This is a genomic window from Clostridium sp., from assembly GCF_034179595.1.
Lineage (GTDB): Bacteria > Bacillota > Clostridia > Clostridiales > Clostridiaceae > Clostridium.
In genome coordinates this window covers 1-49,038 of sequence record NZ_JAXFPT010000022.1, presented here as the reverse complement: position 1 = coordinate 49,038, position 49,038 = coordinate 1, and the positions used below count along the sequence as shown (strand labels likewise).

The 49,038-nt window shown below is 26.6% G+C and carries 37 protein-coding genes, 6 tRNA genes, 2 rRNA genes and 1 other annotated feature; of the genes, 7 read left to right on the top strand and 38 right to left on the bottom strand.

Going from position 1 to position 49,038, the window contains the following annotated elements; translation table 11 throughout:
• Window positions 1–1,671 (bottom strand): ABC-ATPase domain-containing protein (locus SPJ33_RS02830; protein WP_321116467.1); only part of this gene is annotated, 1,671 nt, incomplete at its 3' end.
• A 2-nt stretch (window positions 1,672–1,673) separates the two neighbouring features.
• Complete coding sequence (locus SPJ33_RS02825; RefSeq protein WP_321116466.1) at window positions 1,674–2,261, bottom strand: DUF1836 domain-containing protein; 588 nt, start codon at window positions 2,259–2,261, stop codon at window positions 1,674–1,676.
• Window positions 2,262–2,478: 217 nt separating this feature from the next.
• Here SPJ33_RS02825 and trhA point away from each other — a divergent pair, with 217 nt between their 5' ends.
• The gene (gene trhA, locus SPJ33_RS02820; protein WP_321116465.1) at window positions 2,479–3,126 is read left to right on the top strand and encodes a PAQR family membrane homeostasis protein TrhA; all 648 of its coding nucleotides are present in this window, start codon (window positions 2,479–2,481) and stop codon (window positions 3,124–3,126) included.
• Window positions 3,127–3,188: 62 nt separating this feature from the next.
• On the opposite strand, the gene SPJ33_RS02815 is transcribed toward trhA, so the two are convergent.
• The 6 genes from SPJ33_RS02815 to ybaK form a co-directional block, all read right to left on the bottom strand.
• Window positions 3,189–3,848 (bottom strand): ABC transporter ATP-binding protein, encoded by a 660-nt coding sequence (locus tag SPJ33_RS02815; RefSeq protein WP_321116464.1) that lies wholly within the window; start codon window positions 3,846–3,848, stop codon window positions 3,189–3,191.
• Window positions 3,832–4,632, bottom strand: coding sequence for an ABC transporter permease (locus tag SPJ33_RS02810; RefSeq protein ID WP_321116463.1), 801 nt, complete (start codon window positions 4,630–4,632; stop codon window positions 3,832–3,834). Before SPJ33_RS02810 ends, SPJ33_RS02815 begins: the two co-directional genes overlap by 17 nt.
• Before the next feature lie 9 nt (window positions 4,633–4,641).
• On the bottom strand, window positions 4,642–5,700 hold the full coding sequence (locus tag SPJ33_RS02805; RefSeq protein ID WP_321116461.1) for an FtsX-like permease family protein: 1,059 nt from the start codon (window positions 5,698–5,700) through the stop codon (window positions 4,642–4,644).
• Window positions 5,701–5,752: 52 nt separating this feature from the next.
• Window positions 5,753–6,118 (bottom strand): hypothetical protein, encoded by a 366-nt coding sequence (locus tag SPJ33_RS02800; protein ID WP_321116460.1) that lies wholly within the window; start codon window positions 6,116–6,118, stop codon window positions 5,753–5,755.
• 475 nt (window positions 6,119–6,593) lie between these two features.
• Complete coding sequence (locus SPJ33_RS02795) at window positions 6,594–7,670, bottom strand: AI-2E family transporter (protein WP_321116459.1); 1,077 nt, start codon at window positions 7,668–7,670, stop codon at window positions 6,594–6,596.
• Window positions 7,671–7,735: 65 nt separating this feature from the next.
• The gene (gene ybaK / locus SPJ33_RS02790) at window positions 7,736–8,206 is read right to left on the bottom strand and encodes a Cys-tRNA(Pro) deacylase (protein WP_321116458.1); all 471 of its coding nucleotides are present in this window, start codon (window positions 8,204–8,206) and stop codon (window positions 7,736–7,738) included.
• A gap of 433 nt (window positions 8,207–8,639) precedes the next feature.
• Here ybaK and SPJ33_RS02785 point away from each other — a divergent pair, with 433 nt between their 5' ends.
• The gene (locus SPJ33_RS02785; RefSeq protein ID WP_321116457.1) at window positions 8,640–10,229 is read left to right on the top strand and encodes an ABC-F family ATP-binding cassette domain-containing protein; all 1,590 of its coding nucleotides are present in this window, start codon (window positions 8,640–8,642) and stop codon (window positions 10,227–10,229) included.
• 66 nt (window positions 10,230–10,295) lie between these two features.
• On the opposite strand, the gene SPJ33_RS02780 is transcribed toward SPJ33_RS02785, so the two are convergent.
• Window positions 10,296–12,035 (bottom strand): ferredoxin hydrogenase, encoded by a 1,740-nt coding sequence (locus SPJ33_RS02780; protein WP_321116456.1) that lies wholly within the window; start codon window positions 12,033–12,035, stop codon window positions 10,296–10,298.
• A 301-nt stretch (window positions 12,036–12,336) separates the two neighbouring features.
• Between SPJ33_RS02780 and SPJ33_RS02775 the strand changes: the two genes are divergently transcribed.
• Window positions 12,337–13,227 (top strand): phosphatidylserine decarboxylase, encoded by an 891-nt coding sequence (locus SPJ33_RS02775; RefSeq protein ID WP_321116455.1) that lies wholly within the window; start codon window positions 12,337–12,339, stop codon window positions 13,225–13,227.
• Between the two features lie 24 nt (window positions 13,228–13,251).
• On the opposite strand, the gene SPJ33_RS02770 is transcribed toward SPJ33_RS02775, so the two are convergent.
• The 11 genes from SPJ33_RS02770 to SPJ33_RS02720 form a co-directional block, all read right to left on the bottom strand.
• Complete coding sequence (locus tag SPJ33_RS02770; RefSeq protein ID WP_321116454.1) at window positions 13,252–14,385, bottom strand: Card1-like endonuclease domain-containing protein; 1,134 nt, start codon at window positions 14,383–14,385, stop codon at window positions 13,252–13,254.
• Between the two features lie 103 nt (window positions 14,386–14,488).
• Entirely contained in the window at window positions 14,489–14,956 is a 468-nt protein-coding gene (pssE, locus tag SPJ33_RS02765) for a PssE/Cps14G family polysaccharide biosynthesis glycosyltransferase (protein ID WP_321116453.1), read from the bottom strand.
• A complete protein-coding gene (pssD, locus tag SPJ33_RS02760) occupies window positions 14,956–15,426 on the bottom strand; it encodes a PssD/Cps14F family polysaccharide biosynthesis glycosyltransferase (protein WP_321116468.1) in 471 nt (156 codons plus the stop codon). Before pssD ends, pssE begins: the two co-directional genes overlap by 1 nt.
• Before the next feature lie 9 nt (window positions 15,427–15,435).
• Window positions 15,436–16,587, bottom strand: a complete 1,152-nt coding sequence (locus SPJ33_RS02755) for a CDP-glycerol glycerophosphotransferase family protein (protein ID WP_321116452.1) — start codon at window positions 16,585–16,587, stop codon at window positions 15,436–15,438.
• 65 nt (window positions 16,588–16,652) lie between these two features.
• Window positions 16,653–17,672: a ribitol-5-phosphate dehydrogenase gene (locus SPJ33_RS02750; RefSeq protein ID WP_321116451.1), complete on the bottom strand. Its 1,020-nt coding sequence runs from the start codon at window positions 17,670–17,672 to the stop codon at window positions 16,653–16,655.
• The gene (locus SPJ33_RS02745) at window positions 17,662–18,384 is read right to left on the bottom strand and encodes a 2-C-methyl-D-erythritol 4-phosphate cytidylyltransferase (protein ID WP_321116450.1); all 723 of its coding nucleotides are present in this window, start codon (window positions 18,382–18,384) and stop codon (window positions 17,662–17,664) included. Before SPJ33_RS02745 ends, SPJ33_RS02750 begins: the two co-directional genes overlap by 11 nt.
• A gap of 29 nt (window positions 18,385–18,413) precedes the next feature.
• The gene (locus tag SPJ33_RS02740; RefSeq protein WP_321116449.1) at window positions 18,414–20,102 is read right to left on the bottom strand and encodes a CDP-glycerol glycerophosphotransferase family protein; all 1,689 of its coding nucleotides are present in this window, start codon (window positions 20,100–20,102) and stop codon (window positions 18,414–18,416) included.
• 10 nt (window positions 20,103–20,112) lie between these two features.
• A complete protein-coding gene (locus tag SPJ33_RS02735; RefSeq protein WP_321116448.1) occupies window positions 20,113–21,294 on the bottom strand; it encodes an ABC transporter ATP-binding protein in 1,182 nt (393 codons plus the stop codon).
• 13 nt (window positions 21,295–21,307) lie between these two features.
• Entirely contained in the window at window positions 21,308–22,123 is an 816-nt protein-coding gene (locus tag SPJ33_RS02730; protein WP_321116447.1) for an ABC transporter permease, read from the bottom strand.
• Between the two features lie 145 nt (window positions 22,124–22,268).
• A tRNA-Arg gene (locus tag SPJ33_RS02725) sits at window positions 22,269–22,343 on the bottom strand.
• A 77-nt stretch (window positions 22,344–22,420) separates the two neighbouring features.
• Window positions 22,421–23,278, bottom strand: a complete 858-nt coding sequence (locus tag SPJ33_RS02720) for a HAMP domain-containing sensor histidine kinase (protein ID WP_321116446.1) — start codon at window positions 23,276–23,278, stop codon at window positions 22,421–22,423.
• Between the two features lie 272 nt (window positions 23,279–23,550).
• Between SPJ33_RS02720 and rbr the strand changes: the two genes are divergently transcribed.
• Complete coding sequence (gene rbr / locus SPJ33_RS02715; protein ID WP_321116445.1) at window positions 23,551–24,165, top strand: rubrerythrin; 615 nt, start codon at window positions 23,551–23,553, stop codon at window positions 24,163–24,165.
• 29 nt (window positions 24,166–24,194) lie between these two features.
• Here rbr and SPJ33_RS02710 read toward each other — a convergent pair whose 3' ends face one another.
• The 3 genes from SPJ33_RS02710 to SPJ33_RS02700 form a co-directional block, all read right to left on the bottom strand.
• Window positions 24,195–27,311, bottom strand: coding sequence for an AAA family ATPase (locus SPJ33_RS02710; protein WP_321116444.1), 3,117 nt, complete (start codon window positions 27,309–27,311; stop codon window positions 24,195–24,197).
• Between the two features lie 3 nt (window positions 27,312–27,314).
• Entirely contained in the window at window positions 27,315–28,508 is a 1,194-nt protein-coding gene (locus SPJ33_RS02705) for an exonuclease SbcCD subunit D (protein ID WP_321116443.1), read from the bottom strand.
• 93 nt (window positions 28,509–28,601) lie between these two features.
• On the bottom strand, window positions 28,602–29,393 hold the full coding sequence (locus SPJ33_RS02700; RefSeq protein ID WP_321116442.1) for a DUF1189 family protein: 792 nt from the start codon (window positions 29,391–29,393) through the stop codon (window positions 28,602–28,604).
• 155 nt (window positions 29,394–29,548) lie between these two features.
• Here SPJ33_RS02700 and SPJ33_RS02695 point away from each other — a divergent pair, with 155 nt between their 5' ends.
• Complete coding sequence (locus SPJ33_RS02695; RefSeq protein ID WP_321116441.1) at window positions 29,549–30,844, top strand: L,D-transpeptidase; 1,296 nt, start codon at window positions 29,549–29,551, stop codon at window positions 30,842–30,844.
• Between the two features lie 73 nt (window positions 30,845–30,917).
• On the top strand, window positions 30,918–32,225 hold the full coding sequence (locus SPJ33_RS02690) for a CCA tRNA nucleotidyltransferase (protein WP_321116440.1): 1,308 nt from the start codon (window positions 30,918–30,920) through the stop codon (window positions 32,223–32,225).
• Window positions 32,226–32,269: 44 nt separating this feature from the next.
• Here the strand turns inward: SPJ33_RS02690 and SPJ33_RS02685 are convergent, their stop codons facing one another.
• From SPJ33_RS02685 to SPJ33_RS02655, 7 genes are all read right to left on the bottom strand, one after another.
• Window positions 32,270–34,972: a YfhO family protein gene (locus SPJ33_RS02685; protein WP_321116439.1), complete on the bottom strand. Its 2,703-nt coding sequence runs from the start codon at window positions 34,970–34,972 to the stop codon at window positions 32,270–32,272.
• 112 nt (window positions 34,973–35,084) lie between these two features.
• Entirely contained in the window at window positions 35,085–35,501 is a 417-nt protein-coding gene (locus tag SPJ33_RS02680; RefSeq protein ID WP_321116438.1) for a GtrA family protein, read from the bottom strand.
• A 110-nt stretch (window positions 35,502–35,611) separates the two neighbouring features.
• Window positions 35,612–39,316, bottom strand: coding sequence for a helicase-exonuclease AddAB subunit AddA (gene addA, locus SPJ33_RS02675; protein WP_321116437.1), 3,705 nt, complete (start codon window positions 39,314–39,316; stop codon window positions 35,612–35,614).
• 7 nt (window positions 39,317–39,323) lie between these two features.
• A complete protein-coding gene (gene addB / locus SPJ33_RS02670; protein WP_321116436.1) occupies window positions 39,324–42,767 on the bottom strand; it encodes a helicase-exonuclease AddAB subunit AddB in 3,444 nt (1,147 codons plus the stop codon).
• A gap of 110 nt (window positions 42,768–42,877) precedes the next feature.
• Window positions 42,878–42,968 (bottom strand) — tRNA-Ser (locus tag SPJ33_RS02665).
• 27 nt (window positions 42,969–42,995) lie between these two features.
• Window positions 42,996–43,086 (bottom strand) — tRNA-Ser (locus tag SPJ33_RS02660).
• 147 nt (window positions 43,087–43,233) lie between these two features.
• Window positions 43,234–43,324, bottom strand: a tRNA-Ser gene (locus SPJ33_RS02655).
• Window positions 43,325–43,536: 212 nt separating this feature from the next.
• On the opposite strand from SPJ33_RS02655, the gene SPJ33_RS02650 reads away from it, so the two are divergent.
• Complete coding sequence (locus SPJ33_RS02650; protein ID WP_321116435.1) at window positions 43,537–44,349, top strand: HAD family hydrolase; 813 nt, start codon at window positions 43,537–43,539, stop codon at window positions 44,347–44,349.
• A 53-nt stretch (window positions 44,350–44,402) separates the two neighbouring features.
• Here SPJ33_RS02650 and serS read toward each other — a convergent pair whose 3' ends face one another.
• The 8 genes from serS to SPJ33_RS02610 all read right to left on the bottom strand — a co-directional run.
• A complete protein-coding gene (serS, locus tag SPJ33_RS02645; RefSeq protein ID WP_321116434.1) occupies window positions 44,403–45,677 on the bottom strand; it encodes a serine--tRNA ligase in 1,275 nt (424 codons plus the stop codon).
• Window positions 45,678–45,733: 56 nt separating this feature from the next.
• Window positions 45,734–45,935, bottom strand: a binding site (T-box leader).
• Window positions 45,936–46,001: 66 nt separating this feature from the next.
• The gene (locus tag SPJ33_RS02640; RefSeq protein ID WP_321116433.1) at window positions 46,002–46,235 is read right to left on the bottom strand and encodes a DUF1667 domain-containing protein; all 234 of its coding nucleotides are present in this window, start codon (window positions 46,233–46,235) and stop codon (window positions 46,002–46,004) included.
• Between the two features lie 15 nt (window positions 46,236–46,250).
• On the bottom strand, window positions 46,251–47,654 hold the full coding sequence (locus SPJ33_RS02635) for an NAD(P)/FAD-dependent oxidoreductase (protein WP_321116432.1): 1,404 nt from the start codon (window positions 47,652–47,654) through the stop codon (window positions 46,251–46,253).
• Between the two features lie 51 nt (window positions 47,655–47,705).
• Window positions 47,706–48,212, bottom strand: coding sequence for an HD domain-containing protein (locus SPJ33_RS02630; RefSeq protein WP_321116431.1), 507 nt, complete (start codon window positions 48,210–48,212; stop codon window positions 47,706–47,708).
• A 133-nt stretch (window positions 48,213–48,345) separates the two neighbouring features.
• Window positions 48,346–48,421, bottom strand: a tRNA-Ala gene (locus tag SPJ33_RS02625).
• 6 nt (window positions 48,422–48,427) lie between these two features.
• Window positions 48,428–48,504 (bottom strand) — tRNA-Ile (locus SPJ33_RS02620).
• Window positions 48,505–48,507: 3 nt separating this feature from the next.
• Window positions 48,508–48,624 (bottom strand): 5S ribosomal RNA (gene rrf / locus SPJ33_RS02615).
• A 57-nt stretch (window positions 48,625–48,681) separates the two neighbouring features.
• Window positions 48,682–49,038 (bottom strand): 23S ribosomal RNA (locus tag SPJ33_RS02610); the annotation flags it as partial.

Here is a 49,038-nt window from a genome sequence, read left to right as displayed (position 1 = left end):
TGCAGCCATTATTTCTTGTCTTCTTGGAAGTGCTAAATTTCCAGATCCACCTTTTGTTCCACTAATTGATAATAATCCTTTATTTTTTATTTCATCTAATATTTTATCTGTTATTTCAATCATAGTAAGATTATTATTAACTAATTTATCATCAGCCCATTTCATAACATTGCCTATTGTAGTTACCTGCTCTTTATCTACTATTTGTTCAACTGACCTTAAGTTTATTTCTTCTTTATTTATAGTAAGTCCATCTACTCCTAAAGTTTTTATCTTTACTCCTTTTGGACCTTTTTCTATTGAACCTTTTAACACTTTTCTATCAAAATTTATATTAATATTTATCTTTCTATCTTGTATTCTCTTAAGTATAAGACCTTTAGCTAGTTCTTTTGCTTTTTGTGTTACATCTTTTGGTTCATATGAATCCATTTGAATTACAGTATCTGCAATATCAAAATAATCTCCAGAACTTCCAACAACTATAATAGTTGAAATATCTTTTTCTTCATATATTCCTCTAACAAGTTCTATAAAAGGAGTTATTGGTTCACTTTCATTAGACACTAAGCTTTGCATAACATCATCTCTAATCATAAAATTAGTTGCTGATGTATCCTCATCTATAAGTAATAAATTACTGTCTGATTCTATAGCTTCAACTATATTTGCAGCTTGTGATGTACTACCACTAGCATTTTCACTTGTAAATTTCTTAGTGTCTTTTCCATTTGGCAGGTTATTTATAAATAATGATATGTCATCTTTTATTATTGCTCTGCCATCTTCAGCTCTAACCTTCATAGCTGAACTATCAGATATTACGTATTCCCTTCCATCACCTTCTATATGATTGTATACTCCAAGTTCTAAAGCATTTAAAAGAGTTGATTTACCATGATATCCTCCACCAACTATTAAAGTTATACCTTTTTTTATTCCCATTCCTTTAATTAATCCCTTGTTTGGAAGATTTATTGATACTTCTAATTCTTTTGGAGATATAAATTCTTTTCCACCTTTTAATGGCTTAGTTGATACACCACTTTCTCTTGGTAGTATTGCCCCATTACCAATAAATGCAACTAAGCCTAATCTTTTTAACTCTTCTCTTATAAATTCTTGATCGCATACAAGCTTAACTCTATTTATAAGTTTATTTTTATTTAAGTTTTCATATTTTAAACTATTATCTACTATCTTTGGAAGGAAATCATAAAGTATTTTTTGAAGTTCTCTTCCCAAAACGCTTCTTCCTCTAGCTGGGAAACCTACTTCAAATCTTGCTTCTATCTTATCTTTATCTAGTATTATTGCTGTTCTATCTAGTATTTCTTGTGGACATCTACTTATGTTTATCATTCCACTTTTCCCAGACCCCATAACTCTTTCTCCAAATTTATTTATATTTTGAGAGAAAACTCTAGTTATAAAATCTTGTACTGCTATTTTTTTATGACTTTCATTAAATAAATCATATGGGATTTTATTTACACTACTTTTCATACTAATTCTTACTCTAGATGGTGATGCAAATGGATCTCCTTGAACATGGTCTATATGAAGTACATAATCTGTAAAATCATAATCACCTTCTAATGTCTTATATGATTTATATCCTCTTCCATCTATAGAATCTATTTGTTTTTTTAAATCATTTAAATTCTTCATAATTACTTTGCATCTCCCTTTTCTAATAAGAATTCATCTATAATCTTTTCACCCATTCTTCTATACATATTACTCATATTTATCATAGAGCATAATAATAAAAACTTTTCTTCAAAACCTTTATCTTCATCATCTTTAACTTTTTCTTTTATTAATTCATTCTTGATACAAACACTTTCTTTAAAGCTTTGTAAATCTTCATCACATTGCTTTAAATAATTATTATAAGTTTGTCTTAATGGATATTCTGATTCATCTTCAAATTCTTTTACTATATGACTTAAAGAAGTCTTTATATCGCTTATTGATAATGCTCCTTTAAGATTATAAATAAGACTCATAAGTATTAAATGATTTTTTGAATACTTCTTATTTTTTATTGGCATAAGAAGTTTTCCTTTTGCATAATTGTTTATCATTGTTTTAGTTAATACCTTATCATCTTCATTTCTTTTAGCTTCATTATATTTATTCTCAAATAATTGTATAACTTGATCCATGTATAAATCTATTTCTGGTATTTCATCTAGTTTTATATTCTTATCTAGAGCTAACTCATCTATAAGTGATATTATTTGTTCTTTTTCCATACTGCACTCCTTATCTAGTTTTAAAAACTACATGTTAAAATATATATATTTTAATAATAATAGTATTAAAAAGATAATTCAAGATTTCCATATCATTTTCAGTATTTTTAATCATTTTTGAGTCAATAATAATTTTGACGATATTAGAAGTTGATGAATATAATAACATCATAACAAGTAGTTTTATAAACTACATATTGTATTAGGAGGTTTAAGTATGGAAAAATATTTTAGAGAACCAGTAAATGGATTAACTCATCTTATAGGTGCTGTTCTCTCTCTGATAGGCTTAATAGCTTTAGTTACAAAATCAATATTAACCGAAAGTGAAGTTATTTCTGTACTATCAGTTGTTATGTTTGGAATCAGCATGATTTTACTTTACTCAGCTTCTGCAACTTATCACTCAGTTATTTCTACCAAAAAGGTAATATATAGATTAAAAAAATTAGATCATTCAATGATATTTGTGCTTATCACAGGCTCATATGCTCCATTTTGTTTGATAGCACTTAATAATAAGACAGGTTTTATTTTATTTTCTGCTGTAGCTATCTCAGCAATTCTTGGAATAATATTTAAACTATTTTGGGTTACATGCCCTAAATGGATATCAAGTGTTATGTATATTGCTATTGGCTGGTTTGCTATATTTGCAATATACCCTTTATCTAAAGTACTTGCTCCTATGGCATTATTTTTATTAGTACTTGGAGGCATTATGTATACTATAGGTGGAGTTATATATGCCCTTAAAAATGATAAATTCAAAATAGGAGTTTTTGGAACACATGAAATATTCCATATCTTTATACTGCTTGGAACTCTATGTCACTTCATTGCAGTATTTTCATATGTTTTATAAATAAAAAAGCTATATGTAATTCAATACATATAGCTTTTTTGCTTATAATTTCATTTTTAAAATTACTCAATATTTAATATTCTACCATCTTTTAATGTAATTATTCTATCGCAATAAGCTGCAATATTAGGGTTATGTGTTACAACTATTATAGTTTTATTCTCTTTTTTATTTAAATCGGTTAATATCTGCATTATTATACTGCTATTTTCATCATCTAAAGCCCCTGTTGGTTCATCAGCTAATATAATATCCGAACCTTGAACTAATGCTCTTGCTATAGCAACTCTTTGTTGTTGTCCTCCAGAAAGTTTTTTAACTGCTTTATTTTTTAAATCTTTAATTCCTAACATATCTATATACTTCATAAAATCTGTTTTGTTCTTATTCTTTTTATCTCCATATTCTAATGGTAATAATATATTTTCTAATACAGTTAATTCCTTTATTAGTGCAAAATTTTGAAATACAAATGATATTTTTTCATTTCTGATTTTTGAAAGTTGATTAAAAGTTTTATTTTGACATTTTACACCATCTAGCAAATATTCTCCTTCAGTAACTCCATCTATACATCCTATTATGTTAAGTAATGTACTTTTTCCTGAACCTGATGCTCCCATAATAGCTATAAAATCTCCATCTTTTATATTTAAATCAATTCCTTTTAATGCAACACATTCACTTTCATCTTTACCGTATTTTTTAATTATATTTTTCATATTTTTTATTTTCAATATCGCCTTTTGTAAATTTTACATTTATTCCATCTTTTAATGCCGCCTCTTGAATAAAATAAAACTCATTTAATTTATTATCGTTTATTAAGATTATCATTGAATCATCTAAAAATGGATATGATGATGAGTAATCATTATCAAAAGGTATAGCAACATCTTTTTTAGCAATCCCAACTACCTTAAAATTGCCTTCATTTATATTTATATAATCATTATTTTTATAATACTTGCTAAATCTATTTCCTAATATAACTACATTATCTTTATTATTTTTTATATCAAATCCATTACCATCTATTAATTTTAAATTTAGACTTTTATAATAATCATAATCTACATATCTTATTGGCATTTCTAATATCTCTTCACCATCTTCATTCTGTTGAGTCAATTCTCCAAGAATAGAGTATGGTATCATTATATCTTTCTTGTAATCAGCATTTAATTTATTTGTAAATACTCTTTCACTATATATAATTCCTGAGTTTTCAACTGATTCATTATTTTTAATTTCCTTGTAAAAATTTATTATATTCTGTTTAAGCTCTTCTGATGTATCTCCAATAATTTCAGGATTTAATCGTATAGAATAACTATCTTCAGCATTCCAATAATAATTATCTAACTTCTCTATAATTTTCTTTACTTTTATTTCTTTTTGAATATTATATATAAACATTACAGAAATTATTAACTCTAGTAAAACTAATAGATATATACCAAAATCCTTTTTTAAAAATAGTTTTATTATCTGCTTATTTCTCATTTATTTAACCTACCTTATATATTCTGTAACTTTAAAACTATTTGTTTTACATAAAGTTATCATTGTAATGATATATGCTATTAAAATACTTATAATAAATGCAATAGATGAATAATAAAATTTATATTTTATTGGTGTCATATAAACTCTTCCTATTGTTTCTAGTGAAATACTAACTGCAAAAGTTGAAATAATAAACGCAGCTAAATTTACAATAAATAATTTGTGTAATATATCAAAAAATATATCCTTTTTACTTGCTCCCAAAAGTTTTTTTATAGATACATTCTTTCTTATATCTTTACTCCAAAATAAAGATGCAATGATACAGTTTAAAAGTCCTATAATTATTCCAAAACTCAATCCTTTTATTGCACCACTGTTATATGACCATACTTGTTCTAAAACATATCCTAAACTTTCTTCTAAGTTAACAAAATCTACATTTGTAATTTTTTCTCTTATTTTATTAACTTCTGACTCTACATCAGATTTTTTATATACATTTATAAATTTAACTTTATTTAGTAATTCGTTAGGCATTGATTTTGCTGGAATTATAGCTCCAGTTATCCATTGACTTCTTTCATTATTATCTATATAATCTATAACCTTATATCGAACTTCTTGTATATCTATATAAGATTCTCCATTAATTTTATACGTTAATTTTCTTAAATTTTCACCAATAATCGCAACTTTATTTCCATTTTTATAATCTTCTTCACTAAAATAATTATCTCCAATTGTTCTAAATTGTTTTTCTAAACCATTATAATTATTACTTCCTAACAATAGAATTCTTACTATACCATTTGAATATTTTTCTCCTATCGTTATAGGTTCTGTAATATATGATTCTTCCATATTTTTTAATATATTTTTATTTTCTGTATGTAATTCTAAAGATATATTATTGCTATGAAATTTCTTCATTGTCCCATAAAAATTTAATTCCGATCCTATTAATTGACATACTAAATCTATTGAAAATATTGATAACAATATTCCTAATAACAAAAAAATAGTACTTAATGGAGTCGACAATAATTCTTTTACATCTTTCATAATATCTCCCCCTTTTTAATTAAGGACTAGTTAATTTAACTAGTCCTTAATTTTAAAATTTTATATGAAGCATTTTACTTTTGTTTACTTTTGCTGTTGTATGAATCGAATCCATTCCTTTAGCATTTTTATTTCCGCTTTGATAACTAACTTGACCTGATGCATATTTACCGCCTAGATAAAAATAGTCATTATTTCCATCATAATATTGTAACCCTATACCTGCTGTATCTCCTGATTTTGATACTATTACTTTTGTCGTTCCTTTTCCAACCCCATTTGATACCTTTGTCAATGCACCTGATATTTGAGTGGAATTATCAAGCCATGTAGGCGATAATGATGCAGCAAAGCCTGATATTCCAGGCATTGCTATTGCCATACTTATTCCAACTGCTGCTATTTTTTTAATTTTCATTTTTTCCCCTATTCAAATAACTTAATTTATCAAATTAGTTTTATAAAATTTAATAAGATTACGTTATTTATAATTTTTTACAATAAATTTTTATACTATTTCTTCCATTTATTAAATATAATATCAAAAAATATAGTATATTGTATTATTATAAATTTTATACATATATTACTTTATATACAGAATTAATATACTTTTTATTTTTATCTTAACCTAATATAATATTATATATATTTCCTATAGAATTATTATCTTATATCCATTAAGCCTTTCAACTACTATTTTTATATTAGTTTCAGTGTTAAATTCATGCCTTTTTACTTTACTAAACTACACTAATAAAGTCATCCTAAACTAGCTAATATGAGCATTTTCCCACATACACTTTTTATTACTTTTCTCTTCACACTAATTCCCCAACATAAAAAAATAACTATCTAACAATTTTAAAATTATTAGATAGTTATAAATTATTTCAATTAAACTTCTTCTTTATTATTTTTTCGTAAGATATGTATCCATTTTCTTTTAAGTTTTTCAAAGTCACTTTTAAAAGAGCATATATAGGTACTATGCAAAAGGCTCCTATTGGACCTCCAATTGTAGCAGCTCCAACAACTAAAAATATATCTGTTATAGGATGAATTTTCATAGCTCTTCCCATAATAATTGGTACAACAACTCTTCCTTTTAAAGTCTGAGCTATTATAAATAATATACTTAGTTTAACTATCATCATAAATCCAACTGATGCTGCAATTATATATGGAATTATCATAGATATAAAAAAGCCTACAAAAGGTATAAATGCTAATATAAATGTTGTTGTTGCAAGGAAAAGTGCGCCTGGCATACCTATAATTTTATATCCTATAAAGACCATAGTAGCTAAAGATAATGCTACTGTAGCCTGACCTATTATATAACTTGATAATACTGTATCCCCTTGTGACAAAATATTTTCCACAACATTTTTATACTTTTCTGGACAATATTTAAGCACCTTAGGTTTAAAATTATGCCCATCTCTTAATAAAAAGAATGTAATTAAAAATACAAGAATCACATTGGAAAACAACATCATTCCTTTATTAAATATATTACTTATATTAGCCAATATTAAATTTATATATCTTGTAATTTGATTAGAAAATCCTTGAGTAAATGCCTTTAATTGATTATTTAATATAGAGTTTGATGTAAAGTCTCTTATATTATTTTCTATAAATATTGAGTTTATAATTCTTCTTAATTGCATTGTTTGCTTTATAAGATATTGACCAAAATAATTTATTATCCCTGATAGTATAAATACAAAAATAATTAGAGTTAAGGTCGCTGCTAAAGAATTTTTTAAGCCTTTTTTTATAAAGACCTCATTTAATGGCTTCAATATATAAAATAAAAATACCCCAAAAATTATTGGTGTAAATATAACTAAAACAAATACATCAACAAATTCATTTACTACTCTAAACTTCCCTATAATATATAGGAAAATTGCTATTAAATCGGCTGCAATTAAGTATAGTATAGCCTTTTTTATTTTCATGATAAACGCTCCTTTTTTTCTATTATAAGGTTAGTTTATCCAAGTTATTTTATACCATGTATTTTCTATTTTATTACATCTTCAAATTCTACTCTAATAGCTTTTTCTATGTCTTGTGGCTTCATCTCTATTTGAAGTCCTATTTTTCCACCACTAAAAACTATTCTTTCTAATTCTAGTACTTCTTTTTGTATGAATGTCTTATATTGTTTTTTCATACCTATAGGAGAACAACCTCCTCTTATGTATCCAGTAAATTTATTTATGTCTTTAACATGTATCATTTCAATCTTTTTTTCACCAGCTACTTTAGCAGCCTTTTTTAAATTTAATTCTTCAAGAACTGGAATAACAAACACATAAAGATTTTTTGAGTTACCAATCGTAACTAATGTTTTATACACTGTTTTTGGATCTTGCCCTGTTTTTTGTGCAACTGCTGCTCCATCTATATGTCCATCTGATGCATCATATTCAAATGCATTATATTCTATTTTATTTTTATCTAATATTCTCATTGCATTAGTTTTTTGCATAATAATCACTCCTTTTTTAGTATCATAATATTTATTATACATATTTAATTTAATCATAAAAACAAAATGCCACATAGAATTCATTCTATGTGGCTAATATCTTAAATCCGAACAAGTCATTTTTCATCAATTGTTATATAAATACAGCTTGTCTATAACAACTAAATCATATGCTATCTTAACTTTTTAAAATACAGAAGTTAGTGCAATTTTCATGACTTATCATCCCAACCTACTTCTTAGTATAAATTAATTTTACCATTATTCTGAAAAACTTGTCAACCTAATTTGTTCTTATATAACTCTATACTAAATTATTAATTTTACTTACTTTTAAGCTATTTACCTAATGTTTATTTTATTATAGTATTTATTTTAATTTATATGTTATAATAGGCAAATAAATATATTTATGAAATGAGGTAGAATAAGATTGATAACTGTATCAAATGTTAGTTTAAGATATGGTGGACGTAAACTTTTTGAAGATGTTAACTTAAAGTTCACTGCTGGAAACTGTTATGGTGTAATTGGAGCTAATGGCGCTGGTAAGAGTACTTTCTTAAAAATTCTTTCAGGAGAAGTTGAACCAAACACTGGAGAAGTATCAATTGCTCCAAATACAAGAATGTCTGTTTTAAAACAAGATCACTTCCAATATGATGAATTTGAAGTTTTAGAAACAGTAATCATGGGTAATGAAAGATTATACCAAATCATGAAAGAAAAAGATGCATTATATGCAAAGCCTGATTTTACAGATGAAGATGGAATAAAGGCTTCAGAACTTGAAGGAGAATTTGCTGACCTTAATGGATGGGAAGCTGAATCAGAAGCATCATCATTACTTCAAGGACTTGGTATAGGCACTGATATGCATTATAAAAAGGTTTCAGAATTAACTGGTGCAGAAAAGGTTAAAGTTCTTTTAGCTCAAGCCTTATTTGGTAACCCAGGAATCCTTATCCTAGATGAGCCTACAAACCACTTAGATATTAAATCAATAAACTGGCTTGAAGAGTTCTTAATAAACTTTGAAGGAACTGTTATAGTTGTATCTCACGATAGACACTTCCTAAATAAAGTTTGTACTAATATAGCTGACGTTGACTTTGGTAAGATTAAAATCTTTACTGGTAACTATGATTTCTGGTATGAATCAAGCCAACTTGCTCTTCAAATGGCTAAAGACCAAAATAAGAAAAAAGAAGAAAAAATTAAAGAACTTCAAGACTTTATTGCTAGATTTAGTGCTAATGCATCAAAATCTAAACAAGCAACTTCAAGAAAGAAGTTATTAGATAAGATAACTTTAGATGATATCCAACCTTCTACTAGAAGATATCCATTCGTTGGATTTAAACCTGAAAGAGAAGTTGGTAATGATATCTTAGTAGTTGAAGGCTTAAGCAAGACTGTAGACGGTGTTAAAGTTTTAGATAATATAAGTTTTAGAGTAAATAAAGATGATAAAATTGCTTTAGTAGGTGCTAATGAAATAGCTATAACTACATTATTTAAAATATTAAATGGGGAAATGGAACCAGATAGCGGTTCATTTAAATGGGGTATTACTATAACAACTTCATATTTCCCTAAAGATAACTCAGAATTCTTCAATGATTGTCATTTATCACTTGTTGATTGGCTTAGACAATTCTCTGATGAAAAATCAGAAAGTTACATAAGAGGCTTCCTTGGAAGAATGTTATTCTCAGGAGAAGAAGCATTAAAAGAAGCATCAGTACTTTCTGGAGGAGAAAAGGTTAGATGTATGTTATCAAGAATGATGCTTTCAAATGCAAATGTATTAATGCTTGACCAACCTACAAACCACTTAGACCTTGAATCAATAACTGCAGTAAATAACGGACTTAAAGATTTCAAGAGCGTAGTATTATTCGCCTCACATGACCATGAGTTTGTCCAAACTATTGCAAACAGAATCTTTGATATTAAAGAAGATGGTAGCTTAGTTGACAGAGTCATGACATATGACGAATATCTAGAAACAGTTAAATAATTTTAAGATTAGAAAAGGACGTGTTAAAAAACACGTCCTTAAATTTTATTTATTATAAAATTCTTCTTAATTATTTTCTTTTTTCTTATATTTAAAGTGTAATAACTCGTGAGCCTTTCCTTTACCAGGTTCTCCAATGTATGTTTCATACATCTTTAATAAAGCTGCATTTTCATGAGATTTTCTCTTAACAAAGTGTTTATCTTGATTATATAGAACTGAAGCTCTTACAGCCTTAATATTTATCTTATCTCTATCAGCTGCACTTACATGTGGTTGTCCACCACCATCTACGCAACCTCCTGGACATGACATTACTTCTATAAAGTGATATTGCTTGCTATCAAGTTTTCCACTATTTATAAATTCAAAGAAGTTTTCTGAACCATTAACTACAGCTATATTGTAGTCTTCACCACCAATATTTATAGTAGATTCTTTGATTCCTTCTAATCCTCTTACTTGAGTATATTCTATATCTTCTAAATCTTTCTTTTCAACAAAGTCCTTAGCTGTTCTTAGTGCAGCTTCCATAACTCCACCTGTTGCTCCAAAGATTACTCCAGCACCAGTGTATTCTCCCATTGCTGGATCTTGAACACCATCTTCTAGGTTTGCAAAATCTATCTTCTTATCTTTTATCATTTTTGCTAATTCTCTTGTTGTGATAACAGCATCTATTTGTCTTAATCCTTCAATTTCCATTTCTGGTCTATCAGCTTCATGTTTCTTAGCCGTACATGGCATAACAGTTACTGTAAATATCTTTGCAGGATCAATATCAGATATTTCAGAATAATATGTTTTTGTAGCAGTACCAAATATTTGTTGTGGTGATTTAGCTGTTGATAAATTATCTATAAATTCTGGATAGTAATTTTCAACTTGTCTAACCCAACCTGGACAACATGATGTAAACATTGGGAATGGACCACCTTTTTCGATTCTTTGAATAAGTTCAGTTGCTTCTTCCATTATAGTCATATCAGCACCGAAGTTTATATCAAATACTTTATCAAATCCTAATTCTCTTAAAGCAGTATATAATTTACCAGTTACATCTACTCCGTAACCCATTTTAAATAGTTCGCCCATTGCACTTCTTATTGAAGGAGCCATAGCAACTATTACATGTTTTTCTGGATCTGCTAAAGCTTCTTGAACTCTATCAATATGTGATTTTTCTTGTAACGCTGCTACTGGACATGCAGCTACACATTGTCCACATAATAAACAATTTGTATCATCAAAACACTTATTGTCTGTTGGAGCTACCATTCTAGTTCCATCAAAATTTCCTATTTTTATAACTTCTGTACCTGCTTTTGTCTTACAGCTTGCTTGACATCTTCCACAAAGTACACATTTTGTTCTATCTATAACTATAGATTTACTTCTATCGTCAACATATTCACTCTTATCTTGTGGTAAGAATGGAGTTGTTGCTCTTGCTTTAGTCTTTATAACTAGTTTTAAGAATTCACAATTTTCTCTTCTTGGGCATGGACCACATTTGAATTCATGCTTATTTAATAAAGTTGAAACTCTTGATTTAACTCTTTCTTGAACCTTTTCTGTATTTGTTCTTACAACCATTCCATCTTCTACCTTTGTAAGACACGCTAATGCAAGATTAGGTTTTCCTTCAATTTCTACTGCACACACACCACATTTTCCAACATTTCCACATTCCTTTAAATAACAAAGAGTGGCAATGTCATCAATTCCATTTTCTCTTGCTGCATCTAATATATTCGTACCTTCTGCAACTTGGATTTCCTTATCATTGATAACTAACTTTTTCATCCTAAAAACATACCTCCACAACTTAAAACTTATGTAAAAAATACAACAAACATAATGTTTGTTATAATTTTAACATAAAACATTCTAAAAATAAAACCTATGTATCTAAATTTAATTTATAAAAAATTTATACAAAAATATTTATGTATTTTTAATTACATTTAATTTTAACGTATTATTATATTAATATCAATTGCTATTTTAATATAAATTTCTTACAACTTGCATCAATAAATTATTTTTACTATACTTTTATTATCTTTAGAGATTGTCCTAAAAAAATATTATAAAGGAGTAAATAATGATACAAGTATATAATAGAACTACTAAATCATATGAAGAAGAAAAAGTAGCTGGAAGCAATTATCTTAAATGGTGTTATGAATCACCTGTTGGCAAAAGTATTACTGAATTATTAATAAAAAAGAAGCTTTTTTCTAAATTATATGGATCATTTTGTGATACTAAGTTAAGTGCAAAAAAAATACCAAATTTCATAAAAGACTTTGATATTGATATGAATATATATTCTAAAAAGGCTTCTGAATTTAAAACTTTTAATGACTTCTTTATAAGAGAAGTATCACCAAACTCTCGTCCTATTCCACTTGATAAAAACACTTTAATTTCTCCTTCTGATGGAAGGTTATATGCATATGAAAACATAGATATGAATAAAGTTGTTCAAGTTAAGGGAATTACATATAGCCTAAAAGAATTACTTGGAGATTCAGATATAGCTAAAGAATATGATGGTGGAACTTGCTTAATATTTAGACTTTGTCCAACTGATTATCATAGATATCACTTTATAGATTCTGGAATACCAGGAGCAAATCATTTTATAAAAGGCAATTACTATTCAGTAAATCCAATAGCTTTAGATAAAATACCTAAATTATTCTGTCAAAATAAACGTGAATGGTCAGTATTTAAATCAGATAATTTTGATGATGTTCTTTATGTTGAAGTTGGTGCAACATGTGTAGGTAGTATAATTCAATCACACACTATAGGTAAGCATGTTAATAGAGGTGATGAAAAAGGTTATTTTAAATTTGGTGGGTCAACTGTAGTATTATTTCTTAAAAAAGGAATAGCTAAAATTGATGATGATATCATAGAACAAACTAAACTAGGACATGAAACACTAGTAGTTATGGGAGAAAAAATCGGTACTAAAATAAATTAATATAATAAATAAACAACTCAAGCTCTAGTCTTGAGTTGTTTCATTTATTATTACTTCTAATGTTTTCTTAAATACATTTATATCCTTATCTAATATAATTAAGTGTATGCCCATCTCTTTTGCTCTATCAATAATTGATGATTTATTTGGCTTTTTAGTTGCTACAAGTATTTTTTTAGAGTTTTCTCCTCCAATTCTATCACTATAAACCTTCAATTCATTTAATGTATTTTCATCATATTTTGCACTGTCTTTGCAAGATATACAAATAATTACAGAATCTTTAATTGCTACTACATCTAATTCATTTTTTATATTACTGCGTAAGCTATCCCAAATGAATACTACTCCACTTTTAACATCATCAACTGATTTTATTTCTCTTACTATGTTTTCTGTTAAAACCTCAAGCCAAGTCCCACTTTTGAATATAAATCCCTTTAAATAATCATTTAAAAAGGTAACCTTTATATTTTTATCTTCCTCTATTTCTATTAAATTCAGTTTCTTAAAATTTTCTAATACCTTAATTAAAATATCTTTCTCTTCATCTAGTAGTTTTTCTTTATTTATATTAACTATTCTTTGATCATCATAGTCATGCATAAAAATTTCATTATCATATAATCTTTGTTTATACTTATGCCAAGTATCCATATTCTTATATATTACTTTTGCAAAATCTAATACATACTTTTCATTATGTATATCACTATCATCAGATATTATATTGTTTCTACTTAAACCAAATATATCATCTAAATATAAATCTACAAATTCTTCTTCTAATATATTTAAACCTTCTTTAAACCAATATTCCTTTTTATTATTTATATCAATATATACTCCAGTTATATGAAATTCAATACACTTATATAAAAGCTTCAAAGCCATCAATGTATTATCTAATGTCAAATTTATAATAAATTTATTTTTCTTATCTTTAAATTTATTTATTATATCATCTATATTACAAATTTCTATTTCAACTTTGCTTTTACTATTTTCTTCATATATCTTTTTTAAATTATTGCATGACTTTTCTTTGTTTTTATCTAATTCTAAAATTATTATATTTTTAAATTTATATTTTTTAGTTAAAATCAATCCACTTTCATTATGATCACTAAATACTATAATTAAAGTATTATCTTGCATGATATTTCTCCTTAAATATTCTATTTTTTATTAATTTAACCTTTAATTATAACTTTCATTCAAATAAAAAAAGAAAACCCATATCATTTGGGTTTTCTTTAAATTATAAATTATCTATAGTATCAGTTATAAAATTAATAAGCTTACTATTATCAAACACATACTCTTTTAATTCTATTTCTTTATAATCATTAATTGCGTTTTTTAGTGAATCAAAATCTGTACAATTAATAGTGTAACCTTCTTTTGATAGCTTTTCACATATTTCTAACTGATGATCATCATTATGTTCATTGTATTTAGAAAGTCTTGGCATAGTTACAACCTTCTTTTTATATCTAAGACCTGTAAGAATTGATCCAACCCCTCCATGAGTTATTATAAGATCACTCTTATTCATATATTCATTAAACTCCTTTGGTGATAGAAAGGGAATTACCTTATATTTATTTGATGAAAACTCTGTATTTCCTGATTGAATTATTATTTCTTCATCAATATTCATATCTTCTAAATACTGAAGCATTCTTTTAAAGCCTAACTCATGAGTTCCTAAAGTAACAAATATCATTAATATAAATCTCCTTTATAAATTGCATTTTCATATACATCAAGCATTTCTTCATGCTGAACTAAAAATACATCTGCAATTTTATTTATCATCTTTCCAGACATACTTTTAGAATTTACTCTTGCAAATGTCTCAATAAATATTATTTTCTTTTTAAATAATTTTGCTATATAACACATAGGAACTGCTGTATGTGCTCCAGTTGTTACTACTACATCTGGTCTTATCTTTAAAAATAAAACTAATGACTTTAATATATTATATGGAAACTTAAACATATAACTTAACATGTAATTTCTAGCTCCATATACTAAATAGCTTATTCTATCTCCATATTTATCTTTTAACTTTAAAGTAGTATCATTTTTTTCAGTTATTATATGATAATCATATCTTTTAAATATATCCTTTAACTGCATTAATTCAGATAAATGTCCTCCAGTTGATGATATAAATATAACTTTTTTCATACGTTTCACCTAAATTTCCTCTTTTAAGATTATTTTATCTACAAATCTCTTAGATGCTAAACCATCAGTGTAATCAAAAAATTTATTTTTAAAGCTTTTTATTTTTTTATAATCACATTCACTATTATTTAATACAGCTATAAGTTCATCAGTAGTTTTAACTATTGGTCCTGGAACTAAGCTTTCATAAGGATAATAGAAATCTCTTTCATGTTCATATGAATCTAAATCATCAGCATAGAATATCATTGGTCTTTCTAATAAAGAATATTCAAATACTATAGATGAATAATCTGTTATAAGTAAATCTGTCATAATTAATATATCATTTATAGCTGGATAATCTGATAAATCAACTATTCTATCATTTTCTATTTTTATACTATCTTTTACAAATGGATGCATTTTAAGAGCTAATACAAAATCTTTTGGTAATGTTTCTACTACTTTCTCAACATCAAATGCTATATCCATTTTTGCATCTGATTGGCTATTTCCTCTAAATGTAGGTGCATATAAAACTATATTCTTACCCTTAAGCTCAGGATATTTACTATATACTCTGTTAGTAGCTTCTTTTTTCATATCATCATTAAAGAAAATATCAGTTCTTGGTATTCCTATAGGATCTATATTGTCTTCACTCATATTAAAAGCTTCTGCATAATATTTACTAACTTCTTTTGAGCTTACTAAAACATGTGAATAATTACTATGTATAGGTATATACTTAACATAATTATTGTCAGCTCCAAAGTTTTTATCTAATATACTAAATCCAAATTTCTTAAATGCACCACATGCATGCCACACTTGCACTACTTCAGTTTTATTTCTAAGCTTTTTAACTGTATATACTGGGAAATAAAAATCATCTATTAAAAAATATTCTGATGTAGCCATATAGTAAGTAGCTTTCATCATATGTAGAAAATAAGTTATTATTCCTTTTGCTCCTCTATTAAATTTTTCATAAAGGAATTTACACTCATAATCTAAATTTCTATTTTGGATTTCATCATAAATATATTTGAAATTTCCATTCATAGTATCATTTCTATAAGTTGCAAAAACTATTCTTTTTTTAACTGGAACTATATAAGAACAGTAGTATACAATTTTAAGTAAATACTTTAATATTACTCTTTCTAATGTTTTCATGTATTAAAAAACCTCACTTTAAGATATATTTAAAGACCCTTTATTAAGGGTCTTTATTTATAAGATTAAACTTTCCAATTTAATACTGTTTTAAATGGAGTAGTTAAGTCATACTCGAATCCTTTTACTATATCTTCAATACCTCTTACATCAATTACTGCTGAGATAAGCTTTTGTAATTGGTTTTGAGCATCTTCATGAGTTTCTAAGAAATCTACTGCTGCTTGGAAATCATCTCTTCCACTTCTACTACTTCCTATAAGCGTTAATCCTTTTTCTAAAACCATTCTTGTGTTTATAGGAACTGGATTTTCTGAAACCCCAAGTAAAGCAATTGTACCTTCTGGATTTATGTAATCTATTATTTGCTCTATTGCAAATTCGCTTCCTTTACCACCAACTGCTTCAAACGCATGATCTATTCTTAAATCATCTGGTATACTATCTATTTGTATAGTTTCATCTACAAATGAGAAGAAGCTTAGTTTTTCTTCATTTTTACCAAATACTATTATCTCTGAATCTGGGAATTTTTTTCTAAGCATTAATGCAGTTATAAATCCTACATTTCCATCTCCCCATACTCCTATTTTATTTCTTCTCTTATGAGCTTTTTTATCAAATCTATCGATTGAATGAGCTGATACACTCATAAGTTCTAAGAATGAAGCAACATCATGATTTATATTACCATATTTTATAATACGGTCTCTTTTCATAAATACATACTGTTGCATGAATCCATCAAATCCACTTGCTCTAAATTTACTTGTTCTTAAATAATTTTCTGCTATTATATTATCAACTTGAGTTGGAGTATTTGGAATCATAACTACCGTATCACCAGGCTTAAATTCACCCTTTGGATCATATATAACTTCACCAACACCTTCATGAATTAGAGCCATAGGAAGCTTCTTTTTCATAACTTCCTTTCCTCTACTTCCTGTATAGTATCTTTGGTCTGCCGCACAAACTGATAATCTTGTAGGTCTTACAATTACTCCTTCTCCATCTAAGCTTCTCTCTTCAAATTCTACAGTGATTTGCTTAGGTGCAACTAATCTATATACCTTATTTATCATTTATATCATCCCTTACTAAAGCATTTGCTAGTTTTAAATCGTATGGAGTAGTTATTTTCATATTAAATACTTCTCCTTGTACTAACTTAACATTTTTTCCTTTAACAACAAATATCTTTGCAGCATCAGTTAATATTTGTTTTTCATCATCAGATAATGAATTATATAAAGTAGTTAATTCTTTTATGTTAAAGCTTTGAGGTGTTTGACCTTGATACATAAAATCACGTCTTGGAATATTGCTTATTACATTTCCATCAACTGATTCTACTATTGTATCAAAAGCTGGAACAACAGTATCGCAAGCTCCAAATTTTAAAGCAGCATCAATATTATCATTTATAATTCTATGTGTTAAAAATGGTCTTACTGCATCATGAGTAACTATTATATCATCATCATTTATTCCAAAGTTTTCTTCGATATATCTTATACCACTCATTATTGATTCATTTCTATCTGATCCACCTGCACATACAGCAATTTTTTCTTTTAATTGTGCAGGGATAAACTTATTTATTAAGTCATTAGTATGTTGTATCCATTGTTTAGGACTTGTAATAATTATTTTATTTAATCTTTCATTTAATAAAAATGCTTCTATTGTATGAATTATTATTGGTTTATTTCCTATTTTTAAGAATTGCTTTGGCATTTCAGTATTACCCATACGAGTACCTTTTCCACCAGCTAAAATTTCTGCGTATATCATTTTATCACTCCCATGAAACTTCATTATTTCTACTTATCTAGTTTTAAAAGAGTATCTACTACTCTTTGTGTTGATTTACCATCAAAATGATCAAAGAAAGTGTTTCTAAACTTCTCAAGTTTTTCAACTTCAAACTTATTTTCTTTTATTATTTCTACAATCTCATCAGTTGTTTTTGCTATAGGTCCTGGAACAAAGCTTTCATATGGATAGTAGAAATCTCTTGAAGCAATATAATCATCTAAATCATAAGCAAAGAATATCATTGGCTTATTTAATAATGAATATTCAAAGCAAACTGATGAATAATCCGTTATAAGAATATCTGTTACAAATAGTAAATCATTTATTTCTCTTTCTTCTGATAGATCTATTACAAAGTCTTTGCATTCATCTGGTATTTCCATATGTTGTTTTATAAATGGATGTAACTTTGAAATAATTATGTAATCTTCTTTTAAAGCTTCATAAAGTTTTTCTATTTCAAATACATCAAAGTCATAAGTTGCACTCTTTTGTCCGCTTCCTCTGAATGTAGGTGCAAACATTATTACTTTTTTATCTTTTAATTGAGGGTATTTACTATAGATTTCATTAATCTTATTTTCTTTATATTCTTGATCAAAGAATATATCAGTTCTTGGTACACCAGTTGATATAACTCTTTCTTCTGAAATTCCAAAAGCTTCTGCATAATGTAATCTTATATTTTCTGAACTAACTATAGCTTTTGTATAATTTCTATGATTTTTTGATTTAACTTTAGGACCACCTTTTTTACCTATTCTACTAAATCCAAAAGTTTTAAAAGCTCCAGTGGCATGCCATAATTGTATAACTTCAACATTATCTCTAATATCATATTTATATATTTGTGGATAATAATCATCAAGTAAAACGTATTTACTAGTTGCTATATAATTAACAAAACTAATCATTTCTTTTAATGATCTTTTCGCTGTTATACTTGGCTTAAGCATTGATTTTATTTCATAGCCACCTCTTTTTTGTAATTCATTATATATAAATTCAAAATTACCAGTAAAATCAACTCTACTATCTGATAAAAAAGCTACTCTATTTTCAACTACTTTTCTATGTTTTGCTACGCTATATACTTTTTGTAAAAACCAATTACCTAATTTTCTTTTTCTTTTTTTAAGATTTTTCTTAAGCTTCTTTGCTTTAGGACTTTTTACAGTAAGTTTCTTGATATATTCACTAGTTGATAGTTCTTCATCCGATACATTTATAGTTATAAATCCATCTTTAAGTTCTAATTCTTCTACTCTTCTAAACTTCTTACTATCAGCTTTTAATTTTTTAGGTGCTATATCAATAAGCTCTTCACCATCTCCAATATATTTTAAAGGAGTTTCAATTTTTTCTCCATTAGCATTTAGATATAAGCCAATTTTCCAATTTCCCTTTGTTAGCGGTTTTCTGTAATTTATACTACTTAATTCTATAAATCCTTCAAATCCTGCATAGTCATAATTAGTATCATCATCTTTATATTTTTCTGTTATTTCAATTCTCAATTCATTTTTAGCTGGCATTATAAATTTTCTCTCATCATTATATATAAATAAAGATTTTTTTACTTTATAATCTTTATCTATATTTTTTCCTCGAATTAATGCATATCCTCTTATATAAATTCTTTCTTCCTTCGAGTTCCAATCTATATACTCAGCTCCACATACTAATTTATCCATTTCATCCACCCTATTCATTTTTTAAAACTTCATGTTCTATATAAATTATCCCACGACCATTTTTATTTTTTTCATTAGCTTTTACTTTAAATGATTTTTTATTTGAATATCCTACAAAAAATATTCCTGTTCCCTCTCTTAACTCTCCTGATAACAAATATTTACCAGGTAATAATAAGTTTTCTAACTTTATTTTTAAAGTATGTTTTCCTATACTATTTTCAATTAAATAGTCATTGTTCATTTTATCACTTGAATAAATTAAATTAGTTGCTGCATCTCTTATTGTAAATGACCATTTTAAATTAGGCATATCCTTCTTAATTTCATAATCAAAAGAATATACTATATCATCACCTGATTCAAATTCACCCTTATTTTCAAATTTAAAGTTAGTTACTTCTATATATGCTTTTTTATCTATTTGAGATTTTCCTTGCGCCTTTTTCTTCTTTTCCTCTTTAGCCTTTTCTTCTTTTAAGAAGTTTTCATACTTAGGTAAAATCTCTTTAGTTGGACCATAATCGACTAACTTTCCATCTTTTATCCACATGCATTTTGTACAGAATGAACCAACTGTGTACAGTGAGTGACTTACAAAGAATATTGTTTTACCATTTTTTCTAAACTCACTCATTTTTCTTAAACACTTAGTTTTAAATACATCATCTCCAACAGCTAGTGCTTCATCAACGATTAAAACATCTGGATCAACATTAACTGATATTGCAAATCCAAGTCTTGCTTTCATACCGCTTGAATATGTTCTTACTGGTTGATTAATATGTTCACCAATATCTGCAAACTCAACTATTTCTTGAACTTTTTTATCCATTTCTTCTTTTTTATATCCAAGTATAGCTCCCTTTACATATATGTTTTCATATCCTGTAAGCTCTTGGTCAAATCCTGAATTTAATTCAAGTATTGCTGATATTTTACCTTTAATATCAACATTCCCTGATGTTGGTTTTACAACACCTGTAATTATTTTAAGTAAAGTTGATTTTCCCGCACCATTTTTACCTAAAACACCAACAGCTTCTCCCTTTTCTATTTCTACATCAATATTTTGCAATGCCTTATATTCAGTATAATTCTTCTCATTTAATATTAAGTCTATAACTCTTTGAAAAGGCTTTTTATATATTCTATATGTCTTACTTATATTATCTATTTTAATAGCATACATGTTTTAATCACTCCTATAATATATCTGCAAAGTAATCTCTTAATTTACCGTGTATAAATATTCCTAATAACATTAGAATTAAAACAACAGCCCAAAAATACAATGTTAATATAGGACTATGCCAAAACCATTTATGGTATAAAATAGCTTCTCTAAAGCCTTCTATAACGTAGAAAAATGGATTTAATTTTACAATTGTACTTAATAGTGGATCTTTTATGTTTGCAATAGGCCATAATATAGGACTAACCCAGAATATTAAGACTATTATTGAATTTAATAAGAACTCAATATCTCTACTTACTACAACCAATGCTGATGTTGTAAATGATATTGCTACTAACAAAATAAATGCCGCAAGAGCATAATATATGGCTTGTAACCAATATATACTCGGATAAATTCCATGAGCTAAGCACATTATAATAGCAACTGCAACAAACATAAAGCTACTAATAAATCCTGATAAAACTCTAAAAGTTGATATTATTGATGTAGGGAACACCATCTTAGTGACTAAGTATCTATTTTTTCTTATAGAACTTGCAGCCGGAACTAAAGTATCCCTTATGAAGAACCATGGCACTAATCCTATGACTAACCAAACTATATAAGGTTGTTTAATCGATTTTGTAGTACCTTTAAGTCCTATTTGAATAGTAAACCAATATGCAAAAACAAATATTATGTTTTTTATTAGTGGCCAAGCAGCACCTAAAGCCGTTCCTGAGAATTGCTTTTTAAGATCTTTGTTTGCCATATTTACTATTTGTAAGGGATTTTTTATGTGTTCATTTACTACAACCTTAACACTTTCTGTAAATTTCATAATCTCTTCTCCTTGTTTGTATTATAACGCATTTATTATATCATATTTTTAGGTTATATATAGAAAATCATATTTAACTTACACCCAACCCAATTATAATTTTTATATTAAAAAAAGGATATTTTGTGCAAAATATCCTTTAGTCTGGTAGAGCGTATAGGAATCGAACCCATAATGTACCGTCCGTAGCGGTATGTTATATCCATTTAACTAACGCTCCATTTTCATATTATATTAACAAAATTATCTTATCATAAATTTTAATGTAGTGCAAATTTTTTTAATACATATAAAAACCTAAATATATATGTCTGAAAACTCTATTTCTAATAATTGTACTCTATCTCTTTCATCCTTAAATTTAACTTCTTCTTTTTCTAATTTTGTATTAGGAAGTATAATTGTAAAGTTTGATCCTTTATTAAGTTCACTCTTTAAAGTTATTCTTCCATCATGGAGCTTAACTAATGATTTAACTAAATCCAATCCTATTCCACTACCATTATGCTTATTCTTTTTGCTTCCTTGATTAAATCTTTCAAAAATTTTCTTTTGATCTTCTTTACTTATTCCTAAACCATTATCCGCCACACTAATTTTTACATCTTTATCATCTATCATAAGAGTTACATATATAAAGCTTCCAATCGGTGAAAATTTTATAGCATTTGAAATAAGATTTATACACATTCTGTCAAGTGCTTGTGGATCTACCCCAACTATGCATTCTTCTTTATTTGTATCAAATATAAGCGTTATATCCTTTTGTTTTGCATATTTATCTATAGATCCCATAACAGTTTCAATGAAATTTACTATTTCTATATTTTCCTTATTTATTTTAAAGTATTTATTTTCTAATCTAGTTATATCAATTAAGTTATCTATTAATTTTAACATCTTATAAGTATTTCGTTTCACTATATTTAGATATTCTTTTTCTTTATTATCACAATTTATATTTTCTCTATTCTTTATACACTCTAACATATAGTTTGCGCTCATAATTATATTAAGTATTGATCTTAAATCATGAGATATATTCATCATAAAGTTTTCTTGTATTTCTTGTTTCTCTTGTAATTTTTCTATAAGTAAAATCATTTCTTCTTTTGATAATTTATTTATCTTAGATTTTAAATTACTTTTTATCATATACCATTTACCTTAACCCTTCATACCCTTAATGTAAATTTTATCATTTTTTGTAATCCTATACAATAAATTTATACATAAATATTATTATTTTGTTATTATATACTACTATATTTTTATATATTCAAAATATAAGTATGATTTTTTCCAATTTAATTCCAAAACACCAATCTCCTCTAGAATAAAAATATTTATTTATATAAAGTTTAACATAATCCAATCTTAAATAGGCAATACTACTATCAAGTACTATTTGGAAGGAGTTTTTTGTTATGAAAAGTTTAAAAGGAAGTAAAACAGCTGATAATCTAGCAAAAGCTTTTGCTGGAGAATCTCAAGCTAGAAATAGGTACACATTTTTCTCAAGACTAGCTGCAAAAGATGGTCATAAACAAATTGAAGCAGTATTTTTAGAAACAGCTGATAATGAAAGAGCACATGCTAGAGTCTTTTATGATCTATTAATTGAAGGTCTTGGAAAAGATCAAATTCATGTTGATGCAGAGTATCCAGTTGCCTTTGGAACAACTTTAGATAATTTAAAATATGCAGCTGAAGGTGAAAGAGAAGAATGGGGGAACGCTTATCCTAAATTTGCTGAAATTGCAAAAGAAGAAGGTTATCCAGAAGTAGCACATGCTTTCTCTAAAATATTAGAAATAGAAAAACATCATGAACAACGTTACTTAGATTTATATGCAAATCTAAAAGATGATCTTTTATATAAACGTAATGAACCAAAATATTGGAAATGCAGAAATTGTGGTTACATATATGAAGGAACTGAAGCTCCAAAAGTATGTCCTGCATGCAAGCATCCTCAAGGATATTTTGAAATCATGTATGATACTGAAGCTCTTGGTGAAAGTAAAGAACATTCTAAATAAAACAGAGATACAATTGTATCTCTGTTTTATTATAAAATATTAAATTTTGCTATGCTTCCATTTTTAGTTGATTTAACTTCAAGCTTTGCATCTATTCTTTCTTTAAGCTCTTCAACATGAGATATTATACCAACTAACCTACCTCCACTTTGTAAATCTAAAAGACTATCTATAGCACTATCAAGAGATTGTGGATCTAAAGTACCAAATCCTTCATCAATAAACATTGTTTCTAATGATACTCCTCCACTATTTGATTGAACTACATCAGATAATCCAAGTGCTAAAGATAAAGATGCTTTAAAACTTTCTCCTCCTGAAAGCGAACTTACATCTCTAGAGCTTGCTGTGTAATTATCATAAACTTCAAGTTCTAATCCCTTTTGTCCTAAGCCTTTACTTTTACTTGTTTTTCTTTTAAGTGAAAATCTATCACCTGTCATCTTTTCTAATCTTAAATTTGCAGCATCTATTATATCTTGGAAATATGATGCTAATACATATCTTTCAAATGATATATATGGAGCTTTTTTACCATTTGAAAGTTCTGCAAGTTCTCCTATAACTTTATATTGAGCTTCTTTTTCTTTAAATTTATCATTTAATTCTACAATCTTTTTTAAAATATCTTTATTATTATTTATTATATAGAATTCTTCTTTTAATTTATTTTCCTCTTCTTTTTCTTTTGATTTTATATTATTAATCAAATCATCTATTTCTTCTATAGAAATGAAATTAATATTCTCGCATTTCTTAACTAAATCTCCTTTCTTCTCTGTTAATATTCCTAACTTCTTGTTATAATCAACTATTTCTTTCTCTAAGTTTTCTATTTCATCTATAGCTTCTTTTGCTTCATCATAATCTTCTTTATCTTTAAATCCTTCTTTTTCTAAAGCTACTCTAAACTCTTCTTTTGATTTTTTAATATCTTTTTCTAATTCTTTGATATTTTTTTCTATTTCTTTAGACTTTGATTTTTCACCTTCAACACTTTTCATAGTAGCTTCTCTATCTTTAATTAACTCATTTAACCTTTTCTTACTTTCTTCTAATTCTTTTTCTTTATCTTCTATTGAATTAATTAAAACATCTAAAGAGTTAATTTCATCTGGCATATCTTTTTGTAAGCTTTCGCATGATGATTTTAGTCCTTCAAGTTTTGCAAATTTTTCTTTATCTTCAGTATTTAATTTTTGAATTGCTATTTCTATTATCTCTATATCTTCTTCTAATTCTTTATTGCTCTTTTTAAGATCTTCTTTATTTTCTATCTTATCTGAAATTTCTTTTAATTCATTGTTTTTATTATCTATTGCTTGTTTTAATTTTTTGCCTTTATCTTCTACTATATCCTTTAAATCTTCTTTATAAGTAGTAATACCATCTATCTCCATTGTTTCTAACATACTATCAATATTTTTTAACGCATTATCTAAATTTGATTTTATTTCTGTTAGTTTTATAAGCTTTTCATTATTTGCTTTTTCATGTTCTTTAAAGTCATTTTTCTTTTGCTTTAGTTCTTCTTCTGTTGGTACATCGCCACTAGTTTTACTTGCTGGATTTGGATGATTTAAAGAACCACATACTGGGCAAGGTATTCCTTCTTTCAGACCATCAGCTAATATTCCTGCTTGTTCCTTTTTATATATTTCTTCTAAATTCTCATATTCAGCTTTAATCTTCTTATATTCAGTTTCAAACTTTAGATATTCTTCTTTGTATTTCTTATGATTATTCTTTAACTCTTCGTAAGCTCTAATCTTTAAGAATAACTCTCTTAATTTATCTATCTCGTTTTTTTCATCTTTGATAGAATTCTCTAGACTAACTTTTTTAATCTCAAGTTCTGATATTTCCTTTAATTTAGTTTCATTTTCTTCTTTAGTCTTTTTATTTTTATCTAAATGTAACTCTTTATATTTTATATCATTTGATATTTGCTTAATTCTTTTTTCAATTTCTATTATTGAGTTTCTCTTTTTTTCATATTCTTCTATTTTAGGACCTAATGTTTTTAACTTTCCTATTTCTTCAGTAAGCTTAGTTCTTATATGCTCATTATCTTCTTCAACCTTTACAAACTGATCTTGCTCATTTAATTTATCTTGCAATTCTTTTATATTGTTAAGTGAATTTTTATATTCAGATTGTTTATTACTTAATTTTTTATAATAATCATTATATTTTTCTTCTATATTTCTTATATCTTTAGCTTTCTTTATCTTCTCTAATAATTCTTCCTTATTCTTAAATTCTTCTGCTTTAAGTAATTCGTGTTCTAATTCTTTTATTATTTGTTCTTTTTCTTTTAATATAGAATTATTTTTTTCTCCTATTAATTTCTCTTCTTTGCTTTTTTCTAAATCCTTTTTTATATCTTTTAATAAACTCTCATTTTGATTATAAATATTTTCTTCTTTATCTATTAGTTCCTTAAGCTGATCAATTACTAATGGAAAATCTATATACTCTCCAATCAAAATATCATGATCTCCCTTTATATCTCCCAAGTAATTTTTCATTTTTTCTTTGCATAAATTTCTTTCTTTACTTAACTTATTAGCTTTTTCTTTAAGTAAAGATTGTATCTTTTCAAATGAATAAGTATTAAATATTTTTCTAAAAATCTCTTCACGCTCTATAGAATTTGCAAGTAATAATTTTTTAAACTCACCTTGTGGTAACATTACAATTTGCTTAAATTGCTCTTTTGTTATACCTAAAATTTCTTCTATTTTTTCGTTAACAGCTTTAACTTTTGTAATAACCTTTCCATTTGGAAGTATTAATTCAGCTTCTGAATCTTTTTCTGTAAAACCTTCACCTCTAGCCTTTCTTTTCTTTTGCTTAGGACTTCTAGTTATCTTATAAATTTGTCCTCTAAATTCAAAATCTAACTCAACAAATGTTTCAGTATCTACATCTGCAAAATGACTTCTTAGAGAATCATTTTCTCTACTTTCTCCACTTGCTTCTCCATATAGTGCATAGCTTATAGCATCAAAAATAGTCGTCTTTCCTGAACCTGTAGGTCCTGTTATAACAAATATATTTCTACCGTTTAATTCTCTAAAATCTAATTCTTGCTTATTTGCATATGGCCCAAAGGCTGATATTATTAATTTAACTGGTTTCATAAATTATATCTCCCCTTTTAAAACCTCATTTATGATTTCGTCTATGACTTTACTTTTCTCTTCTGTAAACTCTCCATCAGATAATGAATTATAAAACTCTTCAAATAAATCTTTCTCTGATTTATTTTTATATCCATTTTTAGCCGACGTGTTATTTTCATCATATTGTCTTTTATTTTCTCTAGTTATTAGCATTGTGTTTGGATATACTGCTCTTAATTTTTCTATTGGATTAATAAGCTCACCATCATCTAAAAGAACTGCCTGTATGTAATCTTCTTTTCCTTCTGTAATATTTCTTCCGTTTTCTATAAGCTCATCTATATTTCCCTTTATAATTCTTAAATCTCTTAAAGGAGTTAATTCTTTTAAATCTATATTTACATTCTTGTCCTCATCTATTTCAAATATAGTAACTCCCTTTTTTTGATTTACCTCTGAAAATGAATATTTTAATAGAGAGCCTGAATATCTTACCTCTTCTCTACCTACCTTTTGTCTTCCATGAAGGTGGCCAAGTGCTACATAATCAAAATTATCAAATATATTACAATCAATAAGATCTGTTCCTCCTATTGATAGAGGTCTTTCAGATTCACTTACTTCAAGATTTGCAGCTTGATATTTATTTTTATCAGATTCTTTAGCCTCATCTCTATAAATAGTTGCATATCCATGTGTTATAAGAATATTTCTCTCATTCTTATTAAGATTTATTTTTTCAACAATTGCTTTCATAGCATCATTATGATTTTTAATTTCACTATTATCTAAAAGCTTTCTAATTACTGATGGATCTTTATAAGGTACTAAATAAAAATTAATCTTACCATAATCATCATCAAGTTCTATTTTTCTATATAGTTCTTCATCACGTCCTATGATATATAAGCCCTGTTTTTCTAATATAGTATTAACAAAACCCACTCTCTCTCCACTATCGTGATTGCCTGAAATAGCTAATACTTTTATACCCTTTTTAGTCACTAATTCACTCAAAACATCATTTAACAATTCCACACCATCAACAGGTGGAATTGATCTATCATATATATCTCCAGCTATTATAAGTACATCTGGTTTTTCTTTATCAATTAATTTCAATAATTCATTCAATATATACTTTTGGTCTTCTAACATTGAAAATTCATTTACTATCTTTCCAATATGCCAATCACTTGTATGAATAATTTTCATATTGCCTCTACACACCTCTCTAATCATCTTTTAATATATAAATAATTATATCAAAAAAGGTGATTTCTAAAACTTAGAAACCACCTTTATTAATTATAACTTAATCTTCTTTAAAAGATCTTTTTTTATATATCTTAGGATAAATATTATATATATTACTGTTCCTGCAACAAATGCTGTGTCAAAATATACATCTGGTCTTATTACTCTAAATGGTATTAAAATTATACTTGGAAGTGTTGAAGCATAAATAGCTAACGAATACATAGCAGATGACTTCATTCTAAGCCCCATAAACATTCCTATAATTATTGATATTGCTGCTATTAATAAGTAATTAAGTAATCCTGTAATAAAGTATTGTATTATCATAGATACTGCAGTTAAAGGAATTACAATTGCTCCTACAAGCCTTAAATCATCAATAATTTCCTTATTAGTGTATTCATCTACAAATAAATCTTTATATAGCATTTCTTTGCTTATTCCATTTGTTCCTACTTTAATCCCATCTTTTAAAAATGTCATATATATATCTCCATGTACATATTCATTTTCTACTTTAGCAGATTGATTTAAGCTATCATTGCTATCTATATAAACAATCATTCCATCTTCATTAAATTTAAGTGGACTATTGTTCATTTTTAATATTCCATTTTTTATAGAAAAATCATACTTAGAATCACTAAGTTCCACAACACTTTTATCTATACTATTTTTCATTTTAAATCCCATAAATATACCTTGTATACCACCAATTATAAGGCTAAGAATAAATGCATATAATATAGATTTTTTAATTCCTCCTTTTGCATACTCAGCAAAAGTATTCATATTGTATATGTTATTTTTCAACTTAACAAAAAAGTTATCTCTATTCACGCTTCTTACTCCTTTAAATTACTCTTATAAGATTATTTTTTCCTAAATTCTCTTTAACTATAGTAACATAATAAATTATATTATTAAATATCTTTGTTTAGGTTTGCATTTTTTGGTTAATAATTGAAATAAAAATTATTTTAGGAGGGGTTATCTTGTCAAAAAACAAACATATCAATAATAACCAAGAAGAAATCAAAGATAATATACAAGTATTTGATAATTTATACGCAGAAAATGAATATGATTCAGATAATGACTATGATTTAGATGAATCAATTGCATATAACCAAAACTATAGAAAATTTAACTTTATAAGAATAGTATCTATAGTTATAGCTTCCATTATTATATTAGCAAGCATTTTTAGCTATCAAGCTTATCAATATAAATCATTAATGTATAACTTTAAAGAATCTTTTGATTCAAGTAATTATGCTGAAGCTAATAATTATATATTAACATCAGAAAATTTTAATATATTTAAATCTATATTATTAAAAAATGATTTAGAATCTTATTTTAAAGAAAAAATAATAGACATAAGAGATAAAGTAAATTCAAATCAATTATCATCAACTGATGCTTTAGCAATAATTGATGAGATTAATAGATATTCTATATTAAACATAGATTCAGAAGACAGTGCTTATATTTTATCTGATGAATTTGATCTTTATACTGATCCTTTATCTAAAGGTATATCAGAATTTGAACAAGGTAAATATGAAGATGCAATTACAACATTAAACAAAATATCATCAACAGATAAAGAATATAAAGATGCTAAAGATTATATAAATAAATCCAAATCAAAATTAAAAGAAGAAATATTAAATACAGCAGAAAATTATAAAAAGAAAGAGTACTTTACTGCTGCTATTAATTTAATAGAATCAAAGCTTAATATGCTTTCTAATGATAAAGATTTAGTAGAAAAAATTTCAGAACTAAAAGATGCTAGAACTGAATATTTAGCTAGCCAAAAATCTTCTGAAGCTCCAACTACTTCTTCTCAGCTTGTAAGCTCAATAAATACAGCAAATATAAATGCATTAGATATTGAAAGTTTAACTGATTACTTAATATATGTAGATACTAATTCTCAAACTACTAACATTTATACAGGTTCTAAAAATAAGTGGTCTTTAAAAAAATCAATGAAATGTTCTACTGGAATAGAAAATAAAGAGACTCCATCTGGTGTTTATACTGTCCAAAACAGAGATGAATGGTTCTTCTCTGAAAAGTATAATCAAGGTGGTAAGTATTGGGTTCAATTTGATGGAGATTATCTTTTCCATTCCCTTCCTTATGCAAGGGATCAACAAACTGTTTTAGATGAAACACTTGGAACTCCAGCTTCACATGGGTGTGTAAGATTATCACTAGAAGATTCTAAGTGGCTTTATGATAATATAACAAAAGATACTAAAGTAATAATTAAATAACCCCTTATATTTAAAATAACTTATTTATATTATATGATAGTAAATAAGTTATTTTTTATTATAGGAGGATATTATGCATATAAAAATCCCTGATAAAGTTAAATTTATAATAGATACATTTTATGAAAATAATTATGAGGCATTTATGGTTGGTGGTTGTATAAGAGATTCTTTACTTTCAAAAGAACCTAAAGATTATGATATAGCAACTTCAGCTCTACCTAATATAACAGAATCACTTTTTGAAAAAACAATTCCTACTGGTATCAAACATGGTACTATAACAGTGCTTCTTGATAAAGAACCTTTTGAAGTTACTACTTATAGAATTGAAGGAGAATATAAAGACAATAGAAGACCTGATGAAATATCTTTTGTTACAAATATTAAAGATGACCTTTCAAGAAGGGATTTTACTATAAATGCTTTTGCTTATAATTCTAAAGAAGGTCTTAAAGATTATTTTAATGGATTAGAGGATTTACAAAACAAAATAATTAGAACAGTTGGTGATAGCAACAAAAGATTTAATGAAGATGCACTTAGAATGATGCGTGCTATAAGATTTGCTTCACAACTAGATTTTAATATTGAGAAATCAACTTTAGATGGAATTAAGAAAAATAAAAATCTACTTAAAAATATAAGTTCTGAAAGAATACGTGATGAGCTTTGTAAATTACTATTATCTGATAACTCAAGAAAGGGACTAAATCTTTTAAAAGATTGTGGAGTTTTAGATGTGATAATTCCAGAGTTAACATCATTAATAGGTTTTAATCATAAAACTAAAGATTATAATGAAGATTTATTTGATCATACATTATCTGTAGTTGAAAATACTCCAAATGATTTAATATTAAGACTTTCTGCACTATTTCACGATATAGGAAAGCCTAAAGTTAATGATAATATTAGTGAAGATATAACTAGAAAAATATTAACTAGATTGCATTTTGATAATAAAACAATAAAATCTGTATGCATTCTAATTAAAGAGTATATGAATGTTTTAGGAAATTCTACTGATATAGATATTAAAAGGTTTATAAATAGAACTTCTAAAGAAAATATATACTCATTATTAGAGTTTCAAAAAGCTCACGTATTATCACTCAAAAATTCTGATTTAGACTTATATGAACTTAATAATATGAAAAATAAAATAGATAATATAATAAATTCTAATATTCCTCTTAGTATTAAGGATCTAAATATTGATGGTAGCATTTTGACAAAAGAATTAAATTTAAAACCAGGAAAAGTTATAGGAGAAACTCTAAATTATTTATTAGAAGTAGTTTTAAATAATCCTAATTTAAATAATGAAACAATTCTTTTAGAAAAAGCTAAGACTTTTATTCAAAATAAAAAAGGTTAAATTTACATTTAACCTTTTTATATATTTACTTATTATTCTTTATCTTAGCTTTCTTTTAAACTTCTTTTATCTAATTTAGATACTATTATAAGAATTATTATTCCTATAAAGCTACAAATAGCCCCTATTCTTAAGAATGGTGTTTTATAAGTTAGTTCTATATTATGATTTCCTTTACTTAAATTTGCACCTAAAAACGCTTTATTTACGGCAAAAGTTTTTGTTTCTTTTCCATCTATCTTTAAATGCCATCCCTTTGAATAAGGAATTTGGAATGAAATTATTCCATCTACTTTTGAATCTATACTTCCAATTACTTTGTCATTAGATATACTATCTATCTTCATTGAATTATCTTTTAAAGCTTCAAATTCACTATTATAATCTTGAATAGGTAAGCTAAATATATTAAGTGAATCAAAAGTATATTCGCCAGGATTATTGAAAGTTAAAACAATCTTTTCACCATTATTAGATTCTTCTTTGTAATATCCTAAATTAATTAAAGTTTCACTCATAGTAAACGCATCTGATCCATCTAATGATCCACGTTGATTGAATGTTTTACTAATATCTTTATAAGATGCTGTTAATTTAAATGCATCATATTTACCAATATTACTTAATTTAATTTTCTTATTTTTAGGTTCATATTTTAAATTTTTTAAGTTTACATATAATTCACCAGATGGTATATCACCTTTGAGATTAATAACTACTTCTTGATTTGCTTTAGTAACAACAATTTTATTTTCTAAAACTTTTGCTGCACTATTTTTAATATCAAATTTTATGTTATTTATCTTACTTGGTATAACATCTATATTACTTTTTGCATCATTATTAGAAACACTTGCTGCATAAACTAAAGTTTCTTCTTTTTCTAAACCACTTAATTTATCAAAATTATCAATATCATATATATTTTTATAAACATAAGCAAATGGAAGTGGGTTTTCTTTTTGATATATATCAAACTTTCCAACAGTTTCAATCTTTTTTATTGACGGGTCAAAATGTGGATTTTCTGTGGATTTTGATATATAATATTTAACTCCCATTATATTATTAACTATAGATCTATTATCAAAATTTATTATTGGACTATTAGGTGTAAATGATCTATTGTTTAAGTCACTAGCAAATTCTGATAAATTAGAATTATTTACTGATAAATATGAATCTATCCCATTATAATTTAATACTAAAGAATTATTTCTAGTATTATTACGAGAAATATTGTCTGCTTTTGCTATTCTGTAGAAACTATCATCATTTTCTTTAATATACTTTTCAGCTCCATTAAATGATTTATTATAATAATTTAAAGCTTTCCCTCTTTTAATAAACTGATCTATATAATTATGTCCTTTTGGACTATATCTATAGTAATTATTAAATACTATATTTATCGAAAGTAAAATTAATATAGAAATAAATAATATTTTACTATTAAATTTATTTCTGATTTTATATGCATATAATACTACAACAAATATTATCCCCATTATAATTTGAGGCAACATATTATTTTTAAAATCTGTTATCTCGTTTTCTACTAATGCAAATAATATATAAAATATTATTATAAAAATCATCCAATATATATCTTTTTTTGATATATTTTTTATATTATCATATCCAATACTTATAATTACACTTACTATAAGAGCAAATGCAAATGTCCATCTATTAGATATTGATAAGAATCCATTCATTACTTTTCCTACTATAGGGAAAAGTAACATTATAAAAAATAAAATTGTCATATAAAAATATGTTTTATGTTGTTTTCTAGTTTTAAAAACAATTGGAAGTAAAAGAACAGCTATCACTGGAAAAACTAAAATAACCCAAAAAGTATAACCTCCAGGTGATATTGAGCTATAAATTAAATTTAAATAATATGAAATTGGATATAACATCATACTTATTTCATTGCTTTTATTAGCTAATCTAGATGAATTAAATATTGTATATAATGTTGGTGCTAATACAATTCCTGAAATTAATAATCCAATCATAAAGTATATTATTAAATCAAATATATACTTTCCAAACTTTAACTCTTCTTTTTTATATAATTCTATATATCTTAAAAATGCATATATTACACTTATAATTGCAATCATGTAGAAAAAATAAAAATTTGAAATCATTGCAATTGCAACGATTATAGAAAACATATACTTTTTTCTATTCTTAATAACATTTTCTATACATAAAAATGCTAATGGTAATATAATTAATGGATTTATAAAGTATGGATGTTTTATTGCAGACATCATTACAAATCCAGAAAAAGCGTATGAAATACTACCTAATATTGTTGCATTTTTAGAAAAATTCATTTTTTTTGCATATAAAATAAATGCTATTCCAACGCAATATAATCTTAATGCAATTAATAAATTAAATACTAGCTCCAGTTTATTTAAAGGAAACAATAATGATATATAATCAAATATATCTCCTAAGACATAATACGAGTATGTGGCCATTAAATCATTTCCATATCCTATTGACCATGACCACTCATTAAATCCTGCATTAGGATTTTTAATAAAATTTCTTATAGTTTCATTAAAATTATATAAAATTGAGTAATGTTGTCTTATTCCATCTTCATTCCAAATTAATGATCTATTATACTTAATAAACATTAAATAAAATAATGAAAATATTATAATAAACATTATCGTATATATAAATACAGCTGATTTTCTAATATTACTTGAAATTTTCATCTTTTTTTCTCCTAGCCTATATAACATCTTTTCATTACACTAATCATCGGCATTTTTCAATTATTAATATTTATCATTTGTATTATATATTCATCAATAAAATAAAATTATTTTATTTCTTGTTTTTAAATACGTACAGTTTACTTAATATATAATTTAATATTATAACTATTATGTTTATTACAATTTTACTTATCATATCTTCTATTCCAATTACTGAAACAAAAAGATACATTAGTAATAAGTCTAAAATTCCAGTAGCACCTCTAGCTACAGTAAAATCAATAAGCTCTCTTAATACTATAGAAAAACTATAATTTTTACTGTTAAATACATATATTTTATTAGTTATAAATGCAAATAAAACTGATAGTATCCATGCTATTATATTACTTGGGATTAATCCTAAGTTTATTAATCTTGAACAAGCAAAAAAAGCAATAATATTTATAGCAGTAGTTAATACACCAAAAACTATATATAGTATCTGTTCTTTAAACTGATTATATATGTTAAGTATCTTCTCCATAATAAATTACCTCCTAAATTATTTTTACCTAAATATAATACCATAAATTTCTATGTATTGTATTAGCAAAATAAGGCACACACTTTAATATGCGTACCTTACAGCTTAATTTATATTTCAATAGCTTTTTCTATATAAAATAAATATAAATATCTCTTACTTACTACTTTACCAGTCATCTTTTCTAATGCTTTAGTATAATAATCCATTTGTATTTTATATTTTTTGTTCATTTCCTCTTCTATATTTTCTTTAACATAATCAGTTTTATAATCTACAAGAACTATCTCTCCATTTTCCTCAAAGAAAAGATCTATTATACCTTGAAGTCTTACATTTTCATTTCCTGATTCATCTTCTATATTATCTTTTATATCTTTAACACTTATACTCGTATAAAATGGTAATTCTCTACGTATTACTCCACCATTTTCATATACTTTTATTACTCTTTTTCCTATATCACTTTTAAAGAAATTAAGTACTTTAAATGGATTAATAGCTTTAAATTCATCTTTAGTTAAAAGTTCATTTTTAACCATGTCTTCAAGTTGTAATTTTATATCATTTAATGATCCTAATTTTTCATAATCTATCTTTTGCATTACAAAGTGCATAGCTGTACCTTTTTCTGCACCAGACAATCCTTTTTCTTCTTGAAGAAATCTTGGTTTTAGAGTAATTTCATCTTTAAATAGCTTTTCACCAGTATATTCTACTTCTTCATAACTAGATTTCTTTAAATCTGAAACAGAAAAATTGCTTTTTATAGTTGTTGCATCTTTAAATTTATATTTATATCCAAGTCGTCTTTCTATTTCTTTATCTATAGTTTTTTCTTTGCAATTAATAAATAAGTCACTATCAATAGAGATTTCATCCACAACTTTCAACTGTTTTTCCACAAATAAATCACTTTTATCCCACATTTTAATATTCCATGTGGATAAATCTTTTTTACTTATTTGATTAGTTGTTCCAACTTTTTCTCTAATAATTTCGCTATCTTGATGCTGACAAAGTGCCATTCCAATCCAATCTAAATAGCTTTTTCCCTTAAATACTTCTGATGGAGATATTCTATTTTGTTCTATGCTTGCAGATTGAATCCATCTTTGAATAGTTTTATCTATATCACGAGTAGCTCCAGTTATAATTAACTTTTCTTTTGCTCTAGTAAATGCAACATATAATATTCTCATTTCTTCTGATAAAGTTTCTAGTTTTATCTTCTTTTTAATAGCTTCCTTAGGCAGAGTTGAATAACTAATTCTTTTTCCCAAATCAACAAAATCTGGTCCAAATCCTAAATCATCATGATGAAGAATTGAATTATTTAAATCCATTAAGTTAAACTGTTTTCCAGCTCCAGCTAAAAATACAACTGGAAATTCTAGCCCCTTACTTTTATGAATACTCATAATTCTAACTACATCTTCATTTTCTCCTAGTATTTTTGCACTTCCCATATCTCCCGATGATTTTCTAAGCTTATTTATGAAATTTATAAAATTAAATAATCCCTTAAAACTAGTTTGTTCATATTGTTTTGCTCTTTGGAATAATATCTTTAAATTTGCCTGTCTTAATACTCCATTTGGCATCGCACCAACATATCCATAATAAGAAGTATCCATATATAAATACCAAATAAATTCATCTATTGGCATGTATAACGCTTTATTTCTCCATTTATCTAAATCTAAAACTAATTTATCACATTTCTTTTTAAGTTCCTCACTAATAACCTTTTCGCCATTTGAAATATCAACTATATTTTCATAAAAATATTTCTCTTTATCTATCATTCTAATATCACTAAGTTCTTCAGCTGTAAATCCCATAAAAGGAGATTTCAATACTGCAATCATAGGAACATCTTGAAGTGGATTATCTATAACTTTAAGAAGCGCCATTATAGTTCTAATTTCTATTGATTCAAAATATCCAGTACCTGTATCTGCATATACAGGTATTCCTTCTAATCCTAATTCATCTAAAAATACTTCCGACCAATCTTTAGTTGCTCTTAAAAGTATTACTATATCCTTATATTTAAGTGGTCTATATTCTCCTGTTTCTTTATCTAAAACCCTAAACTTATTTTCATTTTGCTCTGACATAAGTTCATTAATTCTTTTAGCTACTATTCTTGCTTCTAAATTTATTGAATTTATATCTTCATCATCTTCTATATCACTACTTACATCATTTTTATCAAATATATTAACTTCAATAGGTCCGCCTGCATAACAGTTCTCTTCTTTTACCTCTTTAAAATCTGCCCCTAAATTTAGTGCTTCTTCATCAGTATATTCAAGTTCACCAACACTACTAGACATAACTTCCTTAAATATAAAGTTAACTCCATCTATAACTTCTCTTCTACTTCTAAAATTTTTATAAAGTTGTATAACCCTATTTTCTTCTCCTTCTTTTCTAGAGTAAGAATTGTATTTTTCTAAAAATAATTCAGGTTTTGCCTGCCTAAATCTATAGATGCTTTGTTTAACATCTCCAACCATAAATACATTTGGATTTTCAGTATTTTTTCTTGAAACAAGATTTATAATAGCCTCTTGAACATTATTTGAATCTTGATATTCATCTACTAATACTTCATCAAAGAATTCTCTAAAGTTTTTAGCTATTTTAGAAGGAGATATATTATCCTCTTCTTGATTCATAAGAATTTTTAAACATAAATGCTCCAAGTCATTAAAATCAAGCATATTTCTTTCTCTCTTACTTTTGCTAAATCTATCAGAGAAATCTAATGTTATCTCTGCAAGTTTTTTTATAAATGGATATGAATTTTTTATTCCTTCTAATGACTCTTCTGGAGTCATAAAAAACACTTCATCTTTTAGTTTCCCTATTTTTTTCTTTACTTCTTCTCTTATATTCTTAACTAGCTCCTGTGCTTCTGCATCACTTACATTATTTTTTCTTATAGCTTTAAGCCTTCCAAACGATACTTTAGATAATGAATCATAAATATTTTTAAGCCCTTTATCTAAATTTTCTTTTAGATTAATAAGTGATGATAATTCATCATTAAATACATCTAAATAAGCTTCTATTCCTTCAGTATCTGATATTATATCAATAGCTTTATGATACATATTTATAAAGCTATCAATTTCCATCTCTATATCACTTTTTAATACTTTTACCCATATAGTATTGTCTAATTCATTTAAAGAGTTAATATTAAATGCTTCAGCTTTTTCTCTAAGCCATTTTTCAGGCCAAGGGCCACTCATTGAAAACCTATATAAATCTAATATAATTTCTTTTAATTTTTTATCATCTTTACTTCCTGAATAAGCTTCAACTAAATTAAAAAATTCTTTATCATCATTTTCATATAAATCTTCAAATAACTCATCTATAATCTCATTTTTTAATAAAGTACCCTCAGTTTCATCACCAATTCTAAATGCAGGATCTAAATCTATAGTATGGAAGTTATTCTTTATAACATCTAAACAAAATGAATGGATAGTTGTTATATTTGCTCTACTTAAAAGCGTCAATTGCTTTTGAAGATTTTTAGAGCTAGGATTTTTTTCAAGTTCTTTTGTTATAGCTGCGGCTATTCTTTCTCTCATTTCTGAAGCTGCAGCATTTGTAAATGTAACTACTAGAAGTTTATCTATATCTACAGGATTCTCAATGTCTGTTACAATCTTTATTATTCTTTCAACTAATACAGCAGTTTTACCTGATCCTGCAGCTGCTGCTACTAAAAGATTGCATTTTCTTGTATTTATAGCTTCTAACTGTTCATCTGTCCATTTTGTATCTCCCATAACTATATTATTTCTCCTTTCCTTTAACGTGGTTTTCAATCTTTTCCCACATCTCATCATTACTTTTATTTAAAACTAGTTTATACTTATTATCTTTTATACTAGTATCAAACTGACATATAGCTGAATAATCGCAATAATCACAATATGCTTTTTTATTATTCTTAATTGGTTCTATCTTGATTTGTCCACTTAACATATCAGTACAAAGCTCTATCATCTTCATGTTTACATATTCTCTTAATATATTAAATTGCTCTTCTGTTGCAACAGAACTCCTTGATGAAAAGTCCCCATCCTTTTTGAAACTAGCAGGAATTATAAGAGAGTATGTTTGCATAGTATTATCCATTGATTTTACTAATTTAGCATCTTTTAATAAAAGCCCATTCATTTTTAATTTTTCTAAAATTTCTTCCTGAACTTCTTCATCACTTAATTCCTTATTTCCTTTTATTATAGGGTCATCAATCTTAAAATAAAGTATTGCACCTGGAATAGCTCCTGAATTTAAAATATATTCTGAATTTCTAAGAAGCGCATCTAAATAAACTAATAATTGAATTTGTATTCCATAATATAATTCCGTCAAATCAAATTTCTTATTTCCTGATTTATAATCTATTATTCTAAGATAAGTATTTCCATCCATATTTAAAGTATCTATTCTATCTATTCTACCTGTTAAATAAATTCTTTCTCCAGTAGGTAAGTCAAGTTTTATTGGCTCTCCACCATCTACTGATCCAAATTCAAATTCATTTTTAAATACTTCAAATTCTCCTCTTTTCATTTGTTCTGTAATAATTGATACTGATCTTGTGATAACTCTTTTAAATCTATCAGTAAAATACTTATATCTTTTTGTACTATTAAGTATTGAATTAGAATCTTCTTTAAGTTTTAAATCAACTAAATTTCCAACTATCTCTTTGCATTTTTCTCTGTTTAATTCTGACCATTGTATATTCTCTTCTTTTACCTTATTAGTAAACTTATCTAATATTTCATGCATAAATGTTCCAAGGTCTGGTGCAGAAAATTCATAAATCTTTCTATCTTTAGCCTTTAATCCATATTGAATAAAATATGAAAATGGACACTCTGCATACTTTTCAAGTCTTGAAACACTAAAACTTAAATTACCATTATCATTTTCATATAACTCTTTAATTTTCTCTCTTGATATTTGCTCTCCAGTATTTGAGTAGTCTATCCCTTTAAATATTGTTCTAGTTTTATCTTCGAACCCTTCATGCTTCATATACCAACTGAATACTTCTCTCCAATAATCATCAACCTCTTCCTTATCAGCTTGTTTTCTAAGTGCTAATATAAGTTCATTAAAAGTTGGTATTGGAGTTGTTATCTTATTAAATTCATCATATTTTTGAGGGAAATTAAATATATCACTTTCTTCTTTTAAATTGCTAAGAATTCTTTTTAATCTAGGTATTATAATTGATGGTCTAAGAGATTTACCTTCAAAATCTGCCATAGGATAAGTAACCATTAGATATTTACTTGGTATAGTAAGTGCAGTATATACCATGTACTGTTCTTCAAATGCTCTTGTTTTAGTTGTTGATGCAAGCTCTATTCCCATATATTTTAATATATCTCTATCTCTATCTGATAGTATACCTTCATCTTTGCTTGCTGCAGGTAATATTCCATCATTAACTCCAATAATATATAATGCTTTTACTTCTCTTCCTTTAATTCTTGCGATATCACCTATATTAACTTGATCTAAAGCAACTGGTATTACTCCTATTTCCTTGCTTTCAAAACCAGCATTTAAAACCTTATAAAATTCTTTAGGTGATATTTTTTCATTCCCAATTACATCTACAGCTTGATCTAATATTTCTATAACCATTGATGGCACTTGCTCATATTCAGTAACCTTTGCTTCTAAGCCTTCTTCTCTAAAACCTTCAATCCACCCTTCTATAGTTTTAAAGACATCTAGATCTATCATTAATTCATATATAGCAGTACAAATCTCTCTAACAGACTTATTATCTTTTATTTTTTTATGAAAATTCATTAAAGGTTCTCTTACCTCTTCCATTATTTCTTTTATTAATAATTCATCTTGATTTTCATAAACATCTTCACTCTCAAAATATCCATCATTAACTTCTTCTGTAGTCCATCTATATCCCTTTAATCCATTAGCTAATATATAGTTTTCAAGAATATCAATATAATTTCTTTCTATTTTTATAAGTCCACTTTTTAAGTATTTAAATACACTCTCATATGACCAATTCTGTATAAGAATTTCAAATGCTGATATTATCAATATAACTAATGGATTATTCAAAATTTCTATCTTTTTATCCAAGAAATATGGAATATCATACTGATTAAATAGTACAGAAGTTATTTTTTCATAAGAACCTATATCTCTACAAACTACTGCTATATCTTTATATCTATATCCTTTATCTCTTACTAATCTAACAATATCTTTAGCTATCATATCTACTTCATCATAGCTATTATTGGCTTTATATAACCTTATATCTTTATTCTTTCCCTTGTATACATTAAAAGGGTAAGTAAAGAAATTCTTTTCAATATGTTTAAGTTCATCACTATCCTTGAATCTATAAGGATATCCCTTATTTAAGTTTATATTTCCTAAATAACTTATATTATTTTCTTGCATAAGCTTAATTATCTTATTTTCTGTATTTTTTAATACATTAAATATATCAGTTACTTCTAAATCTTTATTGCTTGGCTCATCCATGCATAAAGTTATATTAATCTTGCTTGCACTAAATGCTAATTCTTTTATTACTTCAAGTTGTTGTGGAGTAAATGTTGTAAATTCATCAATCCAAATCTCTGAACCCTCATAAATATTACAACTCTTAAGCTTTTTGGCTAATATAGTAAGTTCATCATCTCCATCTATCACATTGCTTTCTATCCTCTTGTTATACTCATTATAAATATTAGCTAAATCTATAAGCTTTTCTTTTAATTCTTCATCTTCAGTATTTTTAGCTCCATCTAGTAATACTTCTTGAGAAATATTATATTTCTTAAATTCAGTAATAGTTTTAGATACTATATCAATGAATCCTTGTTGTCTAGAAATCTTATTAAAATATTCAAGCTCCTCAGATTTTTCTTGAAGTAACTTATAAATTAACATGCTCTTTCCTTCATCTTTCATATTCTGATGAACTCTTCCACCACATTCATCAAATACTCTTTGAGCCATACTCTTAAAACTTAAGACTTGTGTTCTTAAAAGTGCCTTTTCTCCTGCAATTTGCAAAAGCTTATTTTCTGTCTGAAAGGTATATTGTTCTGGAACTAATAATATTAATTTATTTTGTTTTTGATTATCTAATTTTTTCTTAATTTGCTCTAAGCAAAATCTACTTTTTCCAGTTCCTGCTCTCCCATAAATAAATCTAATTCCCATAATTAAACTCCTAATTACAATTTATATATTTTAATTATATCCTAATTCCATTTATCTAATAATATATTTTGATACACAAAAAAAGCATCTAACTTTTGTTAGATGCTTTATGGCGGAGAATCCGGGATTTGAACCCGGGCGCCGGTTGCCCGACCTACGCCCTTAGCAGGGGCGCCTCTTCAGCCACTTGAGTAATTCTCCAAATGCCTTCTATATTTAAAATATATGTGGCGGAGAGAGTGGGATTCGAACCCACGGTACCCGTGAAGGTACGCCGGTTTTCAAGACCGGTGCCTTAAACCAACTCGACCATCTCTCCGTATCAAAGACATTTATTATTATAGCAACAAGATAATATAGTGTCAACACTTTTTTAGAAATTTTTTTTATTTTTTTCCATAACAGAAATATTGAAAATTTATTTTATAAACAAAAAAGTCTGTTCTTATGAACAGACTTTACTCTCTGGCGGAGAGAGTGGGATTCGAACCCACGGTACCCGTGAAGGTACGCCGGTTTTCAAGACCGGTGCCTTAAACCAACTCGACCATCTCTCCATGCGAAATACAAATTTATTATAATATCATATTTTACTTATGTCAACTATTTTTTAAAATTTTTTTTAAAAAACTTATCTAATTTTTATTTATATATAATATATTATTTCTTATGTTATATATCCTTTACTAATAACATTTCAATTGAATAATATAATTATTTATATTATAATTATTGGAAATTTATGTTTTAACTAAATAGGAGGAACTTTATGAACTTATATATTTCAGATTTAGATGGAACTTTACTAAATAATAATGCTAAACTTTCTGATTATACTAAATCTACATTAAAAGAACTTATCAATAAGAACTTAAACTTTTCTATTGCAACTGCAAGAACTCCAGCAACTGTAGTTCCAATACTATCAGATCTTGATTTAAAATTACCTGTAGTTGTTATGAATGGTGCTGCCATATACGATATAGAAAAGAATAAATACATAAAATTTAATTCTATTTCACCTGAAGCAATAGATAAAATATTATCTATATTCTCAGAAAATAAAATTTCTGCATTATCATATACAATTTGTAATAATCATATAAATGCTTATTATGATAAAATCAATAATCATGTTGAAGAAAAGTTTATAAAACATAGATCAGGAAGTCCTTATAAAACTTTCATCAATTCTAAATTACCTAAAAACTCAAATATCCTATATTTCTTATTGTTAAATAAAAAAGATATAGTATTTAATATATACAATCAAATAAAAGATATAGACGGAATATCTGCTATTGCTTACAAAGATGTATATAATGATGGATTTTATAACTTAGAAATATATAGTGATAAATCTTCAAAGGCTAATTCCATAAAAGGGATTATGCATACCTTTAATTTTGATAGATTAATTTCTTTTGGTGATAACTTAAATGATATTCCTATGTTTGAAATTTCAGATGAGTGTTATGCAGTAAAAAATGCTGTACAGGAATTAAAAGACTTATCTACCTCAGTAATTGATTCAAATTTTAATGATGGAGTAGCAAATTACTTAAAATCATTAAATTTATAAGATTATTTAAATAATAGCAGAGATTAATTAAAACCTCTGCTATTTCTATAATACTATTTTATTACATCTACACCCATATATCTCTTTAAAACATCTGGTACTGTAACACTACCATCTTCATTTTGATAATTTTCAAGTATAGCAGCTACTGTTCTTCCAACAGCTAATCCTGAACCATTTAATGTGTGAACAAATTGTGGTTTATTCTTTCCATCTCTAAATTTAATGTTAGCTCTTCTAGCTTGGAAATCTTCAAAGTTTGAACAACTTGAAATTTCAACATATCTGTTATAACTTGGCATCCAAACTTCTAAATCAAATTTTAATGCAGCTGTAAATCCTAAATCACCTTTACAGATTCTAACTTTTCTATATGGTAATCCTAATTCTTCTAATACTTCTTCTGCATCTCTAACTAATTTTTCTAATTCATCATATGAATCCTCTGGTCTTGAGAATTTAACTAATTCAACTTTGTTAAATTGATGTTGTCTTATAAGTCCTCTAGTATCTCTACCTGCTGAACCTGCTTCTGCTCTAAAACAAGCTGAATAAGCAACATGTTTTATAGGAAGATCCTCTCCATTTAATACTTCATCTCTATACATATTAGTTACTGGTACTTCAGCTGTTGGTATTAAGAAGAATCCATTATTCTCTACTTTAAATGCATCATCTTCAAATTTAGGTAATTGACCAGTTCCAGTCATACTATTTCTATTTACCATATAAGGAGGTAATATTTCTGTATATCCATGATCATCTGAATGTTTATCCATAAAGTAGTTAAGAACAGCTCTTTCAAGTCTAGCTCCTAATCCTTTATAAAATGTGAATCTTGAACCTGCAACTTTTCCGCCTCTTTCAGCATCAAGTATACCAAGATCTGCTCCTAGATCCCAGTGAGCTTTTGGTTCACCATTAAATGATTTAGGTTCTCCCCATCTTTTAATTTCAACATTATCAGCATCAGAATCTCCTTCTGGAACTTGTGGATTTGGAATATTAGGAATTCTAAGCATAATATAATCAATTTTTTCATTTACTTCAGCAAGATTAGTGTCATGCTCTTTTATTTCATTTCCAAGTTCCTTCATTTCAGCCATTATTGGAGCTACATCTTCTCCAGCCTTTTTAAGTTTTGGAATTTCTGCTGAAACTTGATTTCTCTTGCTTTTTAATATTTCAACTTCACTTAATATATTTCTTCTTTGTTCATCAAGCTTAACTAATTCATCAATAACATTTACATCAAAATCTTCTCCTCTATTAGTTAAAGCTAATTTAATCTCTTCTGGATTATTTCTTATTCTTTTTAAATCTAACATTTTATATCCTCCTAAAATTTATTTTTACATATAAAAAAGGAGCCCATTATCCCTACTAAAGGGACGAATAAGCTCCGCGTTGCCACCCTAATTGATAAAAAAATTTATCCTCTTAATAAATTTAACGATTCTCACCGTACTGCTTGTATTCACAGTCCCTCAAAGGTGGATTCATAATAATTAAAGTTATCAGTTTACACCAAACACTGACTCTCTTAAAACCTAATTAAAACTACTTATCCTCATCACAGGTTTACTTTATACAATTACCTCTAATATATTATATTTAAAGCTTCCTTGTCAATATTTTACTCAATATATTTACTATTCATTATCTATTCTTTTACTACATATAATATCTATTCCTGTATTTAATATATTTTTACATATTATATCTCCTGTATTAATTGGTGTGCTCGCATATATTCTTCCTATAACCTTAGAGAATTCTTTCCATAAAGCTATATCAACTTTATCGCTACTTTTAACAGGAACTACTTTATGTTTTATATCGCCTTTAATTCTTACAACACTAGTAAAAACATCTTTCTTACTCAAAAATACTCCCCCACTCTAAACTTCGCTAAATTCTTTTATTCTTCCTGCTACAATCTTAGAATCTTTTGAACTTCTAACTATATCAGTTACACTTTTATCCATTTCTCTTGCTAATATGCTTACTATCTTTCTAATACAGTAAGATCCATGACAATTACCATATCCAGCTCTAGTTCTCTTTTTAACACCTTCAACTGTTCTTGCACCAAGAGGTCTTCTAATACAATCTATAATTTCACCTTCACTTACTTGATTGCATGCACATATAATATTTCCATATCTTTTATCTAATTTTATTATCTCATTTATTTCATCTTTATTTAATTCTCTAAATCTATAATATTCTCTTCTCTTATCAATAAAGTTTTTCTTTAATGTTGCATTAATGGCATTTGCTATATTATTTCTTATACTTTGTGCAATTGCAGGTGCTATAGTAGCTTTACCATAATGCTTACCTGTAACTCTTATATATCCGTTGCTAAATTCACTCTTATCAATAAGCATTTCATCTCTTTTATATACTTCTCTAATCATTTCACTAATGTTTTCTTTAGTTACACTAGGTACAAGATATTTGCTAAAATAGATTCCTTTATTAGTGTCTAACACATCTGTATTTTTAACTCCAAACATAGTACCTCCACTAATCATTGGGGAACTGATAACAAATGTTTGCTCATCAATAACATTAATAACAATTTTTTTCAGTGAATTCTTGATTTTATCTTCAGCTAAGAAATAATTCATCTTTTTTTCAATTATTTCTTCTGGCACTTCTTCAACAGTTTCATTACCATCAAAATATATTTCATCAGGAATAGTATTTATAACTACTTTACACTTAAATTTATTTTTATTTGTAATTACATCAAATCCCTTAGTCATTTTAGATATATTTAAAACTTCTTCCTCTAATCTAAAATTAACCCCATTATCAGCTGCAACTTCAGCATATGCTATTGATAAATCATAAGGAGATATTATTGCTGTATTTTCTGAATGTAGGGCCATTTTAACATCTACATTTAAATTAGGCTCTATTTCTTTTACTTCATTAGCATCAATTAATTCCACACCAGCTATACCTCTATTCTTTGCATTTAAATACATTTCCTTAAGCTTAGAACACTGAGCATCATTAGTAGCAATCCTAATTGAGCCAACCTTTTTATATGGAACTTTAAATTTATCGCAAGCTTCTTTGACAAGCTTACTTCCTATATTTTCAAGATGTGCCATAACTTCATTAGAAGTTTCTGAGCCATTATATACAATGGTAGTATTTACTACTGCAATATCATCTGCAACATCATAACCCTTTTCAATTAATGCTATATTAAGATTATATTTTGAAAGTTCATATGCAACAGCACATCCAACTATTCCTCCACCAAGTATTAATATATCGTAATCCATACTTTTAATATACCTCCATGCTTAAATTCTATTATATAAATAAAATCCCTTTTAATTTCTATTATCACATTCTCTTATTATTTTAAGATATATATTGCGTTCAAATATTTTATCTTTTCTATGATGCTTACTTATTGCTTCTAAGAATTCATTATCATATTTGCTTATATCTTCTAATATTTTAACACCTTTTTTAGGGTGATTATAATATATATCTATCTTTTTGATATTATCGTATTTTCTAAGATCTCCATTAGTAAGTTTATCTAATATTACTATTATAGATTTATCTATTACATTTAATGTTTTATCACTCTTCCCAATATCATGTAAAAGAGCTACTTTAGCTAGCTTATTTTTATTTATTTTTATATTTTCATTATTAACTTTATCTAGTGCATCATTACATACTCTAATACTGTGTTGTTGTTCTGATATATTTAACTTATTAAATACTTCTATTTCTTTTTTACTTAAATACTTATTTATCAATTCATTATCTATACTTTGCCACTTAGAAGTTAAATGCCAAATAAATTGTTTAACTCTATAAACCATATAAATTCCTCAAAATCATATTTAAATATCTTCTATTAATTTTATAATATCATCTACACCAAGCCTTATCAATCTAATATAATCTTTATAAAATAAAAAAAGCTATGAACTTATGTTCATAGCTTTCCACCTTTGGTGGAGATAAAGAGATTCGAACTCTTGACCCCCTGCGTGCAAGGCAGGTGCTCTCCCAACTGAGCTATACCCCCAAATAATGGTGGACCTTCAGGGACTCGAACCCCGGACCTACCGGTTATGAGCCGGTTGCTCTAACCAACTGAGCTAAAGATCCATTACCTAGCAACTTCCTACTCTCCCACACAGTCTCCCATGCAGTACCATCGGCGTTATAGAGCTTAACTTTCCTGTTCGGAATGGGAAGGAGTGTTTCCTCTATGCCATCATCACTAGATATTCAGAAATTTATTGTTCTCTGAAAATTGCACATCAAATTCTGTTGATATTTTTATTGGTCAAGCCCTCGATCTATTAGTATTAGTCAGCTGAACATGTTACCATGCTTACACCCCTAACCTATCAACCTTGTGTTCTTCAAGGGATCTTACTAGCTTACGCTATGGGAAATCTAATCTTGAGGTGGGCTTCACGCTTAGATGCTTTCAGCGTTTATCCCTTCCCGACTTAGCTACCCAGCTATGCTTCTGGCGAAACAACTGGTACACCATAGGTCAGTCCATCCCGGTCCTCTCGTACTAAGGACAGCTCCTCTCAAATTTCCTACGCCCGCGACGGATAGGGACCGAACTGTCTCACGACGTTCTGAACCCAGCTCGCGTGCCGCTTTAATGGGCGAACAGCCCAACCC

Bases quoted from the DNA above. Each gene is read 5' to 3' on its own strand.
- SPJ33_RS02825 (WP_321116466.1), bottom strand. From the start codon at position 2,261: ATGGAAAAAGAACAAATAATATCACTTATAGATGAGTTAGCTCTAGAT.
- trhA (WP_321116465.1), top strand. From the start codon at position 2,479: ATGGAAAAATATTTTAGAGAACCAGTAAATGGATTAACTCATCTTATA.
- SPJ33_RS02815 (WP_321116464.1), bottom strand. From the start codon at position 3,848: ATGAAAAATATAATTAAAAAATACGGTAAAGATGAAAGTGAATGTGTT.
- SPJ33_RS02810 (WP_321116463.1), bottom strand. From the start codon at position 4,632: ATGAGAAATAAGCAGATAATAAAACTATTTTTAAAAAAGGATTTTGGT.
- SPJ33_RS02805 (WP_321116461.1), bottom strand. From the start codon at position 5,700: ATGAAAGATGTAAAAGAATTATTGTCGACTCCATTAAGTACTATTTTT.
- SPJ33_RS02800 (WP_321116460.1), bottom strand. From the start codon at position 6,118: ATGAAAATTAAAAAAATAGCAGCAGTTGGAATAAGTATGGCAATAGCA.
- SPJ33_RS02795 (WP_321116459.1), bottom strand. From the start codon at position 7,670: ATGAAAATAAAAAAGGCTATACTATACTTAATTGCAGCCGATTTAATA.
- ybaK (WP_321116458.1), bottom strand. From the start codon at position 8,206: ATGCAAAAAACTAATGCAATGAGAATATTAGATAAAAATAAAATAGAA.
- SPJ33_RS02780 (WP_321116456.1), bottom strand. From the start codon at position 12,035: ATGAAAAAGTTAGTTATCAATGATAAGGAAATCCAAGTTGCAGAAGGT.
- SPJ33_RS02775 (WP_321116455.1), top strand. From the start codon at position 12,337: ATGATACAAGTATATAATAGAACTACTAAATCATATGAAGAAGAAAAA.
- SPJ33_RS02770 (WP_321116454.1), bottom strand. From the start codon at position 14,385: ATGCAAGATAATACTTTAATTATAGTATTTAGTGATCATAATGAAAGT.
- pssE (WP_321116453.1), bottom strand. From the start codon at position 14,956: ATGATATTTGTTACTTTAGGAACTCATGAGTTAGGCTTTAAAAGAATG.
- pssD (WP_321116468.1), bottom strand. From the start codon at position 15,426: ATGAAAAAAGTTATATTTATATCATCAACTGGAGGACATTTATCTGAA.
- SPJ33_RS02755 (WP_321116452.1), bottom strand. From the start codon at position 16,587: ATGAAAACATTAGAAAGAGTAATATTAAAGTATTTACTTAAAATTGTA.
- SPJ33_RS02750 (WP_321116451.1), bottom strand. From the start codon at position 17,672: ATGATAAATAAGGTATATAGATTAGTTGCACCTAAGCAAATCACTGTA.
- SPJ33_RS02745 (WP_321116450.1), bottom strand. From the start codon at position 18,384: ATGATATACGCAGAAATTTTAGCTGGTGGAAAAGGTACTCGTATGGGT.
- SPJ33_RS02740 (WP_321116449.1), bottom strand. From the start codon at position 20,102: ATGGATAAATTAGTATGTGGAGCTGAGTATATAGATTGGAACTCGAAG.
- SPJ33_RS02735 (WP_321116448.1), bottom strand. From the start codon at position 21,294: ATGTATGCTATTAAAATAGATAATATAAGTAAGACATATAGAATATAT.
- SPJ33_RS02730 (WP_321116447.1), bottom strand. From the start codon at position 22,123: ATGAAATTTACAGAAAGTGTTAAGGTTGTAGTAAATGAACACATAAAA.
- SPJ33_RS02720 (WP_321116446.1), bottom strand. From the start codon at position 23,278: ATGATAAAAAGTAATTTAAAATCTAAGATAAATAAATTATCAAAAGAA.
- rbr (WP_321116445.1), top strand. From the start codon at position 23,551: ATGAAAAGTTTAAAAGGAAGTAAAACAGCTGATAATCTAGCAAAAGCT.
- SPJ33_RS02710 (WP_321116444.1), bottom strand. From the start codon at position 27,311: ATGAAACCAGTTAAATTAATAATATCAGCCTTTGGGCCATATGCAAAT.
- SPJ33_RS02705 (WP_321116443.1), bottom strand. From the start codon at position 28,508: ATGAAAATTATTCATACAAGTGATTGGCATATTGGAAAGATAGTAAAT.
- SPJ33_RS02690 (WP_321116440.1), top strand. From the start codon at position 30,918: ATGCATATAAAAATCCCTGATAAAGTTAAATTTATAATAGATACATTT.
- SPJ33_RS02685 (WP_321116439.1), bottom strand. From the start codon at position 34,972: ATGAAAATTTCAAGTAATATTAGAAAATCAGCTGTATTTATATATACG.
- SPJ33_RS02680 (WP_321116438.1), bottom strand. From the start codon at position 35,501: ATGGAGAAGATACTTAACATATATAATCAGTTTAAAGAACAGATACTA.
- addA (WP_321116437.1), bottom strand. From the start codon at position 39,316: ATGGGAGATACAAAATGGACAGATGAACAGTTAGAAGCTATAAATACA.
- addB (WP_321116436.1), bottom strand. From the start codon at position 42,767: ATGGGAATTAGATTTATTTATGGGAGAGCAGGAACTGGAAAAAGTAGA.
- SPJ33_RS02650 (WP_321116435.1), top strand. From the start codon at position 43,537: ATGAACTTATATATTTCAGATTTAGATGGAACTTTACTAAATAATAAT.
- serS (WP_321116434.1), bottom strand. From the start codon at position 45,677: ATGTTAGATTTAAAAAGAATAAGAAATAATCCAGAAGAGATTAAATTA.
- SPJ33_RS02635 (WP_321116432.1), bottom strand. From the start codon at position 47,654: ATGGATTACGATATATTAATACTTGGTGGAGGAATAGTTGGATGTGCT.
- SPJ33_RS02630 (WP_321116431.1), bottom strand. From the start codon at position 48,212: ATGGTTTATAGAGTTAAACAATTTATTTGGCATTTAACTTCTAAGTGG.